This window comes from Pseudomonas sp. P4_C8, from assembly GCF_056401975.1.
In genome coordinates, this window is record NZ_JBFUIH010000009.1 from 1 (window position 1) to 57,671 (window position 57,671).

Consider the following 57,671-nt stretch of genomic DNA (forward strand, 5'->3'; position numbering starts at 1 on the left):
GAATACGGATTTTTGTAGGAGCTGGCTTGCCAGCGAAGGCGGTCGTGCGACGTGCCGCGCCAATGAAGACGCCTTCGCCGGCAAGCCGGCTCCTACGGGGTATGTGTGGCCCACAAATTCATGGTCTGTACGGATTTTTGTAGGCGCTGGCTTGCCAGCGAAGGCGGCCGTGCGACGTGCCGCGGCAATGAAGACGCCTTCGCCGGCAAGCCGGCTCCTACGGGATTTGAGTGGTCCACAACATCAAGGTGAGTACCGATTTTTGTAGGCGCTGGCTTGCCAGCGAAGGCGGCCGTGCGACGTGCGGCGGCAATGAAGACGCCTTCGCCGGCAAGCCGGCTCCTACGGGTTTTGTATGGTCCACAAAATGGCTCGGAGAACCGAGACTAGCACTCGGTATCCCCTACAATCCTGAGATGCCCAACCCAACCATTGATCGAAGTCACAACAACCATAAGCGCCGCCAGTATCAACAACGTCACGCCAACAACAGGCCAATTCATCATGCGCATCCCCAGGTTCAGGAAAATCCGGCAGAGCGCCATTCAAGTGAATGTCAGGCACCTGTAAACATAGTCACAGGTTCAGTTCTACACACCTCATGTTATGGATAATAATCAGTTCCTATATTGCTGATTCACGGGCATTTCTGCCTAAATGCCCCGCATAAGGTAGTCTCGCCAGTCAATAAGGATGACCACATGCTCGTACTGCCCTGGCCATACCTGACCCTCCTCTCTGCCGGCTATGTCCTGGCACTCACCTACGGACAACTAACGGCACAGGCGAGCATTGCGATCATCCTGCTGCTACTCGCCGGTTTTGCCGCCCAGCAACACCACTACCGCTACGGCCGCTATGTCGGTCATATCCTGTTCATTCTCCTGGCACTCGCTTTGGCACTCCATTGGTGGCCAGGGTTTTACAACGCCAGGATGATCGACAACGAGCGCTTTACCGAGGACGCCGTGCCGTTCTCGATGAACCTCAACCTGGACAAACCGCTGATAGGCTTCTGGCTGCTACTCGTCTGCCCGTGGATCGTCGCCCCCCGTTCGTTGACACAGACATTAAAGACCAGTGCGCTGGCCATCAGCCTGACCGCGCTCACCACGCTTGGGGGAGCCTGGCTGCTGGGGATCGTCGAATGGTCACCGAAATGGCCGGAACAGTCATGGCTGTGGATAAACAACAACCTGCTGCTGGTGACATTAGTAGAAGAGGCCCTGTTTCGCGGTTACCTGCAAGGAGGCCTGAGCCGGCGCTTCCAACACCTGGCCTATGGCGAACACCTTGCCCTGCTGATCGCTTCGCTCCTGTTCGGGCTGGCCCATTGGGGGGCGGGCTGGGAATGGGTATTGCTGGCAAGCCTGGCCGGTGCCGGTTATGGACTGGCCTATCGCTACGGCGGATTGGCGGCGGCCATCGCCACCCACTTCGGTCTTAATTTGTTGCACTTTGGACTGTTTACTTACCCGATGCTGGTGCGATGATTCAGGGCGGGAACGCACCTCTGCAGGGCCTGATTTAACGGTAAAAACCTTCAAAATGCCCTCAATATTGGCAAAATCAGCCGATCATCGGTAGGGAACTAAGCAGCTTGACTCCTGTCAGCCGCAACGTTTACCCTCCCGCCCCACGAATGGAAGCGATTTGTCCTACAGCGACAGATAGTCCTCTAAAAATGAATTGAAGCAACGCGTTTACCGCGCCGTTGTGCTGCACGGTAAATTATGCTCAAGCCCCGCTCCCCCCTCCAAATCAAAAAATCCGTCATTTTTGCGTTGGTATTGCGTGAAGCGCGTTCGCGTTTTGGCCAGCGACGTATGGGCGCTATCTGGACGCTGATCGAGCCGATTTGTCACCTGTTGATTCTTAGTTTGCTGTTCGGCCTGCTCCGTGGCCGCACTGTGGCCGGCATCGACTACCCCGTTTTTGTACTGGTCGGTCTCGCACCCTTCCTGCTGTTCCGCAATACCGCCTTGCGTCTGATGAACAGCCCCAAGGAAAACCGCTCGCTATTCGCTTATAAACAAATCAAGCCTCTCGACACTTTTATTGCCCGTGTACTGGTGGAGTTCAGCATTTCAGCGACTGCGTACGCCATTCTGGTGTTCGGTTTCGCCTGGTATGGGTTCGACATGTCGATCAAATCGCCCATCGAGTGGATGCTGACCATTCTGTTGGGCGTATTGTTTTCTTTTGGCCTGGGCATGCTGTTGTCGCTGATCGCCCACGCAATGCCCAGCAGCACGCTGTTTCTGCGGATGATGTTTTTCCCGCTGTATTTTATCTCCGGTGTACTCATTCCCGCCGCCTACCTGCCGCACGCCATGCTGCCGCTGCTCCTGCTCAATCCTTTCCTGCACTTGCTAGAACTTATTCGTGCCGAAATTTTTCCGCACTATGTACCGGTCGACGGCGTGTCACTTAACTATGTAATCGCCTTCACCCTGGTCTTGCTGTTTGTCTCCCTGGGTACGTACCGGGTTCGTCGACTGCATTTGATCTCCACCAAGAACGGCTAACCGCAGGCTTCCCGTGTTCGAGCTCAGAAATCTCACCAAGTCGTACCTGACCCCCAAGGGTCGTCGCCATGTGTTTCGTGACCTGTCACTGAAGATCCCTGCCGGCAAGAACATCGGCCTGATCGGCCGCAACGGCGCAGGCAAGTCGACCTTGATGCGCCTGCTGGGCGGCGCCGACGTGCCGGACTCCGGCACCATCGTCACCGATAAAAGCGTTTCCTGGCCCGTGGGCTTGTCCGGCGGTTTCCAGGGCAGCATGACCGGCCGGGAAAACATCAAGTTCGTCAGCCGGGTCTACGGCGCGGTAGGCGATGCCATGCGTCAGAAGGTCAGCTATGTCGAAGACTTTGCCGAAATCGGCAGCTGGATCGACGAACCGGTCAAGACCTACTCCTCCGGCATGCGCTCGCGCCTGGCCTTCGGCCTGAGCATGGCCTTCGACTTCGACTACTACCTGATCGACGAAGTGATGTCGGTGGGTGATGCCCAGTTCAAGCGCAAATGCGCTGAGGTGTTTGAAGCGCGCCTGCAGAAATCCAAGGTGGTGCTGGTCTCCCACAACATGCCCGAAATCAAAAAGCTCTGTGACGTCGTACTGCTGGTACGCGATGGCGGGGTACAGATCTATGACGATATCGATGAAGGCATCAAGGCCTACAACACCTGATCACCTGACCGTGGCGTGATTGTTTTATTTCAAGGATGCAAGTGCATATGAGCAGTACGGGTAAATTCAAGGGCTGGCGCCTGACGCTGGGGCTAATCGTAGTACCGATGGTACTGGCCATCGTCTACTACAGCTTTTTTGCCGTGGACCGCTACGTCAGCTCCGCGCAAGTCGTGGTACGTCAAGAGGGCAGCAATCCTGGCGCTCAACTCCCAGGCTTGGCAATGCTGCTCAGCGGCACCAATCCGGCGTCCCGGGAAGAGACCCTGTATCTGCGCGAATACATTGTGTCGATGGACATGATGCAACTGCTGGAAGATCGTCTGCACTGGGTAGAGCAATACAGTAAACAACGCAACGACCCGTTCTTCTGGCTGGACAAAGACACCGAGCGTGAGGATTTGCTCAAGTACTACCAGCGTATGGTCTCGGCTCACTACGACGAAACCACCGGCCTGCTGAAAGTGGAAGTACAAGCTTTCAGCCCGGAACTGGCCGAGCAGATGGTCAAGACCATTCTTGAAGCCAGCGAGCACTTCGTGAACGAAGTCTCCCACAGCATCGCCCGCGAGCAGATGCGCTTCGCCCAAGGCGAACTTGAAAACGCTAAAAAGAACTACACGCAATGCAAGGAAGAGCTGCTGAGCTTCCAGAACCGCAACAAAGTACTGGACGGTAAAAGCTCTGCTCTGGGCCGCGCCAGCATCATCGACACGCTGGAAGGCGAGCACTCCAAAGAGCGCGCCGTACTCACGCAAATGCTCTACAAACTTCGCCCGGATTCACCGCAGGTGAAGCAACAACAGCAACGTGTGAACGCCATTCGCGAACAGCTGAGTGCCGAAAAACGCCTGCTGGTGTCCGCGCCTGACGGCGACCAGCTCAACGTCGTGGCCTCGCGCTTCCAGCAACTGACCCTGGACGCCGGTATCGCTGAAGAAACCTACAAGACCGCCGTTGCCGCACTCGACAACGCCCGCATCGAAGCCAGCAAGAAAATCCGCACCCTGGTCACCGTGGTCAGCCCGAACACCCCGCAGATGGCCCTGTACCCAGAGCGCATCTACAACCTGGCAACCATCTTCCTGACCCTGCTGCTGCTCTACGGTATTGCCCGCTTCCTTATTGCATCGATCGAGGATCATCGTGATTAAATCCATTTCTGGCCTGCCCCTTCGCCCCCTGAATGTGAGCATGCGAAACAGCGCTGTTGCGGGTTTGATGCTGGTGACTCTGTCGTTGGCAGGTTGCAGCGGCACCTTGTCTGGTGCTGGTCCATACAAAGGCGATATCGAAAGCAAAAACCAGCCGTACAACCTGGTCGAGATCAACGCCAACACCATCGCCCCGTTCATGCGTGGCGCGGTGCGCCCGGTACAGCCGAGCATTGCCAAGCCAGTCGCCACATCAGCAGCCCTGATGGCCGGTGATGTACTCAACGTACTAGTCACCGACAATGCACCTGAGGGTTCGGCACTGTTCGCCCCACTGTCGACTGGCGGGACCCAGCTCAAGACCCGCATTGACGACCAAGGCATGATCTCCCTGCCTTACGTCGGTCGTCAGTTCGTCGCTGGCATGTCTATCAACCAGGTTGAGGACATGATTCGCAAGCAGCTGAAAGGCGTAACCACCGACGTGCAGACCCATGTCGAACTGGTTGGTGATCTGTCGGGCTCGGTACTGGTCGCAGGCGCAGTCAAATCCCCCGGCCGGTTCAGCACTTTGCAAGGCCCGCTGACGCTGCTTGATGCCGTCAACCAGGCTGGCGGCCCAGTAATGGAGCCCCATCTGGTCAACGTCACTGTACGTACTGGCAGCCAGGTTCAGCAGTTCAACTATGAAGACGTATTGGCCGGCAACAACATGGTGCTACGCCCAAACTCGGAAGTGGTGCTGGACCGTGCGCGTCAACGCTTCGTCGCCATGGGCGCTGTTGGCGAACCTGGCCTGAAAGACCTGCCGTCCCAAAACACCAGCCTGCTCGATGCATTGGGCAGCGTCGGAGGCCTGCGCGAAGCGAACGCCAACCCGGAAGGTGTGTTCGTGTTCCGCATGAGTGATCGTGACAGCTCGAAACCAACGGTACTGCGTTTGGACATGCGTGACCCAGCAGCGATTTTTTATGCCCGCCAGATCATGATCAAACCAGATGACACTATTTATGTGACCAACGCGGCGATTTACGAATGGCAAAAAGTCATTTCACCGATTGTTCAGACAATGTTACTTGGTCGAACTGCTGGCGTTTACGAATAGTTTGAATAGTACCTGAGCCTTATTCGCCTAAACGCGAGCAAGGCCTCAGGATGCAACCGCAATTTAGAWGGCAAAGGATCAACTGACATGCAGGGCGACTTCGTAAAAATCAATAAAAACTACAGCGCTAAAACCGCTTACTTAGTATTCTCTGCGATGAGCACACCCCAAGGCAGCTTCCAGATGAGCAAAGCATTAGCTAAATTATCCGGCCTGATGCTTTTCTTGAACGATCAAGATAACAACTGGTACCAACACGGCATCCCCGGAATTGGTGAAAATACAGCTAAAACAGTTAGCAAGTTGAAGGCAGAGTTCGCTTCCGAAGGAATAGAGCGCATAGTCTGCATTGGCGCTTCGATGGGCGGCTACGGTGCCGCATTGTACGGGGAGTTGCTTGAGGCGAATTTAGTAATTTGCTTCTCATGCGAACTCGAACTCGGACTACCTTTCAGCCGTAGCGCTTTGCATTCAACTGTCAACAAGGAAGATCCACATTACAGCATTGATAAAATCATTCGCCACAACACAAAAACGAAATTCATTTTTGTCGTAGGCACGAGTGACATCATAGATCTTTATAACATTAGTTTGATAAACAATTGCGGATTTGAAATATACTTTCTTAAAAACAAGAATCACTTCCTGACTCAAGATCTTCATGTCGAGTTTTCATTGGAAAAAATAATCCAAGATTTTGAGACAGGCAGAGGATTTCCCGATGAGGCTTGGCTCGAATCCTCCGAGCAATTCCAGCAAGATTTTACATATATCGATAAGGTGTACGAACTTTATGTTGCGGTCCGTCGTCGCAACCATGAACGCTGCGCCGAGCTAATCAATCAGATCCCCGCAGACAACTCCTTAGAAACCGCAAAGCTCTACACCGGAATGTATTATTCACGGATGAAAAGATATGCGGAGGCAGAAATTCTCCTGGAACAGGCCATGGAAAAAAATTCTGCCAATAGAGAAACTGCGTTCCAACTTGCCATCTGCAAAAGAGCACTAGGCAAAATTGATGAGGCCGCCAAACTATACACACAAGTTTTAGAACAAGAGCCCGGATATGCCGCAGCACACCATCATCTTGGAATGATCGAGGAGCGATACAAAAACCTTGATAAGGCAGTATTTCACTTTGAAAGCGCGATGGCAATCAAAGCAGAACCGCAATACGCAGCCAATCTTGTGAGCGTTCTTGAGAAGCAAGTAATTGAAATAAAACAACGCATTCAAGAGCTCACTACTCTTTCTTCACAAGCTTGATTAAATGGACTACTGAAATGTACTGGATCGTCAGCCCTTTTTCGTCGAAAAATAATGGAATATCAAATTACTGCCTCAATGCCAAGGACTTACTTGCAGCAAAGGGTATTGAGGCTCAGATCCTCGACAACAATGAAGGGCTGAATGTTTCGTCCCTGGAAGAAAAAATTCTTTCAACTATTTCTGCAAATGACACAATTGAAATTCCAGATGCTTGGGGTCTATTCAGCAAGAAAAAGCCACTCAACAAGGTACACGCGCGCCTCCATGCACCCTCTTTATATTTGCAGGAACTCAATGGTTTGCCACTGAACAAAGTGCGATACCAACGCGAAGTCGCAGCAGTTAAAAACGCGGATTTTGTATCGTCACCCAGCACCGCGAACACAGAAAAATATGAGCTACCTGAAAGCCTTCATGTTGCCACGTTCCCCAACCCGGTAATTTTTAACGGGGATGTCACTCGCGCCGAGAAAGACATTGACATCATCTTTATCGGACGCTTCGATAAAGTTAAGGGAGCTGATTACCTCTACAATCTGTTATTTCTACTGCCAAGAGACCTTCGTGTAGCTATCGTGGGCATCGACCCAAGTGAAGTAAACAAATACAGCAAGGCATGCGCCCATCTACAGATCACATTCCATGGGTGGATTGACAACACAGAGAAAGACAGTCTATTGAGCCGCGCAAAAGTGTGCGCAGTACTCAGCCGCTTTGAAAGCTTTAGCCTAGTGTGTTTTGAATCCATCATACATCGGACACATGTTGTCGCGTGGCATGTGGGTGGAATTCCTGAATGTTTTCCGAGCCATTTCGTGTCAACAGTGGAACTTGGGAACGTTATCGGCTTTGCGGCCACCTGCGTTCAACATCTTTCGGAAAATCAATACTGCGAACAAGCGGCTGAATCTTTCATTACGGAAAACAACAATAAGTTTGTTTCTGGCGTGCGCTCTTTCTTAAATGGCAGCACAATCGAAAACAGCATTCAAACACGACGCCCCACCCATGGGATGCCCCAAATCATTAAGCAAATCAAGACGGATGCTACTTGGCGCTTCTTTCAGACCCCAACACTCAAGGTGTTTGGTTACTCTGTAATGAACGAGCATTCCGAGCAAATGTGGGGCAGTATTCATAATTTACTCGCAGACTACCAATACGTAAGCCGCAAGCCTTTAGGCTACAATAACAAGTTTGACAGAAACTTCCCAGTCGACCAGGAAAAATACCATATTTATGATTGGCGCTTCGAAACCCAACGACTGGCCGATGACATTAAGAAAAACGATCCAGACATGATCTTTGTATTCAATGGAAACAATGAACACTTTCACAAAGCAAAGCAATCAATTAGCGCAGCAACTAACAAACCATTCGTATATAGCGAGCTAGGTTGGCTACCACAATTTGGTCACATTTATTTCGACGCCGATGGCGCCAACAATAACAGCAGGCTTTGCCGCGTTACACTTGAAACATTAGTCGGTGATCTCCCCCAAGAAGAAGAAATCTGCAAGCCCCTGCAAAAAAACAAAGTTTTGCTCGCCCTTCAACTTCCGGGCGACACAACTCTTGCCGCGGAGTCCTTCCCTCTTCAATATTCCCACCGAGATTTTATTGAAGTAGTGCGTAACGTAGTACCCGAAGACACACACCTAATTGTAAGAAAACACCCGAGAGACAAAAACGAGTACAACGTCAACGACCTCCCGAACACCTCTCTGGACATCAATGACTCAGGAGATATCACTCTTAGTGAGGTTGATGCAGTTATTGCAGTCAACTCCACCTTCCTCTTGGAAGCGTTGAAACATGATGTGGCCGTATATCATTTTGGCCACGGAGTTATATCCAACAAAGGGGTTGCGATAGATTGTTCCGCCGGAGACTTCTCAAAGAAGTGGACCGATACCATTACTTACAGCGAGTCACGACGAGCTATTTATCTCGACTACCTGTCTAGACGCCAGTTGAACGTATCCAATATTTACGACAATGGACTGAGCGAAGAGTTTTCTGAGGCACTTTACCCGTTGATTGAGAGCAAAATGGAGCATGAATCAAGTATCGTCATACCAGTGACGAAACCCGCATTGAAAGCTGTGAACAAAGTAGTGACCAAACCAAATAATATAAAACCAGCCAACACTAAAATTCAAGCATTGAATATATTCGAAAAAGCATTGAAGTTTGCGAACGACAAAAAACTTGCGAACAGCTTTGCAGCACAACTTTTCTTCAAGATTCCTGTTGTTCGTCGCAACGCGACCAAAAATTTGTTCATTAGCGCACTTAAAAACAAACGCTTCGGGGCTGAACTGGACAAAGAATTTAAGAAAATTTGGAACATCCAAAAACTCTTCCCCGAAAAAGTATTCCTTTATTACAGAACCAAATGGGTATATTTCGGCGTATCGAAAGCCATCGTGACTTACGCAAAATCCATTTTGGTAAAAAAACTTCCCAACGCTCAAAAAATGGACGTAGCGGCGATGCTTTGTGAAGCCGGAGCATACGCCAATGCCTTAGACTTAGTTAAAGAATGCTTAAAAAACAACCCGACTGTATTCCGTAAGAAACAGTATCTTCGACTCGCGCATTTGGTTTCTTTTGAAACAGACTATCTGAGCACCCTGCCTCATGATGAAGCAAAATACATCAATCGCCTGAACGATTGCTTCAATAGAGTTCACAACGATCAGCCTAAGTTCATGACCTATCTGAAAAAATACAAAACCAACTATGTGATCATAGGGAACTCGCCTAATAGTCGCGGAATCAAGCAAGGCAAAGAGATCAACACTAAAGGTATGGTTGCGCGATTCAACTCCTTTGACACGGCACTGGAACGTCGGAACGATGTGGGTCAAAAAACAACTGTCTGGATCAAAAGCCCGACGTTTGAAGAGGTTGATCGCAAACTGATTAACGAGATTGATGCGGTTCTCATTACAGGAACTAACCATATTGATCGATCTCCGTCCGCCTTTGATTTCTTTAAAGATTTCTTGGATCGTCCAGATTTGATCATCGCCATTACTCCAAGCGATACTTATCGCAAGCTGTCCAATGAGTTGGGAGCTCCTCCGAGCGGGGGTATTCAGTTCCTTACAATGGTGAAAGAAACTGGTGGTCGGATCAACAAACGCGACATTCCTGGCTTCAGCCTCACGCTGCCCGATGCATTGAAGGGTGCCAATGGTGAGGCGAACCAGAAGCAAAAATATGCTCACAACTGGGTAAAAGAAGTCGAGTTTATTGATCAAAAGCTTACTGCCTAACTAAATATGATAATCAGTCTCGCTCACCGGCAAACGGTGGGCGAAACTTATATTTTTAACGAGCAATGAAATGATTAATGTAAATAGCAAAATCCAAGTTTCCAATGAGCTTCCATTCACCCTCTTTGGTGGCATAAACGTTCTTGAATCCCTGGACCTGGCCCTCACCGCCTGCGCCGAATACGTGCGCGTGACCGAAAAACTGGGCATTCCTTACGTCTTCAAAGCCAGCTTCGACAAAGCTAACCGTTCGTCCATCCACTCCTATCGTGGCCCAGGCATGGAAGAAGGCCTGCGTATTTTCGAAGCGGTAAAGGCTGAATTCGGCGTGCCGGTGATTACCGATGTCCACGAAATTTATCAATGCGCACCTGTCGCCGAAGTGGTCGATGTGCTGCAACTGCCTGCATTCCTGGCCCGCCAGACCGACCTGGTTGTGGCCTTGGCCAAGACCGGCAAGCCAGTGAACATCAAGAAACCTCAGTTCTTGAGCCCATCGCAAGTGCAGAACATCGTGCACAAGTTCAAGGAAGCCGGTAACGATCAATTGATCCTGTGCGACCGCGGCACCTGCCTGGGTTATGACAACCTGGTGGTGGACATGCTGGGCTTCGGCGTGATGAAGCGTACCTGCGCGAATCTGCCGATCATTTTCGACGTAACCCACGCCCTGCAACAGCGTGATCCGTCGGGCGCCGCATCGGGCGGTCGCCGTGAGCAGGTAGTTGAATTGGCGCGCGCCGGTATGGGGGTTGGCCTGGCCGGTCTGTTCCTGGAAGCTCACCCGAATCCAGATCGAGCCAAGTGCGACGGCCCAAGCGCCCTGCCACTGGATCAACTGGAACCGTTCCTGGCACAGATCAAGGCGCTGGATGATCTGGTCAAGTCGTTCCCACCGCTGAACATTGCCTGAAGTCAAATCTGCTGAAACAAGGATTGTGAACATGGCAAGTACAGAACAACGGGTCGCGATTGTCATTCCGGCCCGCTACGGTTCGACCCGCCTGCCGGGCAAGCCGCTGGCTGATATTGCCGGCAAGCCAATGGTGCAACACGTTTACGAACGCGCCCTCCAAGTTGCCAATGCTCATGTGGTGGTGATTGCCACTGACGACGAACGCGTTGCACAAGCAGTGCGGGCGTTCGGTGGGGAATGCGTCATGACCTCGCCGGATCACCCTTCCGGTACCGACCGCCTGGCCGAAGTCATGGCGCAGATCGACGCCGACATCTACATCAACCTGCAAGGTGATGAGCCACTGGTGCGTCCAGCAGACATCGAGGCACTGGTTGCGGGCATGCTCGCCGATGCGAACGTGAAGGTCGGCACTTTGTGCCATCCGATCGAAGCGCCCGAAGCCGGTAACCCCAACACCGTGAAAGTGGTGCTGGCCAATAACGGTAACGCGCTGTACTTCAGCCGTTCGCCGATTCCCTACCCACGGGACGGCGAAGTCGCTCACTACCTCAAGCATGTCGGTGTCTACGGTTATCGTCGCGACGTGCTGGCCGACTACAGCAGCCTGCCACAGCCGATGCTGGAGCACGCGGAGAAACTCGAGCAACTGAGGCTGATGGCCGCGGGTTACTGCATTCGGGCATACCTGGTCGAACCGACCGGCCCGGGCGTGGACACACCAGAGTGCCTGGAGCAAGTGCGGGCGCTGATGAGCGGCCAAGCCCCTGCCCCACGGCCGACCCTCAACGACATTCGCCTGGTGATCACCGATGTGGATGGCGTGCTCACCGACGGCGGCATCTATTACGATGCCACGGGTGAATGCCTGAAGCGTTTCCATGTGCGTGATGGCATGGGCATGCGGTTGCTGGAAGAAAACGGTGTGCGGGTGGCGGTGTTGTCGGGACGTGATTCGGCAACGCTGCGCAAGCGCGTGGCTGACCTGGGCATTACCCTTTGCCAGTTCGGCGTGAAGGACAAGCAGGCAGCCTGCAACCAGTTGATGGCCGAAGCCGGTGTCAACGCCGCGCAAACGGCGTGTATTGGTGACGACTGCATCGATCTGCCGGCGTTCGCGGCGTGCGCCCTGTCGTTTGCCGTAGCGGATGCTCCGGTGTACGTAAAAGCGGCCGCCACCCATGTATTGAATACGGCGGGCGGTACCGGTGCGTTCCGTGAAGTAGCGGACAGTATTCTGTTTGCTCAGGGCAAGGATGCGGTACTGGGCACTGCAGCGGGTTATGCGCAGGTGATGGCGAAGATGGCGCAGTAAGCCAGCGGATCCTTCATAGCAAAAAGTAACGGGGCCGATGTTGGGCCCCGTTTTCGTTTGTGCAGGTCTACATTTGGGCTTTGGCGGGATGCATCGCTCCCACGCCTGGTGGGTGAGAACATCCTTATGACGAAGGCGCCCTTGCGGGCGCTTTCGCTGGCAAGCCAGCTCCTACAGAGATCGTGTGGGATCGCGAGGGATTGCAGGAACTGTTGGAGTCCGGAGGTTGCGGTATCAGTCGAAGATCTCGACGACGCCTACTACGGCGTTGTCGCTGTTGGTAACAGCCAAGGCACGGATCTTGTTGTCGAGCATGTAGGTTTCCGCTTCTGACAGCTGCGCATCATCCTTGATGGTATGCGGGTTGGCGGTCATGAAGTGGGCGACGGTGGTGTGGATCACACCTTCGTTTTCCAGCAATGCGCGACGCAGGTCGCCGTCGGTGACGATACCGACCAAAACGCCCTCTTCCATTACCACGGTCAGCCCCATGCGACTCTGGGTCATCACCATCAGACAGTCGTGGAAGCTGGTGGATGGAGTGACGATCGGGGCTGGCGAGTGCATGACATCGCTGACGCGAGTCAGCAACTTGCGCCCCAGACTACCGCCGGGGTGGTAGCGGGCGAAGTCCATAGGCTTGAATTGAATGGCTTCGATCAAGGCCACAGCCAAGGCATCGCCCATGGCCATGGTCGCCAGGGTGGAGGTGGTTGGTGCCAGGTTGTTTGGGCACACCTCCCGCTCCACGGAGATGTCCAGCCAGATATCCGCGTGCTTGGCCAGGGTCGACTTTCCGTTGCCGGTCATGGCGATGATTTTGTTGCCGAAGGACTTCAGGCTCGGGATCAGCTTGATGAGTTCCTCTGTCTCGCCGCTGTAGCTGATCAGGATCAACACGTCGATCGGCTTAAGCATGCCCAAGTCGCCATGGAAGGCTTCAGCCGGATGCAGGAAGAAACTCGGGGTGCCGGTGGAAGCGAAGGTCGCAACCATCTTTTTCCCGATCAGTCCGGATTTGCCCATGCCACACACAACGGTGCGGCCTTTGCAGCCGAGGATGAGCTCAACAGCGCGTTGAAACTCGCCGTCGAGGCGTTCGGCAAGCTGACTAATGGCTTGCGCTTGGGCGCAAAGGGCTTCTTTGGCGATTTGAAGGTGATTCATGGGGACGCGATCGTTCCTTGATTTAAGTGGCGCGTATGGTACCGATTGAGGCGGCGGCAGGGAACGTAGCGCGGGATTTAATCCGATCGACGTGTAGGAAATTTCGTAAGTTCTTTTGTCTCCAGCACCGCGAACGTGGCAATGAGGCGATGGAATCCGTACTATCGCGCCTCGTCTGATCCGGTGACACACACGTTCAGATCGGCATTTGAGTCGTTGTTGACAGTTGGAACCCATGGATACCGAATCAAAGCGACACGGAATGTTTGCCCGCAATAATGTCTTCTGGTGGGGGCATTCCAGCCTGGAAAAGCGCTTGAGCCACGTGCTCGGTCACCCGCTGGATGAGTACAGAATCAACACCCTTGACCTTAATTCCAACGCCTCGTTCGTCAATTACGTACGCCATCACCGCCTGACCCACCTGCCTAGCGGCACCACACTGGATGTGGTGGAAAAGTCGATCCGCAAGCTGTTGTTCATCTCAAGCCTGGAGTCGCGTTTTTATCGCGAGCGCGATGTGCTGGCAGGCAGCGTGCATTTCCGGCATCCCGGTTGTCTGGGGGTTATTGAAACGCCGCGGGAAACCCTGATCTTTACCCGATTCGTTGAAGGGCGGGCGCCACAGATGGCCAAAGTTGCGCCGCAGATTGCCTTGGGCATCGCCGAAATCGAGAAGCTGTCTCATCTCTACCTGCAACCTGCCAACTGGCGACAACGGTATCGGTTCTGGGAAATGGATTATTTCCGCCCTTGGTATCTGCTGCGCTGGCGCTTCAACTTTGTACGCTACCTGCCCTCCCTCAGCGAACTGCCCGCTGACGACGCACGATTTCACGGCCTGGCCGAGCGTCTGCGCGGCTTGCAGCCGGCCCTGCGTCGCGCCCAGTCTCGCGCCAGCCATACCCAGCGCTGTTTGTGCCATATGGATTACCTGGCGAAGAACTTTTTTGTCTCGCCCGAAGGCTTGCAGATGATCGACTGGAGCGAAGTGAAGATCGGCAGGATCGGTTTTGATGGCGGCGCGTACCTCAGTGCGATTTTCCGCCAGGGAGACATGGCACGTTTCACCAAGGTCCGTGCGGAGTTCCTGAATGCCTATGCCGATGCGCTGGATGAGCGGCTCGACGTGCACAGTGCGTTGCGCAATGTTGATTATTTTTTCCTGCAGAACGCGCTGTGGCATTTTTTACGGCCCAAGACCATTGCTGATTACCTGCGACGCGACAAGCTGGATTTGCTGCATGAAAAATACCAGTACTTGTTGGCGTTTCCCTTGAAGCAGGGATCGGACTCGAATTGTCAATTACCGCACAGAAGGTAAGCCGCCCGCCCATCGGACGGCTAACTCCACAACCTATAGCGTTAAAAAGCAAAGACGAAATATGTGACAATTTTGTAGGAAACTTCCTACTTTTTGCGAGTGGCTACCTGCCATTTGTATTATTATTCGCGGCAAATTTTATTAAACATTCTTTACAGGTTCGTATGTATTCGAGCGTGGTAGATGTGTGCACCCTTTAGGGATATCCGCTGTTTTTTATGGACAATGTCGATTCAAACCGGCGCGCTTTGCTGATTATGTCTAAAGGCGCGCAACAGATCCCCACGCTCCCTGCCCTGCTGCCCGAGTATCGGCTGCTGTGTGGCGCGGTGCGCGACATTGCCCAGGCCGACGAGGTTCTCGCGTGGGGACGCAAACCCAGTGCAATGCGTGCCCAAGAGGCCGCTGAAACTGCAGGTTTGCCGCTACTCACCGTCGAAGACGGCTTTCTGCGCTCGGTGGGCCTGGGCGCCGAAGACCCGCCGCTGTCGTTGATCGTCGATCCGCTGGGCATCTACTACGACGCCACCGCTCCTTCTCGCCTCGAACAACTGATTCCCGTGCCGCTCACAGAAGCACAGATACTGCGCGCCCGTGCCTTGCAAGCGAGTTGGTGTGAAGAGCGCGTGTCCAAATACAACGGTGCCCGCATCGAAGCCTGCACATTGCCGCAGCCGTGCGTGCTGGTCGCCGATCAGACCCGCGGTGATGCCTCACTGCAAGGCACCACCGTCGCCGATTTCGAGCGCATGCTCGAAACCGCGCTGGCCCGACACCCGCAAAGCACAGTGGTGGTCAAGGTTCACCCGGACGTGGTGGCCGGACGCAAGCAAGGTCACTTTGACTTGGCGGCGCTACTTAAGCACCCGCGTGTTCATCTGATCAGCCATAACGTTCACCCGGCCGAACTGCTGCCCGCGGTGCAGGCTGCGTATGTGATGACTTCGCAACTGGGTTTCGATGCCTTGCTCTGGGACGTGCCGGTGTACACCTTTGGCATGCCGTTCTATGCCGGCTGGGGTCTGACCGATGATGCCCTGCCCGCTCCCGAACGACGCCAACCTGCCAGCCTTGAACAATTGCTGCATGCCGCGCTGGTGGAATACCCGCGCTACGTCGACCCGGAAACGGGCGCGCCCTGCCAGCCCGAGACCGTGTTGACCTGGCTCGGCCTGCAACGGCGGATGCGCAGTCGGCTGCCGCAAGATTTGCAGATGGTCGGTTTCAGCAAGTGGAAGCAACCGTTGGTGTTGGACTTTTTCAATGGTTCATCGATTCGGTTCCTCGGTCGCTTTTCCCGTCGTCGCATCGCGCCGGTCATCACGTGGGGTTGCCAGCACGATGTGCCGTTGACCAAAAAAGTCGGTAGCCACCTCGGCCGCGTCGAAGACGGCTTCCTGCGCTCCGTCGGCCTGGGTGCGAAGAAAACCCGTCCATTGTCATGGGTGTTCGACGACCTGGGCATTTACTACGACGCCACCCGTCCTTCGCGCCTCGAACATCTCTTGCAGCACGAACCGTGCAGTCCGGATTTACTGCAACGGGCAGCAGCCCTGCGCGAAGCGATCTGCGTTGCCGGAGTGACCAAATACAACCTGCCCGGCACCACGTGGAAACGTCCCGCCGGCGCCGGAAAAGTAATTCTGGTACCGGGTCAGGTCGAGTCCGACGCCTCGATTCGCTACGGCGCGCACCGTATCCGGCGCAACATTGATTTGCTCAAAGCGGTGCGCGAGCACCATCCAATGGCATGGCTGTTGTACAAGCCGCACCCGGAAGTGCTGGCCGGCACGCGCGAAGCAGGCATTGATGAAGAGCGCACCAGCGACTGGTGCAATCAGGTGGTGGGCGACGTGCCGTTCCATGAGCTGTTGACTGAAGTGGATGAAGTGCATGTGCTGACCTCGCAATCGGGTTTCGAAGCCTTGTTGCGCGGCGTGCCCGTGACCACCTACGGCCAGCCGTTTTATGCAGGCTGGGGTTTGACCCGGGACAAGGACCTGAGCCCGGACGTCCAGGCGCGCCGCACCCGGCGCCTGAGCCTCGACGAACTGGTGGCCGCGACCCTGATCCGCTATCCGACCTATGTCAGTCGCATTACTAAAAAATTCACGACTCCCGAACGTACGTTAGTCGAGATTCAAAATTGGGATGAAGTACCTACACATGGAAAACGTCCAACATGGCGAGAGATGATCCAGCGTTTGCTCCGCACCGCGTTGAAACCAAGCCCAAAAAACTCGTAGTTCCTGTCGAGCGCTCCCCGCGCCCGGTGTTGGCGAGACCGCGCAACTCGTTCCTGTTCCTGCAGGGCGTCAGTTCGCCGTTTTTTGCGCGTCTGGTACAAGCGCTGCGGGCCGAGGGACAGTTGGTCAAGTCGGTCAACTTCAACATGGGCGACACCCTGTACGGCAGCGGCGCGCGGGTATTTTATTCGGCGCGCCCCGAGCAGCTGATGGACTTCTACAGCCAATGCTTCAGGGCCGACCACATCACCGACGTGGTGCTGTTCGGCGACTGCCGTCCGGTGCATCAGCCGGCGGTGGAGCTGGCCAGGTCGCTGGGCATTCGTGTGCACGTGTTCGAAGAAGGTTACTTCCGCCCCTACTGGATCACCCTTGAGCGCAACGGCGTGAACAATCATTCGCTGCTGCCGCGTGATCCGGACTGGTATCGGGAAGTGGGCAAGTACATCCCCCGCTATCACAACGGTAATTCGTTCCGCCTGTCCTTTGCCTCCAGGGCCCTGCACGATGTGATGTACCACGTCGGTGGCGCACTGAACAAAGTGGTGTTCCCCCACTACAAAACCCACGCGCCGTACAACGCGGCGGTGGAGTATGCCGGCTACATTCGCCAGGGCCTTCGCCTGGCCCGTGCCAAGGGCCGTGATTCCGAGGTGATCAGTCAAGTGGCGCACAATCGCTATCGCACCTTCCTGTTGCCACTGCAGCTGGACAGCGACGCGCAGATCCGCGATCACTCGCCGTTCAAACACATGAAGGATGTGCTGAAGCATGTTTTGGGTTCGTTCGCCCGCCATGCCGGCAGTGACACGCGCCTGGTGGTCAAGAACCATCCGCTGACCCCGGGCATCATCAACTACCACCGAATCACCCGGCGCATTGCCCACAAATTCGGCATTGCCGATCGGGTGGACTTCCTCGAAAGCGGTCACATGCCGACATTGCTGTCGCATGTCGCGGGCGTGATTACCGTCAACAGCACCGTGGGCGGTTCGTCGCTGATGCACAGCGTGCCGACCATCGCCCTCAGCGACCCGATCTACAACCTCAAGGGACTCACCCACCAGGGCAGCCTCGACGATTTCTGGCACACACCGGAACCGCCTGACGCCACGCTGTTCCAGCGTTTTCGCAGCACGGTGATTCACACCACCCAGGTCAATGGCGGCTTCTATACGCGCTGCGGTATCGACATGGCCGTGAACAACTCGCTGGAAGTACTGATGGCCAAAACCTCGCGGATTGAACGCTACTTATGACGCTGCAAAAAAACCCTCGCTGCATCCTGATCACCGGTGCCACAGGTGGCATCGGCGGCGCACTGGCGCCCGCCTATGCGGCGCCCGGCGTGACCCTGATTTTGCAAGGCCGGCGTACCGAACGACTGGAGGAAATGGCGGAGCAGTGTCGCGCTGCCGGCGCCCGGGTCATCCTTCACGCACTGGACGTGCAGGACCTGGAGGCCGTACGTGAATGGATCACCCGGATCAGCGAAACCGAGCAGCCGGACCTGATCATTGTCGGAGCCGGGCTCAACACCTCGAGTGGCCCGAATGCTGAGGATGAAGATTGGGCGTTGTCCCAGGCGGTGATCGAAGTCAACGTCATGGCCGCCATTGCCACCGTACAAGCGGCGTTGCCGGCGATGCGCGCACGCAAGCACGGGCAGATCGCGCTGTTCAGTTCCCTCGCTGGCTGGCGCGGGCTGCCGGCGACGCCGAGCTACAGCGCCAGTAAAGCGGCAATAAAGGCATACGGCGAATCCATGCGCGACCTGGTGGCCGCTGACGGCGTGCGGATCAATGTGATCATGCCCGGTTATGTTGAATCGAAAATGTGCTTTGAAATGCCTGGACCGAAACCGTTGCTGTGGAACCCGGACAAAGCCGCGCAGCGGATTCGCCGGGGCCTGGCAGCCGACCAGGCGCGAATCAGTTTCCCCTTCCCTTTGAACCTCGGATGCTGGGCCCTGGGCGTGATTCCCCCACGGATGTCTTCTGTAATTTTGCGATGGCTGGACTACGGTGCCTGATTTTTTTGACAGTACTTTCGCCTGGGTCATCCTGGGCGGTTTTTTGCTCTCCTGCGCCATCGAAGCGCTGCTGGTTCCCAGGCCCACCTTACGCCGACCGCTGCGCAGCTGGCTGCTGCACGCCGGGGCATGGCTATTCTCGGTTGCCCTGCTGTATGGCCTGACCGGACGTCCGTATTTCAGTGCTGTGAATGTGCTGGCCATCTGGACGCTGATCGTTCTGGTGAGCAATTCGAAGTATCACTCGTTGCGCGAACCCTTTGTGTGCGCAGACTTTGAGTATTTCAGCGACGCCGTGCGTTTCCCGCGTCTGTACCTGCCCTTCTTCGGCATCGGCAAAACCATTGTGCTGGCGTTGGCCTTTGTCGCCTACCTGGCCTGCGGACTGTATTTCGAGGCTGGCGCCAGTGATGCGTTGGCAACCGCGGCCATGGCACTGGTCTGTGCCGTGGTGCTGCTGGTCGTCGGCGCATTGAAACCGCTACAACCGAGCTACGATGCCAGCCTGGATTTGCGCCGTTGGGGATTGGCCGCCAGTTTGTGGACCTACTTTTGCGCAGCCCGGCGCAAGGTGCCCATCGACACACTGGGCTCGCCTTTTGCGATCAGTGCGCAATCGATTCGCAACCCTTCTGATGTGGCCCTGCCGGACCTGGTCTCGGTGCAGAGCGAATCGTTTTTCGATATTCGCCGATTGTGGCCCGGTATCCGCGAGCAGGTACTGAGCCAATACGATGTGCTGCGCACCGAAGCCAGGGCCCATGGGCGCCTGAAAGTCGCGGCCTGGGGCGCGAATACCGTGCGCACCGAGTTCGCCTTCCTGACCGGGATTGCCGGCGACAGGCTGGGCGTTCATCGCTTCAATCCTTATCGCCACCTGGCCCGCCAAGGGTTGCCAAACATCGCCGCCGAGATGAAGCTCCGGGGTTATCGCACCGTGTGCGTTCACCCTTACGCGGGTAGTTTTTACGGCCGTGACCGCGTGCTGCCGGCACTGGGTTTCGATGAGTTCATCGATGTGCGCAGCTTCAATGACGGGCAAAAGGCCGGACCTTTTATTGGCGATTGCGCCGTGGCAGACAAGATCATCGAACTGCTCGACGACAGCACGCGCACCCAACCCTTGTATATCCACGCCGTAACCATGGAGAACCATGGACCGCTACAGCTGGAGCAGGTTGAAGCGGCCGAGTTGCCAAACTGGTTCGATCGTCCACTGCCGGACGGCCTGCGAGACCTGGCGCCTTATCTGCGTCACCTGAGCAATGCTGATCGGATGCTCGGCAAGTTGCGCGAGTACCTGCTAGCCAGCCCGACGTCTACCGGACTGTGTTTCTTCGGCGACCATGTGCCCATTCTCCCGGATGTGTATACCGCCCTGGGCGCACCCGATGGCGATACTGATTACTTCATTTGGTCCAATCAGGCTCCGTCCGCCAGCGCGCCCCGGCCAATAGGCGTGGAACAGCTGGCCAAGGCCTTCGTCGACCATCTGAACAGCAGCCAGCAATCCGTCGCAAAAGCGAGGCTGGACCAGACCGCCACCCATGACTGACATCGACAACGCCCCCTTGCGGATTGCCCTCGGTTCGAGCTTGCCGGAACCTGATGAGTCAATCGCGCGGATGATCACTTCGGGCCGCAATTCGCTGGCCTTCTTTCTCGGCGATGAAGCCTGCCGATATCGGCTGCTGGCCGAGTCGATCAACTGGGACCGGATTCTGATCGCCCGCCGCGATTGCAGCACCCTTGGCTATGCCGCCTTCAAACATCATCGACGCGGGCCATTTTCGCCCGGCATCAGGCCTTTTTTGCGCGAATTCGGCTGGTGGCGGGGCGTATTGCGCTACCTGCTGTTTGCGATTACCGAAGGTCGCGAGTGGTATTACGGCTTTTATCTCTATGGCCTGCATGTGATCAAGCATGCACGTCATCAGGGCATTGCCAGTTCGCTGCTGGCCGCGACCTTTGATCAGGCCCGGCAAGCCGGCTATGACCGGGTAGAGCTGGAGGTGCAGGTGAAAAATGTGAGGGCCCAGCGGCTCTATGCGCATATGGGATTCACCCGGATCCGGACCACTCCGGTGAATTGGCTTGGCCGCCTGCTGCCCTTCCCCGCCGTGATCAACATGCGTCGCTCGATGACACCCCAGCCATGAGCGGTGAAGAAATGAGTCGATCAGTTCCCCTTGAGTCATTGGTGAAAGGCCCCGGCTGGGTGGGTATCATGTCGCAGTGGGTGATGTGGAAAGTCCATCACCTGGGTGAGTTTCTCGACCCCGAAGGGCCACCGTACTGGTTGTGGAGACGCGGCCAACAACGGCCCGAAGGTTTGAAGGCGATTTCGGGGATCGGCTACAAAAGTTCGTCCGACCATGCCCGGGTATTGTGCAAACGCTGGGGCATTCCTTATGTGGCGCTGGAGGATGGTTTTCTGCGCTCCTCTTCGCTGGGGGTGGAAGGCGATACGCCGATGTCGATGGTGATCGATCCCATCGGTATCCACTACCTGGCCGATCGTCCGTCGCTGCTGGAAAACATTCTGCAAACCCCGCACACCTTGACGGCTGCGGAGTTGGCAACCGCCCAAGCGTTGATTGCCCTGATGCGCAGCAGCGGGATCGGCAAATACAACAACGCTCCGGATTTGAGCGATGACGACGCACTTGGCCGCGACAAACCGCTTATCCTGGTGGTGGACCAGACCTACGGCGACTTTTCCATTCCTGGCGGCGGACTTTGCGAAGCGGACTTTATCCGCATGCTCGATGCGGCGCTGGCGGAAAACCCCGATGCGGACGTGCGGGTACGGATTCACCCTGACTGCATCAACGGCCACAAGAAAAGCTGCCTGCTCGACGCCGCCCTTGCACGGGGCGTAGCGCTGGAGAACCGCCACGTATCCTGGGCCTCACTGGCGAGCCGGGCCCGACGCGTGTATGTCGGCACCAGCCAGGCCGGACTGGAAGCGTTGATTCAGGGTGTACCGGTGACTTGTTTCGGGCTGCCGTTCTACGCCGGCTGGGGGCTGACCGATGATCGCTTACCGATCCCGCGACGCCAGGCCCGGCCCACGCTGGAGCAACTGGTGGCCGCCGCTTACATTCGCTACTGCCGCTATGTGGACCCATTGACCGATCAGCGCTGCGACGTGATGACCGTGGCCCGGCAACTGGCCCGACAAAAACAACAGGACAGCCAGTTCGCCGGCGCATTGACCGTGCTTGGTGTGCCTCGGCGCCGGCAACCGGCAATCCGCCGCTTGCTCGACAGCCGTTGGGGCCGCGTGAAATTCACCCACGATAGCGCCGACCTGATGACGACCGTGGCGCGCGAAGACGGCAAGGTGGTGGTGTGGAGCCCCCATGAACCCCGCGACCTGTCATCACGTGCCGCAGCATGGGGCGTACCGCTGTGGCGAATCAGCCCGGACAACGTAACAACCAGCTTGGTCCTCGAGCGTTACGACGGCGATGTACAACAACTGGTGCAAGTCCGTGGCATGCCCTGTAGCCCACAGCAGGCGCTGGAACACCGCGCACAAAACACTCCAGGCTTGATCGAAAACTGCCCGCGCTATCGGCAAATCCGCCGCTACCTCAAAGGTATGTTCCCGCTATAACCCTTGCAGGAGCCGGCTTACCGGCGAAGGCGYCCTCAATGCTGCGGCACGTCGCAAGGCCGCCTTCGCTGGCAAGCCAGCTCCTACAAAATCGCCGTGCACGCCCTCATTTTTCGGACGCCACCAACCCCGTGCACACCCTCATTTTGTGGACAACACCAACCCCGTGCACACCCTCATTTTGTGGACAACACAAAACCCGTAGGAGCCGGCTTGCCGGCGAAGGCGYCCTCATTGCCGCCACACGTCGCAAGGCCGCCTTCGCTGGCAAGCCAGCTCCTACAAAATCGCCGTGCACGCCMTCATTTTTCGGACGMCACCAACCCCGTGCACAYCCTCATTTTSYGGACRACACCAACCCCGTAGGAGCCGGCTTGCCGGCGAAGGCGCCCTCATTGCCGCCGCATGTCGCAAGGCCGCCTTCGCTGGCAAGCCAGCTCCTACAAAATCGTCGTGCACGCCATTATTTTTCGGACGGCACATGCCCCGTGCGCATCCTCATTTTTCGGACGACACCAACCCCGTGCACGCCCTCATTTTGTGGACAACACAAAACCCGTAGGAGCCGGCTTGCCGGCGAAGGCGTCGGCCCATACACATCCGGTTCCAAACTTTTACGACGTTCAATCATCTACGTCCTAGCCTTACCCTTTCAACCTATACAGGAGGGCAAAGGATTGCCTACTCGTTCCCACGCCAATCATCTGCGCACCGGTCGCCATTCCCAGGCCGGACAAATCTACCTGCTCACTGCCGTGACACACCTGCGTGAACCGGTGTTCAGCGATTGGCGAGCGGGACGTTTGGTGGTGGATCAGTTTCGTCTGGCCATGACTGAAGGACGGGCAGATTCCCTTGCCTGGGTGGTAATGCCCGATCATTTTCACTGGTTGGTCGAACTCCAGAACAGCACGCTGCCGGAGTTGATGCTTGCAACCAAATCTCGCAGCGCGAGAGAGATCAATGCCTACCTGGGTCGCTCAGGCCGATTTTGGCAAAAAGGCTTTCATGATCGCGCCATCCGCCGCGAAGAAAATCTTTTGACGGTGGCCCGTTACATCATCGCCAACCCATTGCGCGCTGACCTGGTCAGGCGCGTTCATGATTATCCGCTGTGGGATGCCATATGGCTGTAGAGGTTGACTTGCCGGCGAAGGCACGCCGCCTCGATCTTCTGGCCGCTCGTCTTAGAGCTTTCGCAGTTCCTGCGCAACGATGGCGACGGTTTCGGCAATTTGCTCCGAGGTGTGCAGGCATGACACAAAAAAGCGTACTCGCGCTGACTTCTCGGGTACCGCCGGATGCAAGATGGGTTGGGCGTTGATTCCACGACGTGACAACGCGCTGGACAATTGGGTCGCCTTGAGCGAACTGCCGGTGATGACCGGAACTACCGCCAGACCTGTGCTGGTGCCGGTGTCCAGGCCTGCTTCCCTGGCAAGTTCGAGGAATTGCCTGCCACGTGCCTGCAAGGTGGCGACGCGCTCGCCATCTTCTGGCAGGCAACGCAGCGCCGCTAATGCTGCCGCCGCCACCGATGGCGGCATGCCGACACTGTAGAGAAAGCCCGGGGCCAGGAACTTGAGATGTTCCACCAGTGCCGACTCACCGGCGATGTAACCACCGCAACTGGCCAGGCTTTTACTCAAGGTGCCCATCCAGATATCCACGTCACTGCCGGCCAGGCCGAAATGCTCACGGATGCCTTTGCCAGTCTGCCCCATGACGCCCAGCGAATGGGCTTCATCGACCATCAGCAATACCTGGTGCTTGTTCCTGAGTTCGACGAAACGAGGCAAATCCGGGAAATCACCATCCATGCTGTAGATGCCTTCAAGCACCACCAACACCCGCTCGAAATGCTGACGCTGATCGCTCAGTACACGATCGACCGCTTCCCAATCGTTATGGGCAAAACTCAGGCGCCGGGCACCGGACAACTGAATGCCCTGCAGCACGCTGTTATGAATCAGTTCATCATGCAGAATCAGGTCCCGCGGACCGAACAAGTAGCCAATGGTAGTCACGTTCGTCGCATGACCACTGACGAAGGTAATGGCGTCGTCCACTTCATAGAGGCGAGCCAGTTCCTGCTCCAGCTCGCGATGAATCGGCCGATCGCCCGACACCGGACGACTGGCCGATACCGACGTTCCATATTGATCAATGGCGGCCTTGGCGGCCTCGGCGACAACCGGGTGTCCTGAGTAGCCCAGGTAGTTATAGCTCGCGAAGTTCACGTAACGGTTACCGTCCATGACGGTTTCGGCTCCCGCCAACCCTTCGTGCAATTTGAAGAACGGATTGGCCAAGCCAAAACGCGCGGCGCCGTCGAGCATGATGCGTAACTGCTGATAGCCGGGGAACTGGTCAAATCGGCAGAATTGCCCGAACCCCTCGCGCGGGGCGCTTTTGAGACCCTCCAGCGATGGGCTTGGTGCGCCATCGCTAGTCTTGCGCAGACGTCGTTCCAGAGCCTGTTGGATCAGCTTGTCTTTCATCGAAGCGGCAAGCTTGGGCGCGGTTTTATGGGTCATGGTCCGGATCAATTAATCAAGCGTGAAAGTTTGGAATCCTGAGCGCTGAGGCCCGCGCTCAACTGCGCGATATCGTCACGGGAAATGTCGACGCCATGACGTGAAAACGTTTCGCTCGCCAGAGGCTGCAGATTATTTTCGGCATCCGGTTGCGCATCGCCTTGCTGATTACCGCGCAGGAGTTCAAGGATTCGAACGGTGATCTTGCCGATGCTCGACGCTTCGCTCAGTTCCATGACCGGCAGACGAACACCAAAGCGCTCCTCGACCGCCACCACCAGCTCGACACTCATCAACGAGTCCAGACCCAACTCTTGAAGCGGTCGGGTGGCGTCCAGTTTACTGGTTGGCAAACGAAGGATTTCGCTGATTTCCTGCTTGAGCATTTCACTGAACAGCTCGATCAGCTCAGGGTCATCCATTTCGGCCAACAACCGCTGAATATCGTCGGCATCGCTTTCTTCGTCCTGCTCACCACCGTGCAACCTGGCCAGTTCATTGAACTTGGGCGAGCCGCCTGCCGGCAGGAAGCGCGACAGCGCCTTCCAGTCCAGCTCCAGCACGCCTAGCCCCGAACGACGCTGCAACAGCAAGCGTTCCAGGGTCTGCAGCGCCGCTTGCGATTGCAAGGCTGCACCGCCCATGCGACTTTGCAGAGCGTCCTTAATATCCTGATTGCGAGCCAGGAAACCCGCGTCATCAATGGCCCCCCAGAGCACGCTAGTGGCCGGCAACCCCAGCGCCAGGCGATGGCGCGCCAGTGCTTCGAGCCAATGGTTGGCGGCAACGTAGTTGGCCTGCCCCGGATTACCGAACAAGGTGGTTGCCGAAGAGAACAGCACGAAGAAGTCCAGTGGCAAACGGGCCGTCAACTCATGCAGGTACTGCGCTCCCTTGGCCTTGGGCTCCAAGACGCGTTGCAGTTGTTCGCGGGTCAAATTGCGGATCAAACCGTCATCGAACACCGTTGCCGCATGCACCACGCCACGTAATGGCTGGCCGCTGGCGTCAATGCGCGCCATGACGGACGCCAATTGCGCGCGGTCGGTGATGTCACAGGCCAGCGCCTGGACCTCGATACCCTGCTCGCGCCACAGCGCCAACAAGGGTTGCGCCTCCTCCGTCGCGGCGCCACGACGACCTAGCAGGACCAGATGACGAGCGCCTTTTTCCACCAGCCATTGCGCGCTGCGCAGGCCAAAACCGCTGAGACCGCCGGTGACCAGGTAGCTGGCGTTCGCGGCCAGGGTCAACCTCGGTGCTGGCGCGACCGACGTCGCGACAACGCCCTGGATCGGCGTGCGATACGTCACGACAATCTTGCCGATCTGACGTGCTTGTTGCATGTAGCGGAACGCTTCGACCACTTCATTGGCATCGAAAGCGCGGTAAGGCAGCGGGCTCAGAACGCCCTCGCGGAACAGCTCCATCATTTCGCCGAACAGCCGACGGGTCAGCTGCGGGCGTTCGCTCATCAGTTGGTCGGCGTCGATGCCAAAGTAGCTGATGTTATTGCGGAAAGGTCGCAGACCGATTTTGGTGTTCTGGTAGAAGTCGCGCTTGCCCAGTTCGAGGAACCGGCCAAACGGCTTGAGTACCCGCAAATTGCGATTGATCGCCTCGCCCGCCAGCGAGTTGAGTACCACATCCACGCCGCGGCCATCGGTGATGGCCAGGATGTCATCGGCATACGCCAACGAACGCGAGTCAAAGATATGCTCGACGCCCATCAGCCGCAGGAAATCGCGCTTTTCGTCGCTGCCCGCGGTGGCATAAATTTCGGCACCGCACCATTTGGCAATCTGGATCGCGGCAATACCCACGCCGCCCGCTGCGCCGTGAATCAGAATCTTCTCTCCCGGCTCAAGGCGCGCCAAGTGATGCACCGCGTAGTACACAGTGAAGAAGGTACTCGGGATGGTCGCCGCTGCCTCGAAAGACATACCGTCAGGAATGCGTGCCACCGCATTGGCGTTGGTGACCAGACGATTGGCAAAGCTTGACGGACCGAAGCCGACGACTCGGTCGCCCGGCTGGAAATCGCCTTCGACCAGCGCGCCTTTGTCCCGCACCACGCCAGCAAACTCGAAGCCAAGCGTCGGTCCCGAGAAGCCATTTTCGATCGCTTCATCGGACAGCAGGCCCAACGCGTACATGACATCGCGGAAATTGAGACCCGTCGCCTGAACGTCAATATCCAGTTCGTCGTCAGCCGGCACCCGTGGCGCTCGTGCTTCCCAGCGCAAATGGCGCAACTGCCCCGGCAAATCGAACCCGAGCTTGACCTGCGCCGGTGCCTCCAGCGCGGCATTACGCGACAACTCATCTGGCTGGATTCGCAGCCGTGCGACATAACGATCACCCGCCGCACTGATCGCCAGTTCGGTTTCTTCATCAGCGTTGAGCAGTGCCTGAGCCAGATGCTCGACACCGGCGCCCATCGCCAGATCGAGTAGACGGACACGACAGCCGACAGCTTCGTTGCTCAGGGTCCGACCGAAGCCCCACAAGGCCGCGTCGGCAATGTCCGGCACAGTCGTTTCCGGCCGGGCGCCTTGCGGCAGCAGATGAACAGCGGCGCCGGAGGTCAGTAACCAGCAATCGGCGGCAATGCCGGCCGACTCACAGGCCTGAGTGATGGCTGCGGCGAGCATGCACCGATCCGCCTGCGCATCCAGCCCTTGGGTGGCGAACAAACCAGCGAGCATCACAATGTGCTGAGGCGCCGCGGCCTCTTCAATTAACTGTTGCGCCAGAACCACTGCCGAGCCCGGTGCGAGGAGTGCGGCGTCCTGACCTTGCTCACGCAAGACCGACGCCAGTGCCTGGGCAAATGGCCCTTCAGGCCCTTGCTCGTCGGCGACCAGCAACCAGCGATGACGCGGATACTCGGGAGCAACCGCGAGGGTCTTCACCTCATCTTTGGCGGCCACCAATAGATAACTGCCGGATGCCGAATCCGGAATAAACTCCAGCGGCCCGGATACCGTCAGGCCATGGCGCCGCAGTTCCTGCTGCCAGAAGCCCGGCGTCTGTTGCGCCGATAGCGCCTGCTGCCCCTGTCGGGCCAGCCACCAGGAAGGTTCGGCGCCGAAGGTGAAGTCAGCCCAACGTGCAGGATGTTGCGCGAGCAGCAGCACTTCGCCATTGGCACACAACCTTGCGGCACCCTGTTGCAGGCCTTGACTGAGTGCTTCCAGCGGTGCCAGATCAGTGGCGACGAGGACCAGATCGAAACAGTTCGCCGGCACCTGGGCGACTTTTTCCGCATCTTCAAGGTTCAGCACCTGTAGATCCGGGAAGTCAGCCTGGAGCATCGACGACGCTTCAACGTTCTGCGCCACGTACTGATAATCGACCCGATCAAAATCCAGCCCGACACACAGATCAGCCGCCAAAGGCGCGCCCTCGAAGCCAAGCTCGAGAATACGCAAGCGCTGCCCGTCAGGCAGAGCGCTCAAGCGTTGCGCAATGTGCTCTCGCAGACCGCCCAGCAATGCGTAGTGGCCGCAAGCTCCGAGCACCAGGCGGGTCAATACGGCGGGCGTGGTTTCCCTCGGCAAAAGTTGCGCAAGACTCATCTGCCCGCTGATCAGCTCCAGCAAGTGCATGCCGATGCGGCCAACTGAATGAATGATCTGGAAGTGCTCGGGATAACTGCGGAACAGTTCCTGCCAGATGTCCTGTGCACTCGAGCGTTCACCCTGGTCGGCCAACTGCCAGGCGTCGTTGCCGACCGTGACCAGGCTGCCATCCTCTATGGCTTGATCCAGCAAATGGTCAAGATAACTGCCGGATTCCCAAGTGGCGTACTGCTGCCGCGTCAGTTGACCGCCGAGTTTCTCGACGGCTTCGAGCAGGAAGCTGCCGCACAGGCCATCGAGCAACGGGTCGATTTCATTGGCATACCGGGCCAATCCGTGATCATCCGCGAGCGTGCCGAGGTGCTGTTGCAGCTTCACCTGCAGCTGTGAACTGGCCATTGGCATGGCACGCTCATTGGCGGGATAGGGTTTGGCAACCCCGACAAAGTCCGCCAGCTTGATGTCGCCACTGCGATCCTTGTGCAGCCGTACTCCACGAAAACGCGCGTCCTTGATGCAGATGACCGCATGGCCTTGGGCATCGAACAGCGTGAAATCCGCCAGCAACGAATGCTCTGAGCGTTTCACCAGGGTGACCTGGGCCAGGCAAGGCGCAAGACTGCCGGCAGCAAAGCAGATCCGCCCCAGTTTTACCGGGATAAAGGCCAGGTCTTTGCGGCACCCGGCATCCTGGCTCAACAGCTGGGTGATCAATTGGAAAGCACCGTCCAGCAACGCCGGGTGCAGATTCAGAGTGTTCAGTTCGGCCTCGATCAGCGCCGGGACCGTCAAGCGCGCCAATACCTGGTTGCCCTCGATCCAGCCGGCCTCGACCACTTGATAAGCCGGACCATAATTCAGGCCGACGGCCCGGGTCAGCGCCAAGTGCCCGGACGCGTTGAAATCCGGCGCACGCGTCGGCAAGGCCGGAGCGGCGCAGGCCAGCATGCCGCCGCGTGCTTCACCCGGAAGCCTGGCAACCACATGCTGCGCCCACGGCTCAGCCTGGGCGGTGGTGCGCGACACGATGGAAACCGTTCCGTCACTGCTGTCGATGGTTACGCGGACTTTTTTGCTGAAATCCGAATGCAGCAAGAGAGGGCTGTGAATTTCCAGCTCTTCGATTTCAACAAACTCGCCGGGTTGATACTGCAATGCAGCTGCCAGCGCGAGCTCGGTGAAACCCGCTCCCGGGAACAACACCGAATCGCCCACCCGGTGGTCACCGAGCGACGGGAACAGTTGCGTATCCAGACGGTTGTCCCAGGTGAACTCGTGCTCGGGCAGCGGGTAACCCAGCAGCGGGTGGACGCGTTCACGGTGCAGGTTGCCGTTTGATTCGGGTGAGTCGGCAAGCCAGTGACGTTCGCGCTGCCAGGCGTAATTGGGCAGTTGCACGAAACGCCCGACATCGGGAAACACGCATTGCAGATCGATGTCGACACCGGCGATCAGCACTTTCGCCAGCGTGCGATCGATCAACTGTGAGGTTTGCTCACCGCGCAGCACCGTCGGGATCACGACACCGTCCAGTTCCTGACGGGTCAGTGCGTCGGCCACATAGGCGCGCAAGATCGGATGGGGTCCGACCTCCACGAAGACGTTGTAGCCCTGCTCGACGAGGGCCTCACTGGCAGACTTGAACAGCACCGGATAACGAATGTTTTTCCACCAGTATTCGGCGTCCAGATATTCGCCAGCCAACAGGTCGCCGGTCACGGTCGAATACATTGGAATACGGGCAGGCCCCGGGACGATGCTGCTCAAGGCTTCGACCACCTGATCGGCAATCACATCCATCGCCGGCGAGTGGAACGCGTAATCGAGTCCCAGGCGACGAGCAAAAACCTGACGCTCGGTCAGTGCATTCTCCAGGCGCTCCAATGCAGCCGGCAGACCGGCGACAGTCGCCCCTTTGAAACTGTTGTCGCCAGCGACCACCAGCTCGTTGTCCAGACAAAGCGCCTGCAACAGGCTCGCGGTCTCTGCACCCGACAAGCCGACCGCCGACATATTGCCGCAGCCCTTGGTCAAGCCTTGCAAGCGACTGCGATGGTAGATCACGGCGGTGGCGTCGCTCAGCGTCAGCGCCCCGCACGCCCAGGCGGCAGCGACTTCACCCACGCTGTGGCCAATGACGGCCATCGGCACGACGCCTTTTTCGGCCAGCATGCGGGTAACCCCCACCTGCAAGGCAAACAGCGCTGGCTGTGCAAATTCAGTCAGCTGATAACGGTCTTCGCCCAGCTCGCCCGCCAGTTCGGCGATCAACGAATAACCGGCCAGCGGTTGGAAAATCGCGTCCAGTTCGGCAACTGCCTGATGGAACAGCGGGTCGGCCAGCAATGACTTGCCCATGCCCTGCCACTGCGATCCATTACCGGAGAAAACGAACACAGGTCCTTTGGCCTGATCCAGGGCGCGACCACTTTCCAGCACCGTCGACAACGCCGGAACACCGGGTTCCGTGGCGAAATCCAGGAGTGCCTGAGCGCTGTCCTGAGCCTGCGCACCGAACACCACAACCCTTTGCGGGTGCAGTTCGCGGCGCACCAGTGACTGATAGGCAACATCATAAAGGCTTGCCGCGTCCGGCACGGACATGAACTGCGCGAGCTGTTCACACTGGGCCGCCAGGGCGGTGCTGTCCTTGGCAGAAACCATCAGCGGCACGAATTGTTGCGTTGGGCTCGGGGCTTGCGTTACCTGCGGTGGGCTTTCCAGAATCACGTGGGCGTTGGCCCCGCCGAAACCGAAGGAGTTAACCCCGACCACCAGTTTTCCGCTGGATTTTAGGGCCAGGGTTTCGGTGACCACACTCAGGTTGAGATCGGCGAAAGGAATATTCGGATTGAGCTTCTTGATGCCAATGGTGGCCGGCACCTTGCGTTCGATCACACAGTACAGCGCTTTCATCAGCCCGGCGACGCCGGAGGCAGCCTCAAGGTGGCCGATGTTGCTTTTGATCGAACCGATCAGGAGTGGCTGATCCGCCGGGCGTTGCTGACCCAGTGCCTCACCGATGGCCTGGCTCTCGATTGGATCGCCGACTGGCGTACCCGTGCCGTGAGCCTCCAGGTAATCGATATCTGCCGCATCAATGCCCGCTGTGTTGTAGGCCTGTTTCATCAGGGCAATCTGCGCATCTGCACTCGGCAGGGTCAGCGTCGATTTGCGCCCATCGGTATTGGCCGCACTGCCGGCAACGACCGCGAGGATCTGGTTGCCATCCTCGATCGCTTTGTCGTAATCCTTCAGATAGAACAGTCCACCGCCCTCGGAGCGTACATAGCCGTCCGCAGACTCATCGAACACATGGCATTGCCCGGTGCGCGACAGCATTGAAGCCTTGGAAAAGATCAGAAAGCCGAAAGGATGCAGGTGCAGGCTGACCCCACCGGTAATCGCCTGTTCGATTTCGCCGCTCTGAATGGCCTGGCAAGCCTGGTGAAAAGCGATCAGGGAAGAAGAGCACGCCGTGTCGATGGCCATGCTCGGACCTTGCAGGTCATAGAAAAAAGACAACCGGTTGGCCGCGATGCTGTTGGTATTGCCGGTGGCGGTGGCGGCGTCGATCATCGACAGGTCATGGGCCAGACGGTAGCCGTAGTCGACACTGGCAATGCCCAGGTAAACACCGCAATTGCTACCACGCAGGCTCGACGGCTTGACGCCGGCGTTCTCGAACACTTCCCAGCCAAGCTCCAGCAACAAACGCTGCTGAGGATCCATGACCGCCGCTTCACGAGGAGAGATATTGAAGAATCCGGCGTCGAAGGTCGAAATATCGCCCAGGGTTCCGGAAGCTAAAGTATAGGACGTTGCAGGGTTTGCTTTGTCCGGGTGCAGGAATTCGTCTTTAGACCAGCGAGAAGAATCCACCTGGGTAATAAAGTTCTGCCTATCTAGCAGGTGCGGCCAAAAAGTTGCAGAAGTAGAGCCTGGAAACCGGAGAGACGTCCCTATGATTGCAACTTTTTTACGCATTGAAGCTAATCCTTTAATCCCCAGCCCTTTTCCAAGCTGAACAACAATCAAATTCTATTAATGTAAATGCTGGATATCCGGCTACATCTTGAGTGCTATGTACTGATCCAACCGCGAATGTAGGGAAAAACCCTACACAAAAGAGCGACAGATCATAYGCATGCATCGCCTCAAGGGAAACCTGAAAGCCCAATTTCCGGACAGATCGACCTTCATCCGCGCTGCGAAATTACGACAACTGATGTCAGATGCTGCAAAAAAACACTCATCAAATTCGCGACTCGGCCGACAACGCTTGAAAGCCTTGCGGATTGAAATAGCCATGCGTAACAACCAGCCCATAACCCAACGCGAACGAACCTTCCCGGCTCAGCAACGGTTGATTTCCACCACCGATGCCAAGGGCGTGATCACCTACTGCAACGACGCGTTCGTCGAGATCAGCGGGTTTTCTCGTGAGGAGCTGATCCGTGCACCGCACAACCTGGTCCGCCACCCCGATGTTCCTGCGGCGGTGTTCGCGCACATGTGGGGCATGCTGAAACAAGGCTTGCCATGGATGGGCATCGTCAAGAATCGCTGCAAGAACGGTGATCACTATTGGGTGAACGCTTACGTGACACCGGTTTTCGATGGCAACCAGGTGACCGGTTACGAGTCGGTGCGGATCAAACCCACCGCCGAACAGATCCAGCGTGCCGAAGCACTCTACCAACGCATCAACCAGGGCAAGTCCGCCATTCCATCGACTGATAAATGGCTGCCGGTGCTTCAGGATTGGCTGCCGTTCATTCTGGTCAGCCAGGTGAGCTTCATGATCGGTGCCTCGCTGTCGTCCCAATGGGGTTTTGCCCTGGCCGCCGGCCTGTCGGTGCCGTTGGGCCTGATAGGCTTGAGCTGGCAACAGCGTGGGCTCAAGCGCCTGCTGCGCCTGGCCGAACAGACCACGTCCGACCCGCTGATCGCGCAGATGTACACCGACAGCCGTGGCGCTCAGGCGCAACTGGAAATGTCGATCCTCAGCCAGGAAGCCCGCCTGAAAACCTGCCTGACCCGTCTGCAGGACACCGCTGAGCACCTGACCGAGCAAGCGAAGCAGTCCGACGCCCTGGCGCACAACAGCTCCAGCGGCCTGGAACGTCAGCGCGTCGAAACCGAACAAGTGGCCACCGCCGTCAACCAGATGGCCGCTACCACTCAGGAAGTCGCCAGCCACGTACAGCGCACCGCCGACGCCACCCAGGAAGCCAATCGCCTGACCGGTCGCGGCCGCGACATCGCAGGGGAAACCCGCGAAGCCATTCAGCGCCTGTCGGTGGTGGTGGGTGAAACCGGCCTGACCGTGACCCAACTGGCCAAGGACAGCGACGAAATCGGCGGCGTGGTCGACGTGATCAAAGGCATCGCCGACCAGACCAACCTGCTGGCCTTGAACGCCGCCATCGAAGCAGCCCGCGCTGGCGAGATGGGCCGTGGTTTTGCGGTGGTCGCGGACGAAGTTCGCCAACTGGCGCAACGCACCAGCGAATCCACCGGGCAGATCCACGCCCTGATCGCCAAGCTGCAGCAAACGGCGAGTACGGCGGTGCAAACCATGGAAGCCGGGCATCGTCAGGCCGAGGAAGGCGTGGCGCGAGTGCTGGAAGCGGATCAGGCACTGGTGGGCATCAGCGAAGCGGTGGCCAACATCACCGACATGACCACTCAGATCGCGGCGGCGACTGAAGAGCAAAGTGCGGTGGCCGAGGAAATCAGCCGCAACATCAGCAACATCTCGCACTTGGCGGATCAGACGTCGGAACAGGCTCAACACTCGGCGTTGTTGAGTGAAGAGCTGACGAAAACTGCGAATACCCAGTATTCGTTGGTGGAGCGGTTTAACCGCTGATTGCTATAGGTAAAACGAAAACCCGGACGGTGAAAACTTCCGGGTTTTTTACATCTAAAAAACGCGAGCTGCTGACAATTGGGAAGCACCTGTCAGATCTGACAGTAGACGAAAAAACACAGGAGGTTTATCAAAGTGACAGTCGTTATGCCCCTCAGGCAACGGCCACCAATTACCTCACAGAAAGGATTCCGTAATGACAGCCCACGCTATTTTTATTCCAAAGAAACGCGGCACGTTAGCAAACGAAAACATCTTTGAGTGGAAATACGAAACCACAAAAAAAACTGCCGAATTCAGTGATTTCTTGCAAGACGAGTTTCTCGGAAAGCGTTATTGGGCTTTAGGGGGTGGAATGGGAACACAGGAGGAGGAAAACCTTTTTATTTTCAGTATGACGCTGCCCTACAACGGCGACGATGCACTGAAAGGTGTCTATAAGCTCGATGACGGGCTGACCTTTCTACATGGCCACTGGATTCCCGCCCCCCCAGGATATGAGGGGTTTAGAACGGTGGAGGCAGATTCCGCCACGCTGAACATTATCAAATACGATCCTGTTACAGACATCGTCGAAGGCACCTTCGAAGCCCTGTTTAAAAGCGACGGCTATCGTCTGAACCCCAAAGGCACCTTCACTATGAAGAGACTGCGGCCACCGACGAAAACCCCGGACGAACAATAGACTTAAGTGCCCTGCCAGTTTGCAATTGTCAGATGGGCTAGACGAACCCGCCTCCACAAAAGTTTGCGGTGAATAAAGAACACATTCACAACACAACTCAAAAAGTGGGGGTGGGCTTCTACGCGAAGAGGCTCGAACTGGCACTGCAAATTTCACTGAAGAAACGCCGTCACCTTCTGCGCCGCAGCCGCCAAATGCTGCTCATGCGTAAACCCCGAAACCTTCAACGGCTTCAAGTCATGATCCCCCGCCGCCAACCAGAACACCTCGATCCCCGGTGCCAACGTGTAAGCCTCCACCGCCTCACGGTTACCTAGCGCATCGCGCTCACCTTGCACAATCAACGTCCGCGTCTTCAACCCGGCCAAATGCTCAACCCGAGGCTTTTGCGGTTTGCCGACCGCATAAAACGGATACCCCAGGCACACCAGCGCATCCGCCCCCAGTTCATCTGCGAGCAAACTCGCCATACGCCCGCCCATGGACTTGCCGCCGATGGCCAGAGGCCCAGTGACATGGCGTCGCACCTGGGCATACACCTCACGCCAGCATTCCAGCAGTTTCGGGGCTGGATTGGGGGGGCGTTTACCCCCATCAATGCGCCGTTGCGCCATGTACGGAAACTCGAAGCGCACTACGTTGACGCCTTGATCGGCAAGGCGTGCAGCCATGTCGTTCATCCAGCCACTGTCCATCGGCGCGCCGGCACCGTGGGCGAGGATCAGTGTCGCCGATGCCGGCGAAACAGCTGCATTCCACAACCATCCGTGATCCCGCACGCACCGCGCCCATTGATCCCCGTCAATACTGGCCATGTGCTGTTTGTCCATGCTTGCCTCGCTTTTAGTCTGCCTATAACTCCAGGCGAAGGGAGCGTCTGCCTTGCGCGGCTTACTCGCGAAGACGGGCCTTCACTTCGGCTGAACCGTGGATGGGGAACCATGAACACTTCTATCAGTACCGCCTACAACTACAAGGTGGTCCGCCAATTCGCCATTATGACGGTGGTGTGGGGCATCGTCGGTATGGGGCTCGGGGTTTTTCTCGCGGCCCAATTGGTCTGGCCCGAACTCAACTTCAATTTGCCGTGGACCAGTTTCGGGCGGTTGCGCCCCCTGCACACCAACGCCGTGATCTTCGCCTTCGGCGGTTGCGCCTTGTTTGCCAGTTCGTTCTATTCGGTGCAACGCACCTGTCAGACCCAGCTGTTTGCACCGAAAATCGCTGCGTTCTGCTTCTGGGGTTGGCAACTGGTGATCCTGTTGGCGGCCATCACCTTGCCCCTGGGTTACACCAGCTCCAAGGAATACGCCGAGCTGGAATGGCCGATAGACATTCTGATCACCATCGTCTGGGTCGCCTACGCCATCGTGTTCTTCGGCACACTGGCCAAGCGCAAGACCAAGCACATCTATGTCGGTAACTGGTTCTTCGGTGCGTTCATCGTCACCGTGGCGATTCTGCACATCGTCAACAACATTGAGCTGCCAGTGAGTTTCACCAAGTCCTACTCGGTGTATGCCGGTGCAACCGATGCCATGGTGCAGTGGTGGTACGGCCACAACGCCGTGGGCTTTTTCCTCACCGCCGGTTTCCTCGGGATGATGTACTACTTCGTGCCGAAACAGGCCGAGCGGCCGGTGTATTCCTATCGCCTGTCCATCGTGCACTTCTGGGCGCTGATCACCCTGTACATCTGGGCCGGCCCGCACCATTTGCACTACACCGCGCTGCCGGACTGGGCACAGTCGCTGGGAATGGTGATGTCCTTGATCCTGTTGGCTCCCAGCTGGGGCGGGATGATCAACGGGATGATGACGCTCTCGGGCGCCTGGCATAAGTTGCGCAGCGACCCGATCCTGCGCTTCCTCGTGGTGTCGCTGGCGTTCTACGGCATGTCGACCTTCGAAGGGCCGATGATGGCGATCAAGACTGTCAACGCCCTCTCCCACTACACCGACTGGACCATCGGTCACGTTCACGCCGGGGCACTCGGCTGGGTGGCGATGATTTCCATCGGCGCGCTGTACCACATGATTCCGAAAGTCTTTGGCCGCGAGCAGATGTTCAGCGTCGGCCTGATCAACGCGCACTTCTGGCTCGCGACCATCGGCACCGTGCTGTACATCGCGTCCATGTGGGTCAACGGCATCGCCCAGGGCCTGATGTGGCGCGCAGTCAACGCAGACGGCACGCTGACCTACTCCTTCGTCGAAACCCTGGTGGCCAGTCACCCAGGCTTCATCGTGCGGCTGGTGGGCGGGGCGATCTTCCTCAGCGGCATGTTCCTGATGGCTTACAACACCTGGCGCACCGTACAGGCCTCGCAGCCTGCCGACGTCGCCGCTGCCGCGCAGATGGCTTGAGGAGTCCGCCATGAAACACGAAACAATCGAGAAAAACGTCGGCCTGTTGTTGCTGTTGATGGTGCTGGCCGTGAGCATCGGCGGTCTGACCCAGATCGTCCCGCTGTTCTTTCAGGACGTGACCAATAAACCGGTGGAAGGCATGAAGCCCTACACCGCGCTGCAACTGGAAGGTCGCGACATTTACATCCGCGAAGGTTGCGTCGGTTGCCACTCGCAAATGATTCGCCCATTCCGTGCCGAGACTGAACGCTACGGCCACTACTCGGTCGCCGGTGAAAGCGTCTGGGATCACCCGTTCCTGTGGGGTTCCAAGCGCACCGGGCCGGACCTGGCGCGAGTCGGCGGTCGCTACTCGGAAGACTGGCATCGCGCGCACTTGTACAACCCGCGCAACGTGGTGCCGGAATCGAAAATGCCTGCCTATCCATGGCTGGTGGCCAATCAACTCGACAGTAGCCACACCGAAACCAAGATCCGCGCCATGCGCACCCTCGGCGTGCCGTACACCGAGGACGACATCGCTGGCGCAGTCGCCTCGCTCAAGGGCAAGACCGAAATGGACGCTTTGGTTGCCTACCTGCAAGTGCTCGGCACTGCCATCAAGAGCAAGAGGTGAAGCATGCCCATGTCTTTTATAGCGAGCGAAATGAGCAGTGGAATGATCCGAGGCCTGGGCACGGTCGTGGTGTTTGTGGCCTTCGTCGGCCTGACGCTGTGGGTGTTCAACAACAAGCGCACTGCGGAATTTGCCGAAGCACGTTTGCTGCCGTTCGCCGATGAGCCACAACCCGACACCACCCAAGAACCAGAAACAAGGAGTACCCGGCCATGACCACCTTCTGGAGTACGTGGATCTGCGTACTGACCATCGGCAGCCTGATCGGCCTGACCTGGCTGCTGATCGCCACCCGCAAGGGCGAAACCAAGGGCAGCGTCGACCAGACCATGGGCCACAGCTTCGACGGCATCGAGGAATACGACAACCCGTTGCCGCGGTGGTGGTTCATGCTGTTTGTCGGCACGCTGGTGTTTGGCGTGGGTTACCTGATCCTTTATCCGGGCCTGGGCAACTGGAAAGGCATTTTGCCGGGCTATGAAAACGGCTGGACCGGCGTGCATGAGTGGGAAAAGGAAATGGATATGGCCGACTTCAAGTTCGGTCCGATCTTCGCCAAATTCGCCGCCATGCCGGTAGAAGAAGTGGCCAAGGACCCGCAAGCGCTGAAAATGGGCGGCCGCCTGTTTGCGTCCAACTGCTCGGTCTGCCACGGCTCGGATGCCAAGGGCGCGTTTGGCTTCCCGAACCTGGCGGACAGCGATTGGCGCTGGGGCGGCGACGCCCAAATGATCAAAACCACGATCATGGGCGGTCGCATGGCGGCGATGCCGGCCTGGGGTGAAATCCTCGGAGAGGCCGGCGTGAAAAATGTCGCGGCGTACGTCCGCCATGACTTGGCTGGCCTGCCGTTGCCTGCCGACAGCGGCGCCGACCTGCAAGCCGGACAGCAACTGTTCAGCACCACCTGCGTAGCGTGTCATGGAGCAAACGGCCAGGGCACTGAAGCCATGGGCGCGCCGAATCTGACGCACCCGGCCGGCTTTATTTACGGTACGAGCCTGGCGCAATTGCAGCAGACCATTCGCCATGGTCGCCAGGGCCATATGCCGGCGCAGAACGAATTGCTCGGTAACGACAAAGTGCAACTGCTGGCCGCTTACGTGTACAGCCTGTCCCACGGTGCCGGCACCGAGCGTTTGCAGGCTGAAGGCAAAACCGAATAATTCTCGACCGCTCTGCTGCCGCATTCTCCCGGATGCGGCAGTTCCCTGCTTCTTTGCGACCCATTGTCGCACCCTCCCCTTGCTCTTTCTTTCGGTTCACCAGATTCGGGTCTAAGCTTCCTCCGTGCGGACTGGCATGAGCCGGTTCCGGGTCGTTTTTAGCCGATGTGTTCGACGATTCTGTTCGATGACAACCCGCAAAGGCTGGTAGATACCGGCTGTCGCGCCAATTGCCGTCGGTCACTCGATCGTTGCGTTTGAACACGTCCCGTTACAACTGACCGGACCCCCTTACCATTTTCGTCCGCGGCGACATTTTTCCCTTGGGCGATTTTGTCCCTACGCGGCGCATGGAAAGGCCGCAGAATCAGCTTTAGAAAGCCTTGACCGGGGTCATGGCGCGTTGCAATGACCCCCTGCTTTCTCCATACTTGCGGCCGATTTTTACTCCTAATAAAACACCCAAACCGTGGAACCTTAGAATGAGCACAGCAATCAGTCCGACTGCTTATAACTATAAGGTAGTCCGCCAGTTCGCCATCATGACGGTGGTCTGGGGGATCCTTGGCATGGGGCTCGGTGTCTTCATCGCCTCACAGCTTGTATGGCCGGAATTGAACTTCGGTCTGCCGTGGACGACTTTTGGACGCTTACGCCCGTTGCACACCAACCTGGTGATTTTCGCCTTCGGTGGTTGTGCACTGTTTGCCACTTCTTATTACGTCGTGCAGCGAACCTGCCAAACGCGACTGATTTCCGACAGCCTCGCGGCCTTCCACTTCTGGGGATGGCAAGCGGTGATCGTCGGTGCCGGCATTACTTTGCCGCTGGGCTACACCACCAGCAAGGAATACGCGGAGCTGGAATGGCCTCTGGCTATTTTGCTGGCCGTTGTCTGGATCGTTTACGCACTGGTGTTCTTTGGCACCATCGTCAAGCGCAAGACCAAGCACATCTATGTCGGTAACTGGTTCTACGGCGCCTTCATCGTCGTGACTGCGATGCTGCACATCGTCAACCACATGTCGCTGCCGGTCAGCCTGTTCAAGTCCTACTCGGCTTACGCCGGTGCGACTGACGCGATGATCCAGTGGTGGTACGGCCACAACGCGGTCGGTTTCTTCCTGACCACCGGCTTCCTGGGGATGATGTACTACTTCGTTCCGAAACAGGCCGAGCGTCCGATCTACTCCTATCGCCTGTCTATCGTGCACTTCTGGGCGCTGATCACCCTGTACATCTGGGCCGGTCCGCACCACCTGCACTACACCGCTCTGCCGGACTGGGCTCAGTCGCTGGGCATGGCAATGTCGATCATTCTGCTGGCACCAAGCTGGGGCGGCATGATCAACGGCATGATGACCCTCTCGGGCGCCTGGCATAAGCTGCGCACCGACCCGATCCTGCGCTTCCTGGTCGTGTCGCTGGCGTTCTACGGCATGTCGACCTTCGAAGGCCCGATGATGGCCATCAAGACCGTCAACGCGCTGTCTCACTACACCGACTGGACCATCGGCCACGTACACGCCGGCGCCTTGGGCTGGGTAGCGATGATCTCGATCGGCGCGGTTTACCACATGATCCCGAAACTGTTCGGTCGCCCGCAGATGTACAGCGTCGGCCTGATCAACGCGCACTTCTGGCTCGCGACCATCGGCACCGTTCTGTACATCGCTTCGATGTGGGTCAACGGCATCACCCAGGGTCTGATGTGGCGTGCAATCAACGATGACGGCACCCTCACCTACTCGTTCGTCGAAGCGCTGCAAGCCAGCCACCCTGGCTTCATCGTTCGCGCCCTGGGCGGTGCGTTCTTTGCCAGCGGCATGCTGTTCATGGCCTACAACGTATGGCGTACCGTACGCGCCTCGAACCCGGCAGAAGCCAAAGCCGCCGAACAGATCGCTGTAGTTGGAGCTCACTGATGAAGCATGAAGCAGTCGAGAAGAATATTGGCCTGCTGGCCTTCTTCATGGTTATCGCCGTCAGCATCGGCGGCCTGACCCAGATCGTTCCGCTGTTTTTCCAGGACGTCACCAACAAGCCGGTCGAAGGCATGAAGCCGCGCCCCGCCCTTGAACTGGAAGGCCGCGATATCTACATCGCCAACGGCTGTGTCGGCTGCCACTCGCAGATGATCCGCCCGTTCCGTGCTGAAACCGAACGTTACGGCCACTACTCGGTCGCCGGTGAAAGCGTCTGGGATCACCCGTTCCTGTGGGGTTCCAAGCGTACCGGTCCGGACCTGGCCCGTGTCGGCGGTCGTTACTCTGATGACTGGCAGCGTGCGCATTTGTACAACCCGCGTAACGTGGTGCCTGAGTCGGTCATGCCGGCTTACCCGTTCCTCGTGGAAAACAAGCTCGACGGCAAAGACACCGCCAAGAAAATGGAAGTTTTGCGCGCGCTCGGCGTCCCTTACACCGACGAAGACATCGCCGGTGCCAAGGATGCTGTGAAGGGCAAAACCGAAATGGACGCGCTGGTGGCCTATCTGCAAGGCCTGGGCACCATCATCAAAAGCAAACGGTGATTTAGATGGATATCGGGATGATTCGTGGCCTGGGCACCGTTGTTGTGATGGTGGCCTTCATCGGTCTGGCGTTGTGGGTGTTCAGCCCCAAGCGCAAGTCGGAGTTTGAAGACGCGACCTTGCTGCCTTTCGCGGATGATCCCGAAGCCATCAAGCACGTCGAGCAAGCTTCTAGGAGTAACAAAGAATGACTACATTCTGGAGTCTGTACGTCACAGTCCTCACTCTCGGCACCATCTTCGCCCTGACCTGGCTGCTGCTGTCCACCCGCAAGGGTCAGCGCACCGAGCAGACGGAAGATACGGTTGGACACTCCTTCGACGGGATTGAGGAGTACGACAACCCACTGCCAAAATGGTGGTTCATGCTGTTCGTGGGCACCATCATTTTCGCCTTGGGCTATCTGGTGTTGTACCCGGGCCTGGGCAACTGGAAAGGCTTGCTGCCGGGTTACAGCTACCTCGATACAGAGAAGCAGACCGCGTTCGCCAACGGCCAGACCGGCTGGACCGGCGTACACGAGTGGGAAAAGGAAATGGCCAAGTCGGACGCCAAGTTCGGCCCGATCTTCGCCAAGTTCGCTTCCATGCCTATCGAAGAAGTCGCCAAAGACCCGCAAGCCCTGAAGATGGGTGGCCGTCTGTTTGCCTCCAACTGCTCGGTCTGCCACGGTTCCGACGCCAAGGGCGCTTACGGTTTTCCTAACCTGACTGACGCTGATTGGCGTTGGGGCGGCGAAGCACAAACCATCAAGACCACCATCATGGGCGGCCGCCACGCGGTCATGCCGGCATGGGCGGACGTGATCGGCGAGCAAGGCGTTTCCGACGTTGCAGCGTTTGTACTGACCAACCTCGATGGCCGCAAACTGCCGGAAGGCACCAAGGCTGACCCGGTTGCCGGCCAGAAGCTGTTCGCTGCCAACTGCGTGGCCTGCCACGGTCCGGAAGGCAAAGGTACGCCAGCGATGGGCGCACCGAACCTGACTCACCCGAGCGCGTTCATCTACGGTTCGAGCTTCGCTCAACTGCAGCAGACCATCCGTTACGGCCGTCAGGGCCAGATGCCTGCGCAAGAACAGCTGCAAGGCAACGACAAGGTTCACCTGCTGGCCGCTTACGTCTACAGCCTCTCTCAAGGTGAGAAAGCACTGGCGACAGACGCTCAGTAAGACACACGCTTAAGGCAACAAAAAAACGGCCCCGCCAATGAGAATTGGCGGGGCCGTTTTGTTTCAATCGCATTAATACAGCGACCGATGGTAGCGCTCTGCATCCCTTCTGAGGTTGCCTGACAACCTGCCGAGTAGTAACGTTTCTACAAAGCATTTTCAGGAGGGACACACATGATGGCCATCACCACCATTTCCAGCCGTGAATTCAATCAGGACACAAGTAGTGCCAAAAAAGCCACGCTTCAGGGGCCGGTTATCATCACCGACCGTGGCAGACCTGCCCACGTACTGCTAAGCATTGAGGAGTACCAAAAACTGACCGGCATCAACGCAAACATTGTCGACCTGTTGGTGATGCCGGAAGCGGCAGACATCGAGTTCGACACCGAGCGTGCCGTCATCAATCATCGACCCGTGGACCTGTCCTGATGTTCTTGCTCGACACCAACGTAATATCCGAATTACGCAAACCCCAGGCAGACGCAAACGTCGTCGCCTGGGCCAAAAGTATCATCGCCCCACGAATGTTTATTTCAGCCATTACCTTGAAGGAACTGGAGACCGGGGTGCTGCGAATGGAGCGGCGCGATCCCGTCCAGGGAAAGGTATTGCGCACCTGGCTAAAACGACACGTGATACCGGCCTTCGATGCCAGAATCCTGCCGATCGATGCCGCCGTGGCATTGCGCTGTGCCAGCCTGCATGTTCCGGACCGCGCCAACGAAAGCGATGCCCTGATCGCTGCGACGGCACTCGTTCACGGGCTTACAGTGGTCACCCGTAACACCAGCGACTTTCAATCCAGCGGTGTTGCGCTGATCAACCCATGGGACGAATGAACCCGCCGCCCTGCAAAACCGTCCATAATTCACAAGTCAATTGATTCAAGTCATTACACCGTCAGTTGATTTCCACCAACGTGACCAAAGGTCGCACCCTTGTGCCAGAGCTTCAGGCGTATCATTGCGCCACTGCAACACCCCTTTTTGACCGCGGTTGGCATGTACTGACCGGGGCATTTTTCCACTGCCGTGGGATGCAACGATGAGCAACCAGATTCCGGTACACGACGTCACTCCACCCAACAAGAACGCGAACAACAGCGTCGACCTCTACGCCTCTCGAGAAAAGATCTACACCCGCGCTTTCACTGGCCTTTTCCGCAATCTGCGGATGATGGGCGGCGCCTTTTTGTTTCTGTTGTATTTCGGCACGGTCTGGCTGAACTGGGGCGGTCATCAAGCCGTCTGGTGGAACCTGCCGGAGCGTAAATTCTTTATTTTTGGTGCAACGTTCTGGCCTCAGGATTTCATCCTGTTGTCGGGGATTTTGATTATCAGTGCCTTCGGCCTGTTCTTCATTACGGTGTACGCCGGTCGCGTGTGGTGCGGTTATACCTGCCCGCAAAGCGTCTGGACGTGGATTTTCATGTGGTGCGAAAAAGTCACCGAAGGCGACCGCAACCAGCGCATCAAGCTCGACAAAGCGCCGATGAGCGCCAACAAACTCCTGCGTAAATTCAGCAAGCATTCGATGTGGCTGTTGATCGGTTTTGTGACCGGCCTGACCTTTGTCGGTTACTTCTCGCCGATCCGTGAACTGGTGTTCGACTTCTTCACCGGCGAAGCAGATGGCTGGTCGTATTTCTGGGTCGGTTTCTTCACCCTCGCCACCTACGGCAACGCCGGCTGGCTGCGCGAGCAAGTGTGCATTTACATGTGCCCGTACGCTCGTTTCCAGAGCGTGATGTTCGACAAGGACACACTGATCGTTTCCTACGATCCACGTCGTGGCGAGTCCCGTGGCCCGCGCAAGAAAGGCATCGACTACAAGGCACAAGGCCTGGGCGATTGCATCGATTGCACCATGTGCGTCCAGGTCTGCCCGACCGGCATCGACATCCGCGACGGCCTGCAAATCGAGTGCATCGGTTGCGCCGCCTGTATCGACGCATGCGATGCCATCATGGACAAGATGGACTACCCACGTGGCCTGATCAGCTACACCACCGAACACAACCTGTCCGGGCAAAAAACCCATAAACTGCGCCCGCGCCTGATCGGCTATGCCTTGGTGCTGCTGACGATGATTTCGTTGTTGATCACCGCGTTCTTCATGCGTTCGCTGGTCGGTTTCGACGTCAGTAAAGACCGCGTGCTGTACCGCGAGAATGCCGAAGGCCGAATCGAAAACGTCTACAGCTTGAAAATCATGAACAAAGACCAGCGCGACCACACTTACGTGCTGGAGGCCACCGGTTTGCCGGACCTCAAGCTGCAAGGCAAGCGCGAGATCAAAGTCGCGGCCGGGGAAATATTCAGCCAGCCGGTAGAGTTGTCCAGCGCACCGGAAAAACTGCCATCGAGCACCAACGAGGTGAAATTCATCCTCAAGGATGCCGATGACGACAGCGTTCACGTTGAAGCCAAGAGCCGATTCATCGGCCCACAAATTCGTTGAGAGAAGTCGCCATGCCCGCAGCATCTGCCGCAAGTCCCTGGTACAAGCACCTTTGGCCGTGGATCATCATCGGGATTCTGGCCTGTTCGGTGACCCTGACCTTGTCCATGGTGACCATCGCGGTGAATCACCCGATCGACCTGGTGAACGACAACTACTACGAGGCTGGCAAAGGCATCAATCGCTCACTCGACCGTGAACTGCTGGCCCAGACCCTGCAACTGCGCGCCAGTGTTCATCTGGATGGCATAACCGGTGAAGTCGACCTGCACCTGAGCGGCAACAGCCAACCGAAAACCCTCGAACTGAATCTGATCTCGCCGACTCAGCCGGAGAAGGATCGCAAAATCACCCTCGTCCACAGCGACACAGAACAGGGCCGCTACATTGGTCAACTGAGCGACAAGGTCGAAGGCCGTCGCTTTGTAGAGTTGCTGGGGGTCGAAGGCGACAAGACCTGGCGCATGTTCGAAGAAGAACCGGTCAGCCACGACAAAGACCTGCTGCTGGGCGATGAACCGCTGCAAGGTGCCGAAGACCTGAAAAAGTAAAGTCGCGCTTCGCGCATCGCGAGCAGGCTCACTCCCACAGTGGATCTCTGGTGTACACAGACCTTGTGCATGACATCGATCACATGTGGGAGCGAGCCTGCTCGCGATGAGGCCCACCCGAACGATATAGACTCCACCTCATGACCACTCCAACCCCCTGCTTCCACTGCGCCCTGCCCGTCCCGGCCGGCAGCCGCTTCACCGCTGCGGTCCTGGGTGATACCCGCGAGTTTTGCTGCCCGGGTTGCCAGGCGGTGGCCGAAGCTATCGTGGCGGGTGGGCTGGAAAGCTATTACCAGCATCGCAGCGAGTCCTCGGCCAACCCCGAAGCCTTGCCGGTGCAGTTGGTGGACGAACTGGCGCTGTACGACCGCGCCGACGTGCAAGCACCTTTCGTGCGCCACGACGGCGACCTCGCCGAGACCACCTTGTTGATGGAAGGCATCAGCTGCGCCGCGTGCGGCTGGTTGATCGAGAAACACCTGCGCGGCTTGCCGGCAGTGGCCGAAGCACGGCTGAACCTGTCCAATCATCGCTTGCACGTACGCTGGGCCGACGCGCAATTACCGTTGAGCCAAGTCCTCAGTGAGTTGCGCCATATCGGTTACGCCGCCCACCCTTATCAAGCCGACCGCGCCAGCGAACAACTGGCCAGCGAAAACCGTCTGGCCTTGCGTCAACTCGGTGTCGCCGGGCTGCTGTGGTTCCAGGCGATGATGGCGACCATGGCCACCTGGCCGGAATTCAACATCGACCTCAGCCCCGAGTTGCACACCATTTTGCGCTGGGTCGCGCTGTTTCTGACCACACCGATCGTGTTCTACAGCTGTGCGCCGTTCTTCAAAGGGGCAATGCGCGACTTGCGCACCCGCCACCTGACCATGGACGTGTCGGTGTCGCTGGCGATTGGCAGCGCCTACCTCGCCGGGATCTGGACCTCGATCACCGGTGCCGGTGAGCTGTATTTCGATGCGGTCGGGATGTTTGCGCTGTTCCTTCTTGCCGGCCGCTATCTGGAACGCCGAGCCCGCGAGCGCACCGCCGCCGCTACCGCACAACTGGTCAACCTGCTGCCCGCTTCTTGCCTGCGCCTGAACACTGACGGCCAGAGCGAGCGAATCCTGCTCACCGAGTTACGTGTGGGGGATCAGGTACTGGTTCACCCTGGCGCGATTCTGCCGGCGGACGGCAAGATTCTCGATGGCCAGTCGAGCATCGACGAGTCGCTGCTGACCGGCGAATACCTGCCGCAACCGCGAACGCCAGGCGACGCAGTGACCGCCGGCACGCTGAACGTTGAAGGGGCGTTGACGGTGCAAGTGTTGGCACTGGGCCAGGACACGCGACTGTCCGCCATTGTCCGCCTGCTGGACCGCGCACAAGCCGAAAAGCCGCGCCTGGCGGAAATCGCCGACCGTGCCGCGCAGTGGTTTTTGCTGTTGTCGCTGATTGCCGCTGCTGCCATTGGTCTGTTGTGGTGGGAACTCGATTCATCGCGAGCCTTCTGGATTGTGCTGGCCATGCTCGTCGCCACCTGCCCGTGCGCTTTGTCCCTCGCGACGCCAACCGCGCTGACCGCCGCCACCGGTACGCTGCACAAACTCGGTCTGTTGCTGACGCGCGGTCATGTGCTGGAAGGCTTGAACCAGATCGACACGGTAATCTTCGACAAGACCGGCACCCTCACTGAAGGTCGTCTGGCATTGCGTTCAATCCGCCCCCTTGGCGCACTCGACAGTGACCGCTGCCTGAGCCTCGCTGCCGCACTGGAAAACCGCTCCGAACACCCGATCGCCCGAGCCTTTGGCCGCGCGCCACTGGCCGCAGAAGAAGTCCACAGCACGCCGGGGCTGGGTCTTGAGGGCCTGGTCGGCGTCCAGCGATTGCGAATTGGCCAGCCAGGTTTTGTCTGCGAACTCAGTGGCGCATCCGTGCCCTTGATGCCCGATGAAGCGGGCCAATGGTTGCTGCTCGGCGACACTCAAGGTCCACTGGCGTGGTTTGTCCTCGACGACCGTTTGCGCGCCGATGCCCCGGCATTGCTGCAAGCCTGCAAGGCGCGGGGCTGGCGAACCTTGCTGCTGTCCGGCGACAGCTCGCCGATGGTCGCCAGTGTCGCTGCTGAGCTGGGTATCGACGAGGCCCGTGGTGGTTTACGTCCGGACGACAAACTGCAGGTCCTGCAACAACTGCACAAGGAAGGCCGCAAGGTGTTGATGCTCGGTGACGGGGTCAACGACGTGCCGGTGCTGGCTGCTGCCGACATCAGTGTGGCGATGGGCTCGGCCACCGATCTGGCGAAAACCAGCGCCGATGCCGTGTTACTGTCCAACCGCCTCGATGCGCTGGTGCAAGCCTTCAGTTTGGCGCGGCGAACCCGTCGGATTATCATCGAGAACCTGCTGTGGGCCGGGTTGTACAATGGCCTCATGTTGCCGTTCGCTGCCTTGGGCTGGATTACGCCCGTCTGGGCCGCCGTCGGCATGTCGATCAGTTCGTTGACCGTGGTGCTGAACGCCCTGCGCCTGACTCGCCTGCCGAGCATGCCGGCCGCCTCCGCCACGCCAGAAACCCGCCCGCTGCCGGCCTGAGCCGACGCGGGCATGGAGTCCACCCATGCCAGCTCTATACGTGATGATCCCGGCCGCATTGCTGCTCGTGGCCATCGCTGTCTACATCTTCTTCTGGGCAGTTGACAGCGGCCAGTACGACGACCTCGACGGCCCGGCCCACAGCATTCTGTTCGACGACCAGGACCCGGCCCACAAAGCAGCGGTCGATGAAGCCAGCGGCCATCCGGCCAAGCCGGACGACAAGGCGCAGCCTCATGCTTGAATTGGCGCCACTGCTGGTGTCCGCGGTAATTCTCGGTTTGCTCGGGGGCGGCCATTGCCTGGGCATGTGCGGCGGCTTGATGGGCGCGCTGACCCTGGCGATTCCCAAGGAACAACGCAGCCGGCGCTTTCGACTGCTGCTGGCTTACAACCTGGGACGAATCCTCAGCTATGCCACGGCCGGCCTGCTGATCGGTCTGGCGGGCTGGGCCGTGGCCAACAGCCCGGCAGCCATGTTTATGCGGGTCATTGCCGGTTTACTGTTGATTGCCATGGGCCTGTACCTCGCCGGCTGGTGGAGCGGTCTGACCCGCATCGAAAGCCTGGGCCGCGGCCTGTGGCGACATATCCAACCGATCGCCAACACATTGCTGCCGGTGTCGAGCCTGCCCCGAGCCTTGCTGCTGGGTGCGCTTTGGGGCTGGCTACCGTGCGGGTTGGTTTACAGCACGTTGTTGTGGTCGGCCAGCCAGGGTAATGCGCTGGACAGTGCGTTATTAATGCTCGCCTTCGGACTGGGCACCTGGCCAGTGCTGCTCGCCACGGGTCTGGCCGCGGAGCGGGTGACGGCGCTGTTACGCAAACGCAGCGTACGCATGACGGGTGGGTTGCTGGTGATGCTGTTTGGCATATGGACCTTGCCGGGGCCGCATCAGCATTGGCTTATGGGGCATTAGATCGGCGGTGCCCCATTCGCGAGCAGGCTCCGGGCGGCGTTCCGACGAAGAGGTTTTCACCAAGCGAGCAGATCTTGACCTTGACACAAATCAACATGCCCAACCGCCTCAGCCCCTAGACTCGCAGTCACTGCCAGCCTATCCGGGGGAATGCCCGCATGATGCTCGACGCCATTCGTTGGGACACCGATCTGATCCGCCGTTATGACCTGGCGGGACCGCGCTACACCTCTTATCCGACTGCGGTGCAATTCAACAGTCAGGTCGGCTCGTTCGACCTGCTCCACGCGCTGCGCGACAGCCGCAAGGCCATGCGCCCGTTGTCGCTGTACGTGCACGTGCCGTTTTGCGCGAACATTTGCTACTACTGTGCCTGCAACAAAGTCATCACCAAGGACCGTGGCCGTGCCCTGCCCTACTTGCAGCGTCTTGAGCAGGAAATCCAGCTGATCGCCTGTCACCTCGACCCGACGCAGAAGGTCGAACAACTGCACTTTGGCGGCGGCACCCCGACTTTTCTCAGCCACGATGAACTGCGCCAGTTGATGGCCCGGTTACGCAAAAGCTTCAACTTGCTGGATGACGATTCCGGCGACTACGGCATCGAAATCGACCCTCGCGAAGCCGACTGGTCGACCATGGGCTTGCTGCGCGAACTGGGCTTCAACCGCGTCAGCATTGGCCTGCAAGACCTCGACCCGGCCGTGCAACGGGCAGTCAATCGCCTGCAAAGCCTGGAAGAAACCCGTGCCGTGATCGACGCTGCCCGGACCCTGCAATTTCGTTCGATCAACATCGATCTGATCTATGGCTTGCCCAGGCAGACGCCCGAAAATTTCGCCCGCACAGTCGATGAAGTCATCAACCTGCAACCGGATCGGCTCTCGGTATTCAATTACGCGCATTTGCCGGAACGCTTCATGCCGCAGCGGCGCATCAACAGCGACGAGCTGCCAACGCCGGCGCAGAAGCTGGAAATGCTCCAAAGCACCATCGAACAACTGACCGCAGCCGGCTACCGCTACATCGGCATGGACCACTTTGCCCTGCCCGACGACGAACTGGCGATTGCCCAGGAAGAATCGACCCTGCAACGCAACTTTCAGGGCTACACCACCCACGGGCATTGCGATTTGATCGGTTTGGGGGTGTCAGCCATCAGCCAGATCGGTGATCTGTACTGCCAGAACACCACCGACCTGGCGCAATATCAGAACACCCTGGACGCAGCTCAACTGGCCACCAGTCGTGGCCTGGTGTGTAACGCCGATGACCGTTTGCGGCGGGCGGTGATACAGCAACTGATCTGCAATTTCAGCCTGGAATTCATCGCGATTGAAGAGGCTTACAACATCGACTTTCGCGGCTACTTTGGCCAACTTTGGCCGCAGCTTCAGACCATGGCCGATGACGGCTTGATCACCCTCGACAACGAACGAATCACCGTTCTGCCGGCGGGTCGTTTGCTGGTTCGGTCGGTGTGCATGGCGTTTGATGCCTATCTGCAACAGCTCAACCACCAGCGGTTTTCCCGGGTGATCTAGCTTTGCCCAGCACCGCCAGACACCACCCTATATCGTGTCGTGACAATATCTGCGCAAACTGGCCCGAACGCCCTCCCGTGGGTTACCCTTACGTCTTATGTGTGTTTTCCCACAAGGATTGAAGAAATGTCCGAGCCAGTCAAACTGCGTGCTCATAACCAGGCCCATTGCAAGGATTGCAGCCTCGCGCCCCTGTGTTTACCGCTGTCTCTGAACCTGGAAGACATGGATGCGCTGGACGACATCGTCAAACGTGGCCGCCCGCTGAAAAAAGGTGAGTTCCTGTTTCGCCAGGGCGATACCTTCGATTGCGTCTACGCAGTACGCTCCGGCGCCCTCAAGACGTTCAGCCTGAGCGACAGCGGTGAAGAGCAACTCACCGGTTTCCACCTGCCGAGTGAACTGGTCGGCCTGTCGGGCATGGACACCGAAAAGCATCCCGTGTCGGCGCAAGCGCTGGAAACGACCTCGGTGTGCGAGATCCCTTTCGACCGCCTCGACGAGCTGGCCCTGCAACTGCCGCAACTGCGCCGTCAGTTGATGCGCGTCATGAGCCGCGAGATTCGTGAAGATCAACAAATGATGTTGCTGCTGTCGAAAAAAACCGCCGACGAGCGTATCGCCACGTTCCTGGTGAACCTGTCGGCACGTTTTCGCGCCCGCGGTTTCTCGGCCAACCAGTTCCGCCTGAGCATGTCGCGCAACGAAATCGGCAACTACCTGGGGCTGGCGGTGGAAACCGTGTCCCGGGTCTTCACCCGTTTCCAGCAAAACGAATTGATCGCTGCCGAAGGCAAGGAAATCCATATCCTCGACCCAATCCAGCTCTGCGCGTTGGCCGGCGGCTCTGTCGAAGGCTGATTGCAACCATTGCGGCTGAGCGAAACCGTTCAGCCGCCGTTATACTGCGACGTTTGCAGCCTGCCAGGATTCCTCGACTATGGCCTTCGACTCCTTCGACATCAAATCCCTGATCCGCCCCGTGATCGACTTTCCCAAGCCAGGCGTGATCTTTCGTGACATCACCCCGTTGTTTCAATCGCCCACGGCCCTGCGCCTGGTGATGGACAGCTTTGCCCATCGCTATGTCGAAGCCGATTTCACCCACATCGGGGCGATGGATGCGCGTGGTTTCCTGATCGGTTCGGTGCTGGCGTATCAGCTGAACAAACCGCTGGTGCTGTTCCGCAAGCAAGGCAAACTACCGGCCGAAGTGTTGGCCGAAGGTTACGCGACCGAGTACGGCGAAGCGTTTCTCGAAGTGCATGCCGACAGTCTGTGCGAGGGCGATTCGGTGGTGATGTTCGATGACCTGATCGCCACTGGCGGCACGCTCATTGCGGCGGCGAACCTGATTCGGCGCATGGGCGCGCGGGTTCATGAAGCGGCGGCGATTATTGACTTGCCGGAGCTGGGTGGGTCGCAGCGCTTGGAAGATATGGGTATCCCGACGTTCTGCCTGACGCAATTTGCGTTGAGCGATAAGTAAGCGGCGACTTTAAAATCGCCATCGCGAGCAGGCTCACTCCTACAGGGGTTTTGTGAACGCCACAAATCCAGTGTAGGAGTGAGCCTGCTCGCGATGGCGTCAGTAGCAACACCGCACAGCTCCAATTTGATTAAAGCCCCATCTGCTTACTGATAATCTCGTTCATCACTTCCCGCGTCCCGCCACCAATCGACAGAATTCGGTTATCCCGGTACAGCCGCTCCACCAGGCTTTCGCGCATATAACCCAAACCACCCAAGATCTGCACCGCATCGTTAACGATACGGTCCGCCGTGTCGGTGGCGAAATTCTTGGCCATCGAAATTTCCTTGATCACACTCTGCCCCGCCGCCATCTTCGCCGCTTGGCGATAGGTAAACTCCCGAGACACTTCCAGCGCGGTCGCCATCTCGGCGAGGCGGTGTTTGAGCACCTGGAATTTGCCGATGGGTTTACCGAAGGCTTCACGCTGACGCGCCCATTTCAGGCTCTCCTCCAGCGCAAGCTGCGCGGTCATGTTGGCCATCAGCGCCAGCGCCAGACGCTCACTCTGAAAATTGCCCATGATGCAGGCGAAGCCCATGTTTTCTGCGCCGATCAGATTGCCGACTGGCACCCGGCAATCGTCGAAAAACAACTCAGCCGTGTCCGACGCCCACCAGCCCATTTTCTTCAACTGACGGCCAACGGTGAAACCGGGCGTGCCCTTCTCGATCAACAACAGGCTGATGCCACCAAAACCCGGCTCGCCGGTGCGCACCGCAACGGTGTAGAAATCGGCACGAACGCCGCTGGTGATAAAGGTTTTGCTGCCGCTGACCCGGTAGAAGTCACCGTCACGCACGGCACGGGTTTGCAGGTTGGCGACGTCGGATCCGCCGCTTGGTTCGGTGACGGCCAGGGCGCTGATCTTCTCGCCGGACAACACCAGTGGCACGACACGATCGCGGATTTCGGGCTTGGCCCACTTGAGGATGGGTGGCAGGCCGATGTCCAGCGAACCGAGACCGGCCACCAGTCCGCCAGAACCACAGCGCATCAGCTCTTCGCTGGCGGCGACCTTGGCGAACAGATCACCTTCATGACTGCCACCCAGCGCTTCGGGGTAGCCAATACCCAGAATCCCGGCGGCACCGGCCTTGAGATAGAGCTCACGGGGAAAGCTTTCAGCTTCCTCCCACTGATCAATGTCCGGGAGAATTTCACGCTCGACGAAACGTCTGACGCTGTCGCGGACCAATTGGTGGCTGGGATCGAAGTATTCCTGAAAGGCAGGCATCGGCGAACTCCACTGAAGGTTCAGTGACGTTAACCGAGCGCTTGCTTGGTTTTCAACAGGAATGTGTGAATCAGGGGGAACCGAGGTGCGCCCTTCGCTGGCAAGCCAGCTCCTACACTGGATCTATGTCACGCCAAAAAACCCTGTAGGAGCGGCGGTGCGACGATTCGACTTGCCCGCGAAGGGGCCCGTTCAGACACTACAAAGCGATCGGCTTACGCCCGGCAAACGAATGCGCCAACGTCCCGCCATCCACCAATTCCAACTCGCCGCCCAACGGCACACCATGGGCGATACGCGAGGCTATCAGGCCTTTATTGCTGAGCAACTGTGCGATGTAGTGCGCCGTCGCCTCGCCTTCCACCGTCGGGTTGGTCGCGAGGATGACTTCCGTAAAGCTCCCGGCCTCTTCGATCCGCGCCATCAATTGCGGGATTCCAATCGCCTCAGGCCCGAGACCATCAAGCGGGGACAAATGCCCTTTGAGGACGAAGTAACGACCACGGAACCCGGTCTGCTCCACCGCGTAAACATCCATCGGCCCTTCCACCACACACAATAAGGTGTCGTCGCGACGGGTATCCGCGCACTGCGGGCAAAGGTCGTCTTCGGTCAGCGTGCGGCATAACCGGCAATGGCCCACCCCTTCCATGGCCTGGCTCAAGGCCGACGCCAGTCGCAAACCACCGCTGCGATCACGTTCAAGCAGTTGCAGCGCCATGCGCTGGGCGGTTTTCTGACCTACGCCCGGCAAAATTCGCAGGGCATCGATCAGTTGGCGAATCAAAGGGCTGAAGCTCATGGGGAAACGTCCGACAAAACAACGAGACGCGGTTTATACCCGCGCCTCTCTTTAGCGTCAAATACTCAGTCTTGCGCGACCCGCACCACCAGTTTGCCGAAGTTGCGCCCTTCCAGCAGACCGATGAACGCTTCGGGCGCCTGCTCCAGGCCATCGACCACGTCTTCGCGGAATTTCACCTTGCCATCACGGACCCACGGCGCCATGGCACTGATGAATTCCGGCTGACGGTCACCATAGTCGTCGAACACGATGAAGCCCTGAATCCGCACGCGCTTGGTCAAAAGCGTCCGTTGCAATTGCGGCAGGCGATCCGGGCCGGTTGGTGCTTCGTGGGCGTTGTAGGAAGCGATCAGGCCACACAACGGAATCCGCGCTTTGGCATTGAGCAGCGGCACCACCGCGTCGAACACCTTGCCGCCGACGTTCTCATAGTAAATGTCGATACCGCTGAAGCACGCCTGCGCCAACTCATCGGCAAAGTTCGGGCTCTTGTGGTCAACGCATGCATCAAAGCCTAATTCGTCGACGACATAACGGCATTTTTCCGCACCACCGGCCACACCGACCACGCGCAGGCCCTTGATCTTCGCCACTTGGCCGACCACCGAACCCACCGCACCGGACGCCGCCGCAACCACAAGGGTTTCGCCGGCCTTCGGCTGGCCGATGTCCATCAAGCCCATATAAGCCGTCATGCCCGGCATGCCCAGCACACCCAAGGCCATCGATGGGGTCGGCAGCCCGGACGGCACCGGGATGATGTTGCGACCATCGCTGATGCTGTGGCTCTGCCAGCCGGTGGCACCCACCACCACATCACCTTCCTGAAATTTCGGGTTCGACGAGCGCTCGACCCGGCTGACAGCCCCACCGGTCATGACCTCACCGATTTCGACGGGTGCGGCGTAGGACGGCGCGTCACTCATGCGCCCCCGCATGTACGGGTCCAGCGAGAGGTAGAGGGTCTTGAGCAGCACCTGGCCGTCAGCGAGGTCCGGAAGCGCTTCCCTTTCCAGGCGGAAATTATCCGGCGTCGGCGCGCCAACCGGGCGGGACGCCAGGACGATACGTTGGTTGAGGGTCAATGCTTGTGGCATGTGAGCGTCTCCTTTTTATCGAGAATTGGGCGGTATAGGGGAGCAGACCGTTGTCGCGGTGTCCGGTTCGATGTTTCGTCAGTTTTACCGAGGTGACTTCATCGCTGGCAAGCCAGGCTCCTACAGGGATCACCTCAATCCTGCAGGAGTCTGGCTTGCCAGCGATGGCGACCTCAAGGCATCACACTTGTAACAGGCAAAAACAAAAATGCCAGGCGCGATGCCTGGCATTTTTTTGTAGCTCATCCGACGCGCTTTAGCGAATCAGAATGGCAGTTTCATGCCCGGCGGCAGTTGCATGCCAGCGGTCATGCCGGACATTTTGTCCTGGCTGTTGGCTTCGATCTTGCGCACGGCATCGTTGACGGCGGCGGCGACGACGGCTTCCAGCATCTCTTTGTCGTCTTCGCTCAGGCCTTCAACCAGGCTCGGGTCAATGGTCACGCTCTTGACGTCGTGACGACCGGTCATCACCACGGTGACCATGTCGCCACCCGCTTTACCGATGACTTCGGCGTTGGCCAGCTCTTCCTGCATCTTGGCCATTTTTTCCTGCATCTGCTGTGCCTGCTTCATCAGGCCGGCCATGCCACCTTTCATCATGGGAATCACCTCAAAAGTACTTGGATTAAACAGCGTCCGGCCCTTTTGACCGAACGCCTTCAGTTATTAGCCCTGACTGACCAGAGCGTCGACAGGTTCAATAGTATCGTTACGGATCACCGCACCGAACTGTTGCATCATTTGCTGGATGAACGGATCGCCGTGGATTGACTCTTCGGCCTCGCGCTGACGGTTGGCACGGCGCCGGGACGCGGCCTGGGCCGGGGTTTCCTGCTCGGGCTTGATCAGCTCCATGCTCAGGGTCAGTGTGCGCCCGTGAAACTGGTTCAGCGCATCATTGAGACGACGTTGCTGAGTCGCGTTGAACAAGGCGCTGTGGGCCGGGTCCAGGTGCATCAGCCAGTGATCGCCCTCGACGGAAATCAGCGTGCAGTTGGCGGCGATACTGCCCGTCATGCCGGAGATCGGCAGTTTCGGGAACAGCTCCAGCCATTGCGCTGCCAGACCGGTGGCCGGCATCGCAGCCGGCTCAGGCTCCGGTTCCGGCGCGGGGTCGGCGGCATGTTCGCTGGCCAGTTCATCGAGGTAACTGTAGGCCGAATCCATGTCCGGTTCGATGTAATCCTCATCCAGCGGCGGTTCGTCGTCCTGGTCCATGCCCGGCGTGGCGGCATCGACTTCGGCAACGGAAGGTTCCGGGATCGGCGCCGCGGCCCATTCCGGCGCGTCCGGCACCACGCTGTCAGGCGTTGGCAACGGCATTGGCGGCAACTCGGGCTGCTCGCCAGCGGTTTCCAGAACCGGCTCGACGGCGGGTTGCTGCACGACTTCGGGCGTGACCGGGTCATTCCACGGCAGGTCGACGACTTCCCCGACCGCTACGGGCTCAACCACAGGCTCAGGCACGACAACGGGCGCAACCGGTTCAGGTTCCGGCGCGGGAGCCGGGACTGAAACTGGAGCAACAGGAGCAGGTGCAACTGCCGCAGCGACTACCGGCGCAACAACTGGCGCGGCAGCCACTGAGTTTGCGGAATCAACTGTGGCCTGGCTGATCCCCACTGGCTTTAGCGGTTGCCTCGGGGCGTCCGCGGTGTCTGCCGGGCGGAAGGCGAGCATCCGCAGCAGCACCATTTCAAAACCACCACGCGGGTCGGGGGCCAACGGCAAATCGCGGCGGCCGATCAGGCCCATCTGGTA

The 57,671-nt window shown here is 58.0% G+C and carries 46 protein-coding genes and 1 pseudogene (1 of these 47 running past the window's edge); 38 read left to right on the forward strand and 9 right to left on the reverse strand.

What is annotated here, in order from left to right; genetic code table 11:
• Positions 1-701 precede the first annotated feature (701 nt).
• The 10 genes and pseudogenes from AC1DWM_RS07515 (at position 702) to AC1DWM_RS07560 (ending at position 12,241) form a co-directional block, all read left to right on the forward strand.
• Positions 702-1,493 carry a lysostaphin resistance A-like protein gene (locus AC1DWM_RS07515; protein ID WP_477794918.1) on the forward strand — a complete coding sequence of 264 codons (792 nt, stop codon included), beginning with the start codon at positions 702-704 and terminating at the stop codon, positions 1,491-1,493.
• A gap of 240 nt (positions 1,494-1,733) precedes the next feature.
• Positions 1,734-2,528 (forward strand): ABC transporter permease, encoded by a 795-nt coding sequence (locus AC1DWM_RS07520; RefSeq protein ID WP_477794919.1) that lies wholly within the window; start codon positions 1,734-1,736, stop codon positions 2,526-2,528.
• 13 nt (positions 2,529-2,541) lie between these two features.
• Positions 2,542-3,195 carry an ABC transporter ATP-binding protein gene (locus tag AC1DWM_RS07525; RefSeq protein WP_477794920.1) on the forward strand — a complete coding sequence of 218 codons (654 nt, stop codon included), beginning with the start codon at positions 2,542-2,544 and terminating at the stop codon, positions 3,193-3,195.
• 47 nt (positions 3,196-3,242) lie between these two features.
• Positions 3,243-4,349, forward strand: coding sequence for a KpsE/RkpR family capsule polysaccharide export protein (locus tag AC1DWM_RS07530; RefSeq protein WP_477794921.1), 1,107 nt, complete (start codon positions 3,243-3,245; stop codon positions 4,347-4,349).
• Positions 4,350-4,389: 40 nt separating this feature from the next.
• Positions 4,390-5,454, forward strand: a complete 1,065-nt coding sequence (locus AC1DWM_RS07535) for a polysaccharide biosynthesis/export family protein (RefSeq protein WP_477794922.1) — start codon at positions 4,390-4,392, stop codon at positions 5,452-5,454.
• 87 nt (positions 5,455-5,541) lie between these two features.
• On the forward strand, positions 5,542-6,723 hold the full coding sequence (locus AC1DWM_RS07540; protein ID WP_477794923.1) for a tetratricopeptide repeat protein: 1,182 nt from the start codon (positions 5,542-5,544) through the stop codon (positions 6,721-6,723).
• A gap of 17 nt (positions 6,724-6,740) precedes the next feature.
• On the forward strand, positions 6,741-10,010 hold the full coding sequence (locus tag AC1DWM_RS07545; protein ID WP_477794924.1) for a glycosyltransferase family 29 protein: 3,270 nt from the start codon (positions 6,741-6,743) through the stop codon (positions 10,008-10,010).
• Positions 10,011-10,080: 70 nt separating this feature from the next.
• Positions 10,081-10,923, forward strand: a complete 843-nt coding sequence (gene kdsA / locus AC1DWM_RS07550) for a 3-deoxy-8-phosphooctulonate synthase (protein WP_477794925.1) — start codon at positions 10,081-10,083, stop codon at positions 10,921-10,923.
• 31 nt (positions 10,924-10,954) lie between these two features.
• Positions 10,955-11,680 (forward strand): annotated as a pseudogene (kdsB, locus tag AC1DWM_RS07555) (3-deoxy-manno-octulosonate cytidylyltransferase); the annotation flags it as partial.
• A complete protein-coding gene (locus tag AC1DWM_RS07560; protein WP_477794996.1) occupies positions 11,678-12,241 on the forward strand; it encodes a KdsC family phosphatase in 564 nt (187 codons plus the stop codon). The pseudogene kdsB and the gene AC1DWM_RS07560, both read left to right, overlap by 3 nt.
• A gap of 234 nt (positions 12,242-12,475) precedes the next feature.
• Here AC1DWM_RS07560 and AC1DWM_RS07565 read toward each other — a convergent pair whose 3' ends face one another.
• The gene (locus AC1DWM_RS07565) at positions 12,476-13,408 is read right to left on the reverse strand and encodes a KpsF/GutQ family sugar-phosphate isomerase (RefSeq protein WP_477794926.1); all 933 of its coding nucleotides are present in this window, start codon (positions 13,406-13,408) and stop codon (positions 12,476-12,478) included.
• A gap of 262 nt (positions 13,409-13,670) precedes the next feature.
• Between AC1DWM_RS07565 and AC1DWM_RS07570 the strand changes: the two genes are divergently transcribed.
• The 8 genes from AC1DWM_RS07570 to AC1DWM_RS07605 all read left to right on the forward strand — a co-directional run bounded on the left by AC1DWM_RS07570 (position 13,671) and on the right by AC1DWM_RS07605 (position 23,768).
• Positions 13,671-14,732 (forward strand): phosphotransferase family protein, encoded by a 1,062-nt coding sequence (locus AC1DWM_RS07570; protein ID WP_477794927.1) that lies wholly within the window; start codon positions 13,671-13,673, stop codon positions 14,730-14,732.
• A 257-nt stretch (positions 14,733-14,989) separates the two neighbouring features.
• Positions 14,990-16,978, forward strand: a complete 1,989-nt coding sequence (locus tag AC1DWM_RS07575) for a capsular polysaccharide biosynthesis protein (RefSeq protein ID WP_477794928.1) — start codon at positions 14,990-14,992, stop codon at positions 16,976-16,978.
• Entirely contained in the window at positions 16,915-18,237 is a 1,323-nt protein-coding gene (locus AC1DWM_RS07580) for a capsule biosynthesis protein (protein ID WP_477794929.1), read from the forward strand. Before AC1DWM_RS07575 ends, AC1DWM_RS07580 begins: the two co-directional genes overlap by 64 nt.
• Positions 18,234-19,010 carry an SDR family NAD(P)-dependent oxidoreductase gene (locus AC1DWM_RS07585; protein ID WP_477794930.1) on the forward strand — a complete coding sequence of 259 codons (777 nt, stop codon included), beginning with the start codon at positions 18,234-18,236 and terminating at the stop codon, positions 19,008-19,010. The genes AC1DWM_RS07580 and AC1DWM_RS07585 overlap by 4 nt, the downstream gene beginning before the upstream one ends.
• Positions 19,003-20,565, forward strand: a complete 1,563-nt coding sequence (locus tag AC1DWM_RS07590; RefSeq protein ID WP_477794931.1) for an LTA synthase family protein — start codon at positions 19,003-19,005, stop codon at positions 20,563-20,565. Before AC1DWM_RS07585 ends, AC1DWM_RS07590 begins: the two co-directional genes overlap by 8 nt.
• A 16-nt stretch (positions 20,566-20,581) precedes the next feature.
• Positions 20,582-21,169: a GNAT family N-acetyltransferase gene (locus AC1DWM_RS07595; protein WP_477794932.1), complete on the forward strand. Its 588-nt coding sequence runs from the start codon at positions 20,582-20,584 to the stop codon at positions 21,167-21,169.
• Between the two features lie 11 nt (positions 21,170-21,180).
• Positions 21,181-22,632, forward strand: a complete 1,452-nt coding sequence (locus tag AC1DWM_RS07600) for a capsular polysaccharide export protein, LipB/KpsS family (RefSeq protein WP_477794933.1) — start codon at positions 21,181-21,183, stop codon at positions 22,630-22,632.
• Between the two features lie 677 nt (positions 22,633-23,309).
• Entirely contained in the window at positions 23,310-23,768 is a 459-nt protein-coding gene (locus AC1DWM_RS07605) for an REP-associated tyrosine transposase (protein ID WP_223511728.1), read from the forward strand.
• A 51-nt stretch (positions 23,769-23,819) separates the two neighbouring features.
• Here the strand turns inward: AC1DWM_RS07605 and AC1DWM_RS07610 are convergent, their stop codons facing one another.
• Positions 23,820-25,169, reverse strand: coding sequence for an aminotransferase class I/II-fold pyridoxal phosphate-dependent enzyme (locus tag AC1DWM_RS07610; protein ID WP_477794934.1), 1,350 nt, complete (start codon positions 25,167-25,169; stop codon positions 23,820-23,822).
• A gap of 8 nt (positions 25,170-25,177) precedes the next feature.
• Entirely contained in the window at positions 25,178-32,740 is a 7,563-nt protein-coding gene (locus AC1DWM_RS07615; RefSeq protein ID WP_477794935.1) for an SDR family NAD(P)-dependent oxidoreductase, read from the reverse strand.
• 322 nt (positions 32,741-33,062) lie between these two features.
• On the opposite strand from AC1DWM_RS07615, the gene AC1DWM_RS07620 reads away from it, so the two are divergent.
• Positions 33,063-34,628 carry a methyl-accepting chemotaxis protein gene (locus AC1DWM_RS07620; RefSeq protein ID WP_223511731.1) on the forward strand — a complete coding sequence of 522 codons (1,566 nt, stop codon included), beginning with the start codon at positions 33,063-33,065 and terminating at the stop codon, positions 34,626-34,628.
• Positions 34,629-34,824: 196 nt separating this feature from the next.
• A complete protein-coding gene (locus tag AC1DWM_RS07625) occupies positions 34,825-35,313 on the forward strand; it encodes a hypothetical protein (protein WP_477794936.1) in 489 nt (162 codons plus the stop codon).
• A gap of 152 nt (positions 35,314-35,465) precedes the next feature.
• On the opposite strand, the gene AC1DWM_RS07630 is transcribed toward AC1DWM_RS07625, so the two are convergent.
• Positions 35,466-36,143 carry an alpha/beta family hydrolase gene (locus tag AC1DWM_RS07630; RefSeq protein ID WP_477794937.1) on the reverse strand — a complete coding sequence of 226 codons (678 nt, stop codon included), beginning with the start codon at positions 36,141-36,143 and terminating at the stop codon, positions 35,466-35,468.
• Positions 36,144-36,254: 111 nt separating this feature from the next.
• Here AC1DWM_RS07630 and ccoN (AC1DWM_RS07635) point away from each other — a divergent pair, with 111 nt between their 5' ends.
• The 18 genes from ccoN (AC1DWM_RS07635) to AC1DWM_RS07720 all read left to right on the forward strand — a co-directional run bounded on the left by ccoN (AC1DWM_RS07635) (position 36,255) and on the right by AC1DWM_RS07720 (position 52,726).
• A complete protein-coding gene (gene ccoN / locus AC1DWM_RS07635; RefSeq protein WP_223511735.1) occupies positions 36,255-37,679 on the forward strand; it encodes a cytochrome-c oxidase, cbb3-type subunit I in 1,425 nt (474 codons plus the stop codon).
• Between the two features lie 10 nt (positions 37,680-37,689).
• Positions 37,690-38,298: a cytochrome-c oxidase, cbb3-type subunit II gene (ccoO, locus tag AC1DWM_RS07640; RefSeq protein WP_223511736.1), complete on the forward strand. Its 609-nt coding sequence runs from the start codon at positions 37,690-37,692 to the stop codon at positions 38,296-38,298.
• Between the two features lie 18 nt (positions 38,299-38,316).
• Positions 38,317-38,514 carry a cbb3-type cytochrome oxidase subunit 3 gene (locus AC1DWM_RS07645; protein WP_223511778.1) on the forward strand — a complete coding sequence of 66 codons (198 nt, stop codon included), beginning with the start codon at positions 38,317-38,319 and terminating at the stop codon, positions 38,512-38,514.
• Positions 38,511-39,464: a cytochrome-c oxidase, cbb3-type subunit III gene (ccoP, locus tag AC1DWM_RS07650; RefSeq protein ID WP_477794938.1), complete on the forward strand. Its 954-nt coding sequence runs from the start codon at positions 38,511-38,513 to the stop codon at positions 39,462-39,464. Before AC1DWM_RS07645 ends, ccoP (AC1DWM_RS07650) begins: the two co-directional genes overlap by 4 nt.
• Before the next feature lie 482 nt (positions 39,465-39,946).
• Entirely contained in the window at positions 39,947-41,389 is a 1,443-nt protein-coding gene (gene ccoN / locus AC1DWM_RS07655; RefSeq protein WP_223511738.1) for a cytochrome-c oxidase, cbb3-type subunit I, read from the forward strand.
• Positions 41,389-41,997 (forward strand): cytochrome-c oxidase, cbb3-type subunit II, encoded by a 609-nt coding sequence (gene ccoO / locus AC1DWM_RS07660; protein WP_223511739.1) that lies wholly within the window; start codon positions 41,389-41,391, stop codon positions 41,995-41,997. The genes ccoN (AC1DWM_RS07655) and ccoO (AC1DWM_RS07660) overlap by 1 nt, the downstream gene beginning before the upstream one ends.
• Before the next feature lie 5 nt (positions 41,998-42,002).
• Positions 42,003-42,188, forward strand: coding sequence for a CcoQ/FixQ family Cbb3-type cytochrome c oxidase assembly chaperone (locus AC1DWM_RS07665; RefSeq protein ID WP_003175465.1), 186 nt, complete (start codon positions 42,003-42,005; stop codon positions 42,186-42,188).
• Positions 42,185-43,168, forward strand: coding sequence for a cytochrome-c oxidase, cbb3-type subunit III (gene ccoP / locus AC1DWM_RS07670; RefSeq protein ID WP_223511740.1), 984 nt, complete (start codon positions 42,185-42,187; stop codon positions 43,166-43,168). The genes AC1DWM_RS07665 and ccoP (AC1DWM_RS07670) overlap by 4 nt, the downstream gene beginning before the upstream one ends.
• Before the next feature lie 177 nt (positions 43,169-43,345).
• Positions 43,346-43,600, forward strand: a complete 255-nt coding sequence (locus tag AC1DWM_RS07675) for a type II toxin-antitoxin system Phd/YefM family antitoxin (RefSeq protein WP_223511779.1) — start codon at positions 43,346-43,348, stop codon at positions 43,598-43,600.
• On the forward strand, positions 43,600-44,010 hold the full coding sequence (locus AC1DWM_RS07680; protein WP_223511741.1) for a type II toxin-antitoxin system VapC family toxin: 411 nt from the start codon (positions 43,600-43,602) through the stop codon (positions 44,008-44,010). The genes AC1DWM_RS07675 and AC1DWM_RS07680 overlap by 1 nt, the downstream gene beginning before the upstream one ends.
• Before the next feature lie 205 nt (positions 44,011-44,215).
• Complete coding sequence (gene ccoG / locus AC1DWM_RS07685) at positions 44,216-45,631, forward strand: cytochrome c oxidase accessory protein CcoG (RefSeq protein ID WP_223511742.1); 1,416 nt, start codon at positions 44,216-44,218, stop codon at positions 45,629-45,631.
• Positions 45,632-45,642: 11 nt separating this feature from the next.
• On the forward strand, positions 45,643-46,182 hold the full coding sequence (locus tag AC1DWM_RS07690) for a FixH family protein (RefSeq protein WP_223511743.1): 540 nt from the start codon (positions 45,643-45,645) through the stop codon (positions 46,180-46,182).
• A 140-nt stretch (positions 46,183-46,322) separates the two neighbouring features.
• Positions 46,323-48,773: a heavy metal translocating P-type ATPase gene (locus AC1DWM_RS07695; RefSeq protein ID WP_477794939.1), complete on the forward strand. Its 2,451-nt coding sequence runs from the start codon at positions 46,323-46,325 to the stop codon at positions 48,771-48,773.
• A 25-nt stretch (positions 48,774-48,798) separates the two neighbouring features.
• Complete coding sequence (gene ccoS / locus AC1DWM_RS07700; RefSeq protein ID WP_477794940.1) at positions 48,799-49,017, forward strand: cbb3-type cytochrome oxidase assembly protein CcoS; 219 nt, start codon at positions 48,799-48,801, stop codon at positions 49,015-49,017.
• Positions 49,010-49,693: a sulfite exporter TauE/SafE family protein gene (locus tag AC1DWM_RS07705; RefSeq protein ID WP_223511747.1), complete on the forward strand. Its 684-nt coding sequence runs from the start codon at positions 49,010-49,012 to the stop codon at positions 49,691-49,693. The genes ccoS and AC1DWM_RS07705 overlap by 8 nt, the downstream gene beginning before the upstream one ends.
• 161 nt (positions 49,694-49,854) lie before the next feature.
• Positions 49,855-51,237 (forward strand): oxygen-independent coproporphyrinogen III oxidase, encoded by a 1,383-nt coding sequence (gene hemN, locus AC1DWM_RS07710; protein WP_223511780.1) that lies wholly within the window; start codon positions 49,855-49,857, stop codon positions 51,235-51,237.
• 126 nt (positions 51,238-51,363) lie between these two features.
• Complete coding sequence (gene fnr / locus AC1DWM_RS07715; RefSeq protein ID WP_223511748.1) at positions 51,364-52,098, forward strand: fumarate/nitrate reduction transcriptional regulator Fnr; 735 nt, start codon at positions 51,364-51,366, stop codon at positions 52,096-52,098.
• Between the two features lie 79 nt (positions 52,099-52,177).
• Positions 52,178-52,726, forward strand: a complete 549-nt coding sequence (locus AC1DWM_RS07720; protein ID WP_223511749.1) for an adenine phosphoribosyltransferase — start codon at positions 52,178-52,180, stop codon at positions 52,724-52,726.
• A gap of 130 nt (positions 52,727-52,856) precedes the next feature.
• Here AC1DWM_RS07720 and AC1DWM_RS07725 read toward each other — a convergent pair whose 3' ends face one another.
• From AC1DWM_RS07725 to dnaX, 5 genes are all read right to left on the reverse strand, one after another.
• On the reverse strand, positions 52,857-54,005 hold the full coding sequence (locus AC1DWM_RS07725) for an acyl-CoA dehydrogenase family protein (RefSeq protein WP_477794941.1): 1,149 nt from the start codon (positions 54,003-54,005) through the stop codon (positions 52,857-52,859).
• A gap of 199 nt (positions 54,006-54,204) precedes the next feature.
• Positions 54,205-54,807, reverse strand: coding sequence for a recombination mediator RecR (gene recR, locus AC1DWM_RS07730; RefSeq protein WP_223511751.1), 603 nt, complete (start codon positions 54,805-54,807; stop codon positions 54,205-54,207).
• Positions 54,808-54,872: 65 nt separating this feature from the next.
• Positions 54,873-55,907, reverse strand: coding sequence for an NADP-dependent oxidoreductase (locus AC1DWM_RS07735; RefSeq protein WP_477794942.1), 1,035 nt, complete (start codon positions 55,905-55,907; stop codon positions 54,873-54,875).
• 264 nt (positions 55,908-56,171) lie between these two features.
• Positions 56,172-56,510, reverse strand: a complete 339-nt coding sequence (locus tag AC1DWM_RS07740) for a YbaB/EbfC family nucleoid-associated protein (protein ID WP_027921723.1) — start codon at positions 56,508-56,510, stop codon at positions 56,172-56,174.
• Between the two features lie 66 nt (positions 56,511-56,576).
• Positions 56,577-57,671 carry the 3' portion of a DNA polymerase III subunit gamma/tau gene (gene dnaX / locus AC1DWM_RS07745; RefSeq protein WP_477794943.1) on the reverse strand. 981 nt of this gene lie beyond the right edge of the window, so only the last 1,095 of its 2,076 coding nucleotides appear in the window; its start codon lies beyond the right edge, outside the window — the gene reads right to left on this strand; it ends in the stop codon at positions 56,577-56,579.

Excerpts from the sequence above, each read along its gene's own strand:
- AC1DWM_RS07630 (WP_477794937.1), bottom strand. The coding sequence starts at position 36,143 with ATGGACAAACAGCACATGGCCAGTATTGACGGGGATCAATGGGCGCGG.
- AC1DWM_RS07610 (WP_477794934.1), bottom strand. The coding sequence starts at position 25,169 with ATGACCCATAAAACCGCGCCCAAGCTTGCCGCTTCGATGAAAGACAAG.
- AC1DWM_RS07675 (WP_223511779.1), top strand. The coding sequence starts at position 43,346 with ATGGCCATCACCACCATTTCCAGCCGTGAATTCAATCAGGACACAAGT.
- AC1DWM_RS07720 (WP_223511749.1), top strand. The coding sequence starts at position 52,178 with ATGGCCTTCGACTCCTTCGACATCAAATCCCTGATCCGCCCCGTGATC.
- AC1DWM_RS07725 (WP_477794941.1), bottom strand. The coding sequence starts at position 54,005 with ATGCCTGCCTTTCAGGAATACTTCGATCCCAGCCACCAATTGGTCCGC.
- AC1DWM_RS07570 (WP_477794927.1), top strand. The coding sequence starts at position 13,671 with ATGTTTGCCCGCAATAATGTCTTCTGGTGGGGGCATTCCAGCCTGGAA.
- AC1DWM_RS07600 (WP_477794933.1), top strand. The coding sequence starts at position 21,181 with ATGAGTCGATCAGTTCCCCTTGAGTCATTGGTGAAAGGCCCCGGCTGG.
- AC1DWM_RS07690 (WP_223511743.1), top strand. The coding sequence starts at position 45,643 with ATGCCCGCAGCATCTGCCGCAAGTCCCTGGTACAAGCACCTTTGGCCG.
- AC1DWM_RS07580 (WP_477794929.1), top strand. The coding sequence starts at position 16,915 with ATGGCGAGAGATGATCCAGCGTTTGCTCCGCACCGCGTTGAAACCAAG.
- AC1DWM_RS07695 (WP_477794939.1), top strand. The coding sequence starts at position 46,323 with ATGACCACTCCAACCCCCTGCTTCCACTGCGCCCTGCCCGTCCCGGCC.
- AC1DWM_RS07560 (WP_477794996.1), top strand. The coding sequence starts at position 11,678 with ATGAGCGGCCAAGCCCCTGCCCCACGGCCGACCCTCAACGACATTCGC.
- ccoG (WP_223511742.1), top strand. The coding sequence starts at position 44,216 with ATGAGCAACCAGATTCCGGTACACGACGTCACTCCACCCAACAAGAAC.
- AC1DWM_RS07565 (WP_477794926.1), bottom strand. The coding sequence starts at position 13,408 with ATGAATCACCTTCAAATCGCCAAAGAAGCCCTTTGCGCCCAAGCGCAA.
- ccoN (WP_223511735.1), top strand. The coding sequence starts at position 36,255 with ATGAACACTTCTATCAGTACCGCCTACAACTACAAGGTGGTCCGCCAA.
- AC1DWM_RS07585 (WP_477794930.1), top strand. The coding sequence starts at position 18,234 with ATGACGCTGCAAAAAAACCCTCGCTGCATCCTGATCACCGGTGCCACA.
- ccoP (WP_223511740.1), top strand. The coding sequence starts at position 42,185 with ATGACTACATTCTGGAGTCTGTACGTCACAGTCCTCACTCTCGGCACC.
- ccoO (WP_223511739.1), top strand. The coding sequence starts at position 41,389 with ATGAAGCATGAAGCAGTCGAGAAGAATATTGGCCTGCTGGCCTTCTTC.
- ccoS (WP_477794940.1), top strand. The coding sequence starts at position 48,799 with ATGCCAGCTCTATACGTGATGATCCCGGCCGCATTGCTGCTCGTGGCC.
- hemN (WP_223511780.1), top strand. The coding sequence starts at position 49,855 with ATGCTCGACGCCATTCGTTGGGACACCGATCTGATCCGCCGTTATGAC.
- AC1DWM_RS07535 (WP_477794922.1), top strand. The coding sequence starts at position 4,390 with ATGCGAAACAGCGCTGTTGCGGGTTTGATGCTGGTGACTCTGTCGTTG.
- AC1DWM_RS07625 (WP_477794936.1), top strand. The coding sequence starts at position 34,825 with ATGACAGCCCACGCTATTTTTATTCCAAAGAAACGCGGCACGTTAGCA.
- AC1DWM_RS07515 (WP_477794918.1), top strand. The coding sequence starts at position 702 with ATGCTCGTACTGCCCTGGCCATACCTGACCCTCCTCTCTGCCGGCTAT.
- AC1DWM_RS07540 (WP_477794923.1), top strand. The coding sequence starts at position 5,542 with ATGCAGGGCGACTTCGTAAAAATCAATAAAAACTACAGCGCTAAAACC.
- ccoP (WP_477794938.1), top strand. The coding sequence starts at position 38,511 with ATGACCACCTTCTGGAGTACGTGGATCTGCGTACTGACCATCGGCAGC.
- ccoO (WP_223511736.1), top strand. The coding sequence starts at position 37,690 with ATGAAACACGAAACAATCGAGAAAAACGTCGGCCTGTTGTTGCTGTTG.
- AC1DWM_RS07615 (WP_477794935.1), bottom strand. The coding sequence starts at position 32,740 with ATGCGTAAAAAAGTTGCAATCATAGGGACGTCTCTCCGGTTTCCAGGC.
- ccoN (WP_223511738.1), top strand. The coding sequence starts at position 39,947 with ATGAGCACAGCAATCAGTCCGACTGCTTATAACTATAAGGTAGTCCGC.
- AC1DWM_RS07520 (WP_477794919.1), top strand. The coding sequence starts at position 1,734 with ATGCTCAAGCCCCGCTCCCCCCTCCAAATCAAAAAATCCGTCATTTTT.
- AC1DWM_RS07545 (WP_477794924.1), top strand. The coding sequence starts at position 6,741 with ATGTACTGGATCGTCAGCCCTTTTTCGTCGAAAAATAATGGAATATCA.
- AC1DWM_RS07620 (WP_223511731.1), top strand. The coding sequence starts at position 33,063 with ATGCGTAACAACCAGCCCATAACCCAACGCGAACGAACCTTCCCGGCT.
- AC1DWM_RS07740 (WP_027921723.1), bottom strand. The coding sequence starts at position 56,510 with ATGATGAAAGGTGGCATGGCCGGCCTGATGAAGCAGGCACAGCAGATG.
- AC1DWM_RS07735 (WP_477794942.1), bottom strand. The coding sequence starts at position 55,907 with ATGCCACAAGCATTGACCCTCAACCAACGTATCGTCCTGGCGTCCCGC.
- AC1DWM_RS07575 (WP_477794928.1), top strand. The coding sequence starts at position 14,990 with ATGTCTAAAGGCGCGCAACAGATCCCCACGCTCCCTGCCCTGCTGCCC.
- AC1DWM_RS07665 (WP_003175465.1), top strand. The coding sequence starts at position 42,003 with ATGGATATCGGGATGATTCGTGGCCTGGGCACCGTTGTTGTGATGGTG.
- fnr (WP_223511748.1), top strand. The coding sequence starts at position 51,364 with ATGTCCGAGCCAGTCAAACTGCGTGCTCATAACCAGGCCCATTGCAAG.
- AC1DWM_RS07680 (WP_223511741.1), top strand. The coding sequence starts at position 43,600 with ATGTTCTTGCTCGACACCAACGTAATATCCGAATTACGCAAACCCCAG.
- AC1DWM_RS07705 (WP_223511747.1), top strand. The coding sequence starts at position 49,010 with ATGCTTGAATTGGCGCCACTGCTGGTGTCCGCGGTAATTCTCGGTTTG.
- kdsA (WP_477794925.1), top strand. The coding sequence starts at position 10,081 with ATGATTAATGTAAATAGCAAAATCCAAGTTTCCAATGAGCTTCCATTC.
- AC1DWM_RS07530 (WP_477794921.1), top strand. The coding sequence starts at position 3,243 with ATGAGCAGTACGGGTAAATTCAAGGGCTGGCGCCTGACGCTGGGGCTA.
- recR (WP_223511751.1), bottom strand. The coding sequence starts at position 54,807 with ATGAGCTTCAGCCCTTTGATTCGCCAACTGATCGATGCCCTGCGAATT.